The 56014-nt window shown below is 70.5% G+C and carries 55 protein-coding genes (2 of these 55 only partly in view); 23 read left to right on the forward strand and 32 right to left on the reverse strand.

What is annotated here, in order from left to right:
* From AB0H93_RS06425 to AB0H93_RS06440, 4 genes are all read right to left on the reverse strand, one after another.
* On the reverse strand, positions 1 to 804 hold the 5' portion of the coding sequence (locus tag AB0H93_RS06425; protein ID WP_358568259.1) for a protein kinase family protein. 774 nt of this gene lie to the left of the window's left edge; the window shows 804 of its 1578 coding nt (coding positions 1-804); its start codon is at positions 802 to 804; its stop codon lies off the left edge, out of view.
* 97 nt (positions 805 to 901) lie between these two features.
* Positions 902 to 2767 carry a murein biosynthesis integral membrane protein MurJ gene (gene murJ, locus AB0H93_RS06430; protein ID WP_358568262.1) on the reverse strand — a complete coding sequence of 622 codons (1866 nt, stop codon included), beginning with the start codon at positions 2765 to 2767 and terminating at the stop codon, positions 902 to 904.
* 104 nt (positions 2768 to 2871) lie between these two features.
* Positions 2872 to 5139, reverse strand: coding sequence for a DUF6049 family protein (locus AB0H93_RS06435; RefSeq protein WP_358568265.1), 2268 nt, complete (start codon positions 5137 to 5139; stop codon positions 2872 to 2874).
* A complete protein-coding gene (locus AB0H93_RS06440; RefSeq protein ID WP_358568268.1) occupies positions 5136 to 5693 on the reverse strand; it encodes an NUDIX hydrolase in 558 nt (185 codons plus the stop codon). Before AB0H93_RS06440 ends, AB0H93_RS06435 begins: the two co-directional genes overlap by 4 nt.
* 261 nt (positions 5694 to 5954) lie before the next feature.
* On the opposite strand from AB0H93_RS06440, the gene AB0H93_RS06445 reads away from it, so the two are divergent.
* Together AB0H93_RS06445 and AB0H93_RS06450 are read left to right on the forward strand one after the other, a co-directional pair.
* Positions 5955 to 7403, forward strand: a complete 1449-nt coding sequence (locus tag AB0H93_RS06445) for a CCA tRNA nucleotidyltransferase (RefSeq protein ID WP_358568503.1) — start codon at positions 5955 to 5957, stop codon at positions 7401 to 7403.
* A 205-nt stretch (positions 7404 to 7608) separates the two neighbouring features.
* Positions 7609 to 8184 (forward strand): YqgE/AlgH family protein, encoded by a 576-nt coding sequence (locus AB0H93_RS06450; protein ID WP_358568271.1) that lies wholly within the window; start codon positions 7609 to 7611, stop codon positions 8182 to 8184.
* A gap of 187 nt (positions 8185 to 8371) precedes the next feature.
* Here AB0H93_RS06450 and AB0H93_RS06455 read toward each other — a convergent pair whose 3' ends face one another.
* Positions 8372 to 9337, reverse strand: coding sequence for a magnesium and cobalt transport protein CorA (locus AB0H93_RS06455; RefSeq protein WP_358568274.1), 966 nt, complete (start codon positions 9335 to 9337; stop codon positions 8372 to 8374).
* Between the two features lie 64 nt (positions 9338 to 9401).
* Positions 9402 to 9815, reverse strand: a complete 414-nt coding sequence (locus AB0H93_RS06460) for an SdpI family protein (protein WP_358568277.1) — start codon at positions 9813 to 9815, stop codon at positions 9402 to 9404.
* 66 nt (positions 9816 to 9881) lie between these two features.
* Here AB0H93_RS06460 and AB0H93_RS06465 point away from each other — a divergent pair, with 66 nt between their 5' ends.
* Entirely contained in the window at positions 9882 to 10946 is a 1065-nt protein-coding gene (locus tag AB0H93_RS06465; RefSeq protein ID WP_358568280.1) for an esterase-like activity of phytase family protein, read from the forward strand.
* A gap of 193 nt (positions 10947 to 11139) precedes the next feature.
* A complete protein-coding gene (leuS, locus tag AB0H93_RS06470; protein WP_358568282.1) occupies positions 11140 to 14028 on the forward strand; it encodes a leucine--tRNA ligase in 2889 nt (962 codons plus the stop codon).
* A 52-nt stretch (positions 14029 to 14080) separates the two neighbouring features.
* Here the strand turns inward: leuS and AB0H93_RS06475 are convergent, their stop codons facing one another.
* Positions 14081 to 14617, reverse strand: a complete 537-nt coding sequence (locus tag AB0H93_RS06475; RefSeq protein WP_358568285.1) for a nuclear transport factor 2 family protein — start codon at positions 14615 to 14617, stop codon at positions 14081 to 14083.
* A 230-nt stretch (positions 14618 to 14847) separates the two neighbouring features.
* On the opposite strand from AB0H93_RS06475, the gene AB0H93_RS06480 reads away from it, so the two are divergent.
* A complete protein-coding gene (locus AB0H93_RS06480; protein WP_358568288.1) occupies positions 14848 to 16773 on the forward strand; it encodes an acyl-CoA dehydrogenase in 1926 nt (641 codons plus the stop codon).
* A gap of 111 nt (positions 16774 to 16884) precedes the next feature.
* Here AB0H93_RS06480 and AB0H93_RS06485 read toward each other — a convergent pair whose 3' ends face one another.
* Positions 16885 to 17712 (reverse strand): isocitrate lyase/phosphoenolpyruvate mutase family protein, encoded by an 828-nt coding sequence (locus tag AB0H93_RS06485; protein WP_358568291.1) that lies wholly within the window; start codon positions 17710 to 17712, stop codon positions 16885 to 16887.
* 142 nt (positions 17713 to 17854) lie between these two features.
* On the opposite strand from AB0H93_RS06485, the gene AB0H93_RS06490 reads away from it, so the two are divergent.
* Positions 17855 to 18820 carry a hypothetical protein gene (locus AB0H93_RS06490; protein WP_358568294.1) on the forward strand — a complete coding sequence of 322 codons (966 nt, stop codon included), beginning with the start codon at positions 17855 to 17857 and terminating at the stop codon, positions 18818 to 18820.
* A 143-nt stretch (positions 18821 to 18963) separates the two neighbouring features.
* Here the strand turns inward: AB0H93_RS06490 and AB0H93_RS06495 are convergent, their stop codons facing one another.
* Complete coding sequence (locus AB0H93_RS06495) at positions 18964 to 19572, reverse strand: GPP34 family phosphoprotein (RefSeq protein WP_358568297.1); 609 nt, start codon at positions 19570 to 19572, stop codon at positions 18964 to 18966.
* 217 nt (positions 19573 to 19789) lie between these two features.
* Between AB0H93_RS06495 and AB0H93_RS06500 the strand changes: the two genes are divergently transcribed.
* Together AB0H93_RS06500 and AB0H93_RS06505 are read left to right on the forward strand one after the other, a co-directional pair.
* Positions 19790 to 20719, forward strand: a complete 930-nt coding sequence (locus AB0H93_RS06500) for an NB-ARC domain-containing protein (RefSeq protein ID WP_358568300.1) — start codon at positions 19790 to 19792, stop codon at positions 20717 to 20719.
* Positions 20719 to 21231, forward strand: coding sequence for a hypothetical protein (locus tag AB0H93_RS06505; RefSeq protein ID WP_358568303.1), 513 nt, complete (start codon positions 20719 to 20721; stop codon positions 21229 to 21231). Before AB0H93_RS06500 ends, AB0H93_RS06505 begins: the two co-directional genes overlap by 1 nt.
* Before the next feature lie 15 nt (positions 21232 to 21246).
* Here AB0H93_RS06505 and AB0H93_RS06510 read toward each other — a convergent pair whose 3' ends face one another.
* From AB0H93_RS06510 to AB0H93_RS06520, 3 genes are read right to left on the reverse strand one after another with little or no spacing between them, the layout of a single operon-like run.
* Entirely contained in the window at positions 21247 to 21444 is a 198-nt protein-coding gene (locus tag AB0H93_RS06510; protein ID WP_358568306.1) for a DUF397 domain-containing protein, read from the reverse strand.
* Positions 21441 to 21632 carry a DUF397 domain-containing protein gene (locus AB0H93_RS06515; protein WP_358568308.1) on the reverse strand — a complete coding sequence of 64 codons (192 nt, stop codon included), beginning with the start codon at positions 21630 to 21632 and terminating at the stop codon, positions 21441 to 21443. The genes AB0H93_RS06510 and AB0H93_RS06515 overlap by 4 nt, the downstream gene beginning before the upstream one ends.
* A 4-nt stretch (positions 21633 to 21636) precedes the next feature.
* Positions 21637 to 22500 carry a helix-turn-helix transcriptional regulator gene (locus AB0H93_RS06520; protein WP_358568311.1) on the reverse strand — a complete coding sequence of 288 codons (864 nt, stop codon included), beginning with the start codon at positions 22498 to 22500 and terminating at the stop codon, positions 21637 to 21639.
* 192 nt (positions 22501 to 22692) lie between these two features.
* On the opposite strand from AB0H93_RS06520, the gene AB0H93_RS06525 reads away from it, so the two are divergent.
* The 3 genes from AB0H93_RS06525 (at position 22693) to AB0H93_RS06535 (ending at position 23865) form a co-directional block, all read left to right on the forward strand.
* Positions 22693 to 22914, forward strand: coding sequence for a zinc finger protein (locus AB0H93_RS06525; RefSeq protein WP_358568314.1), 222 nt, complete (start codon positions 22693 to 22695; stop codon positions 22912 to 22914).
* A gap of 46 nt (positions 22915 to 22960) precedes the next feature.
* Positions 22961 to 23353 (forward strand): hypothetical protein, encoded by a 393-nt coding sequence (locus AB0H93_RS06530; protein ID WP_358568317.1) that lies wholly within the window; start codon positions 22961 to 22963, stop codon positions 23351 to 23353.
* A gap of 89 nt (positions 23354 to 23442) precedes the next feature.
* Positions 23443 to 23865: a RidA family protein gene (locus tag AB0H93_RS06535; protein WP_358568320.1), complete on the forward strand. Its 423-nt coding sequence runs from the start codon at positions 23443 to 23445 to the stop codon at positions 23863 to 23865.
* A 120-nt stretch (positions 23866 to 23985) separates the two neighbouring features.
* Here the strand turns inward: AB0H93_RS06535 and AB0H93_RS06540 are convergent, their stop codons facing one another.
* Positions 23986 to 24612, reverse strand: a complete 627-nt coding sequence (locus AB0H93_RS06540) for a hypothetical protein (protein WP_358568323.1) — start codon at positions 24610 to 24612, stop codon at positions 23986 to 23988.
* 199 nt (positions 24613 to 24811) lie between these two features.
* Entirely contained in the window at positions 24812 to 25519 is a 708-nt protein-coding gene (locus tag AB0H93_RS06545) for a TetR/AcrR family transcriptional regulator (protein ID WP_358568326.1), read from the reverse strand.
* A 255-nt stretch (positions 25520 to 25774) separates the two neighbouring features.
* On the opposite strand from AB0H93_RS06545, the gene AB0H93_RS06550 reads away from it, so the two are divergent.
* Positions 25775 to 26107, forward strand: a complete 333-nt coding sequence (locus AB0H93_RS06550) for a glutaredoxin domain-containing protein (protein ID WP_358568329.1) — start codon at positions 25775 to 25777, stop codon at positions 26105 to 26107.
* 298 nt (positions 26108 to 26405) lie between these two features.
* Here AB0H93_RS06550 and AB0H93_RS06555 read toward each other — a convergent pair whose 3' ends face one another.
* Positions 26406 to 26681 carry a hypothetical protein gene (locus tag AB0H93_RS06555; RefSeq protein ID WP_358568332.1) on the reverse strand — a complete coding sequence of 92 codons (276 nt, stop codon included), beginning with the start codon at positions 26679 to 26681 and terminating at the stop codon, positions 26406 to 26408.
* Positions 26682 to 26892: 211 nt separating this feature from the next.
* Here AB0H93_RS06555 and ptsP point away from each other — a divergent pair, with 211 nt between their 5' ends.
* Positions 26893 to 28530, forward strand: coding sequence for a phosphoenolpyruvate--protein phosphotransferase (ptsP, locus tag AB0H93_RS06560; protein WP_358568335.1), 1638 nt, complete (start codon positions 26893 to 26895; stop codon positions 28528 to 28530).
* A 222-nt stretch (positions 28531 to 28752) separates the two neighbouring features.
* On the opposite strand, the gene AB0H93_RS06565 is transcribed toward ptsP, so the two are convergent.
* The 6 genes from AB0H93_RS06565 to AB0H93_RS06590 form a co-directional block, all read right to left on the reverse strand.
* On the reverse strand, positions 28753 to 29508 hold the full coding sequence (locus AB0H93_RS06565) for a BTAD domain-containing putative transcriptional regulator (protein WP_358568338.1): 756 nt from the start codon (positions 29506 to 29508) through the stop codon (positions 28753 to 28755).
* Positions 29509 to 29757: 249 nt separating this feature from the next.
* Positions 29758 to 31089: a hypothetical protein gene (locus AB0H93_RS06570; protein ID WP_358568341.1), complete on the reverse strand. Its 1332-nt coding sequence runs from the start codon at positions 31087 to 31089 to the stop codon at positions 29758 to 29760.
* Between the two features lie 115 nt (positions 31090 to 31204).
* Positions 31205 to 31378 (reverse strand): hypothetical protein, encoded by a 174-nt coding sequence (locus AB0H93_RS06575; RefSeq protein WP_165967928.1) that lies wholly within the window; start codon positions 31376 to 31378, stop codon positions 31205 to 31207.
* 81 nt (positions 31379 to 31459) lie between these two features.
* Positions 31460 to 31627 carry a hypothetical protein gene (locus AB0H93_RS06580; protein WP_358568344.1) on the reverse strand — a complete coding sequence of 56 codons (168 nt, stop codon included), beginning with the start codon at positions 31625 to 31627 and terminating at the stop codon, positions 31460 to 31462.
* 340 nt (positions 31628 to 31967) lie between these two features.
* On the reverse strand, positions 31968 to 32645 hold the full coding sequence (locus tag AB0H93_RS06585) for a response regulator transcription factor (RefSeq protein ID WP_093260900.1): 678 nt from the start codon (positions 32643 to 32645) through the stop codon (positions 31968 to 31970).
* Positions 32642 to 33826, reverse strand: coding sequence for a DUF5931 domain-containing protein (locus tag AB0H93_RS06590; protein WP_358568347.1), 1185 nt, complete (start codon positions 33824 to 33826; stop codon positions 32642 to 32644). The genes AB0H93_RS06585 and AB0H93_RS06590 overlap by 4 nt, the downstream gene beginning before the upstream one ends.
* 174 nt (positions 33827 to 34000) lie before the next feature.
* Here AB0H93_RS06590 and AB0H93_RS06595 point away from each other — a divergent pair, with 174 nt between their 5' ends.
* Positions 34001 to 35197, forward strand: a complete 1197-nt coding sequence (locus AB0H93_RS06595) for a GGDEF domain-containing protein (protein WP_358568350.1) — start codon at positions 34001 to 34003, stop codon at positions 35195 to 35197.
* A 94-nt stretch (positions 35198 to 35291) separates the two neighbouring features.
* On the opposite strand, the gene AB0H93_RS06600 is transcribed toward AB0H93_RS06595, so the two are convergent.
* Entirely contained in the window at positions 35292 to 36470 is a 1179-nt protein-coding gene (locus tag AB0H93_RS06600) for an AI-2E family transporter (RefSeq protein WP_358568353.1), read from the reverse strand.
* A gap of 200 nt (positions 36471 to 36670) precedes the next feature.
* Here AB0H93_RS06600 and AB0H93_RS06605 point away from each other — a divergent pair, with 200 nt between their 5' ends.
* Both AB0H93_RS06605 and AB0H93_RS06610 read left to right on the forward strand, forming a co-directional pair.
* Complete coding sequence (locus tag AB0H93_RS06605) at positions 36671 to 37534, forward strand: hypothetical protein (RefSeq protein WP_358568356.1); 864 nt, start codon at positions 36671 to 36673, stop codon at positions 37532 to 37534.
* Positions 37535 to 37711: 177 nt separating this feature from the next.
* Positions 37712 to 39079, forward strand: a complete 1368-nt coding sequence (locus tag AB0H93_RS06610) for a hypothetical protein (RefSeq protein WP_358568359.1) — start codon at positions 37712 to 37714, stop codon at positions 39077 to 39079.
* Between the two features lie 68 nt (positions 39080 to 39147).
* On the opposite strand, the gene AB0H93_RS06615 is transcribed toward AB0H93_RS06610, so the two are convergent.
* Entirely contained in the window at positions 39148 to 40452 is a 1305-nt protein-coding gene (locus tag AB0H93_RS06615; RefSeq protein WP_358568363.1) for a glycosyltransferase 87 family protein, read from the reverse strand.
* Positions 40453 to 40744: 292 nt separating this feature from the next.
* Between AB0H93_RS06615 and AB0H93_RS06620 the strand changes: the two genes are divergently transcribed.
* Positions 40745 to 41596 carry a GGDEF domain-containing protein gene (locus AB0H93_RS06620; protein ID WP_132479513.1) on the forward strand — a complete coding sequence of 284 codons (852 nt, stop codon included), beginning with the start codon at positions 40745 to 40747 and terminating at the stop codon, positions 41594 to 41596.
* Between the two features lie 237 nt (positions 41597 to 41833).
* Here the strand turns inward: AB0H93_RS06620 and AB0H93_RS06625 are convergent, their stop codons facing one another.
* Both AB0H93_RS06625 and AB0H93_RS06630 read right to left on the reverse strand, forming a co-directional pair.
* Positions 41834 to 42925 carry an inositol-3-phosphate synthase gene (locus AB0H93_RS06625; protein ID WP_358568506.1) on the reverse strand — a complete coding sequence of 364 codons (1092 nt, stop codon included), beginning with the start codon at positions 42923 to 42925 and terminating at the stop codon, positions 41834 to 41836.
* A gap of 20 nt (positions 42926 to 42945) precedes the next feature.
* The gene (locus AB0H93_RS06630; protein ID WP_358568367.1) at positions 42946 to 43536 is read right to left on the reverse strand and encodes a PadR family transcriptional regulator; all 591 of its coding nucleotides are present in this window, start codon (positions 43534 to 43536) and stop codon (positions 42946 to 42948) included.
* Positions 43537 to 43785: 249 nt separating this feature from the next.
* Between AB0H93_RS06630 and AB0H93_RS06635 the strand changes: the two genes are divergently transcribed.
* The 5 genes from AB0H93_RS06635 to AB0H93_RS06655 all read left to right on the forward strand — a co-directional run bounded on the left by AB0H93_RS06635 (position 43786) and on the right by AB0H93_RS06655 (position 50052).
* Positions 43786 to 44190: a DUF5318 domain-containing protein gene (locus tag AB0H93_RS06635; RefSeq protein ID WP_207954109.1), complete on the forward strand. Its 405-nt coding sequence runs from the start codon at positions 43786 to 43788 to the stop codon at positions 44188 to 44190.
* Between the two features lie 391 nt (positions 44191 to 44581).
* Positions 44582 to 47527: a transglycosylase domain-containing protein gene (locus tag AB0H93_RS06640; protein ID WP_358568369.1), complete on the forward strand. Its 2946-nt coding sequence runs from the start codon at positions 44582 to 44584 to the stop codon at positions 47525 to 47527.
* A gap of 146 nt (positions 47528 to 47673) precedes the next feature.
* Positions 47674 to 49251: a glycosyltransferase 87 family protein gene (locus tag AB0H93_RS06645; RefSeq protein ID WP_358568509.1), complete on the forward strand. Its 1578-nt coding sequence runs from the start codon at positions 47674 to 47676 to the stop codon at positions 49249 to 49251.
* 30 nt (positions 49252 to 49281) lie between these two features.
* Positions 49282 to 49689 carry a hypothetical protein gene (locus tag AB0H93_RS06650; RefSeq protein ID WP_358568372.1) on the forward strand — a complete coding sequence of 136 codons (408 nt, stop codon included), beginning with the start codon at positions 49282 to 49284 and terminating at the stop codon, positions 49687 to 49689.
* Positions 49690 to 49860: 171 nt separating this feature from the next.
* Positions 49861 to 50052, forward strand: a complete 192-nt coding sequence (locus tag AB0H93_RS06655; RefSeq protein WP_358568375.1) for a PspC domain-containing protein — start codon at positions 49861 to 49863, stop codon at positions 50050 to 50052.
* Between the two features lie 48 nt (positions 50053 to 50100).
* On the opposite strand, the gene AB0H93_RS06660 is transcribed toward AB0H93_RS06655, so the two are convergent.
* The 7 genes from AB0H93_RS06660 to AB0H93_RS06690 form a co-directional block, all read right to left on the reverse strand.
* Entirely contained in the window at positions 50101 to 50748 is a 648-nt protein-coding gene (locus AB0H93_RS06660) for a hypothetical protein (protein ID WP_358568378.1), read from the reverse strand.
* On the reverse strand, positions 50745 to 51542 hold the full coding sequence (locus tag AB0H93_RS06665; RefSeq protein WP_358568512.1) for an ABC transporter ATP-binding protein: 798 nt from the start codon (positions 51540 to 51542) through the stop codon (positions 50745 to 50747). The genes AB0H93_RS06660 and AB0H93_RS06665 overlap by 4 nt, the downstream gene beginning before the upstream one ends.
* Positions 51543 to 51648: 106 nt before the next feature.
* Entirely contained in the window at positions 51649 to 53064 is a 1416-nt protein-coding gene (locus tag AB0H93_RS06670) for a M20/M25/M40 family metallo-hydrolase (RefSeq protein ID WP_358568381.1), read from the reverse strand.
* A 52-nt stretch (positions 53065 to 53116) separates the two neighbouring features.
* Positions 53117 to 53266: a hypothetical protein gene (locus AB0H93_RS06675; RefSeq protein ID WP_358568384.1), complete on the reverse strand. Its 150-nt coding sequence runs from the start codon at positions 53264 to 53266 to the stop codon at positions 53117 to 53119.
* A gap of 10 nt (positions 53267 to 53276) precedes the next feature.
* Positions 53277 to 53927 (reverse strand): GPP34 family phosphoprotein, encoded by a 651-nt coding sequence (locus AB0H93_RS06680; protein WP_358568387.1) that lies wholly within the window; start codon positions 53925 to 53927, stop codon positions 53277 to 53279.
* 50 nt (positions 53928 to 53977) lie between these two features.
* Positions 53978 to 54184: a helix-turn-helix transcriptional regulator gene (locus tag AB0H93_RS06685; protein ID WP_358568389.1), complete on the reverse strand. Its 207-nt coding sequence runs from the start codon at positions 54182 to 54184 to the stop codon at positions 53978 to 53980.
* A gap of 56 nt (positions 54185 to 54240) precedes the next feature.
* A complete protein-coding gene (locus tag AB0H93_RS06690) occupies positions 54241 to 54900 on the reverse strand; it encodes a GPP34 family phosphoprotein (RefSeq protein ID WP_358568392.1) in 660 nt (219 codons plus the stop codon).
* A gap of 353 nt (positions 54901 to 55253) precedes the next feature.
* Here AB0H93_RS06690 and pdhA point away from each other — a divergent pair, with 353 nt between their 5' ends.
* Positions 55254 to 56014, forward strand: the 5' portion of a protein-coding gene (gene pdhA, locus AB0H93_RS06695) for a pyruvate dehydrogenase (acetyl-transferring) E1 component subunit alpha (protein WP_358568395.1). It continues 457 nt past the right edge of the window; 761 of the gene's 1218 nt are visible here — the first part of the coding sequence; the start codon lies at positions 55254 to 55256; its stop codon lies beyond the right edge, outside the window.

Genomic DNA, 56014 nt, shown 5'->3' on the forward strand with positions numbered 1-56014 from the left:
GCCGCCGGTGGTGCCCGTGGAGTCGGGGTTGCCCAGCGCGCGCACCGCGACCGTGGACAGCTCCAGCGGCACGGTCGGGCGCAGCGTGCGCGGCGCGACCAGGTTGCCGTCGGGGCCGGTCGGGGCGGCGGGCAGGCCCTCCGGCGCGGGGCCGAGCGCCCAGCGGCCGGTGAGCAGCAGGTACAGCGCGGAGCCGAGGCCGCGCACGTCGTCGCTGGAGGTGGCCTGAGCCATCGGGCCGGGGAAGGCCATCCGGATCTCGCCGTCCGGCGTGACCCGGATCCGCTGCGGGTGGTCGGCGCCCAGCACCAGCCCGGCGTGGTGCGCCGCCTCGACCGCGGCGGCCAGCGGCTGCAGCAGCCGGGCCGCGGTGCCGGGCGGCAGCGGGCCCTCGGCGACCAGGTCGAGCAGGTCGGTGCCGTGGGTCCACTCGGCGATCACGATGCCGAGCACGCCGTTCGGATCGCTGGAGGACTGCGTGACGACGTCGAGCACCCGCGCGACGCCGATGTGGTTGAAGGTGCTGGCGTGCATCGCGCGTTCCAGGGTCCGGCGCGCGTTCGACGCCGCCTCGGCGTCCGAGCGGTCGCCGACCAGGACCGTGAGCGCGACATCCCGTCCGAGCACACCGTCCTTGGCCCGCCACAGCTGCACGTTGCAGCGGTCGTCGACGCCGACCTGGGAAAGGAGCCGATACCGGCCATGATCCAGTACGCGGCCAGGGGTCAGCGCCTGCTCGGTCGAACCCTCGTCGCCGGACTCGTCGCGTTCCGCCGCGATCTGCTCGGTGGGTTTGCTGGTCACCTTCCCTCTCCCGCTCCTCCCGGTCCGCAAGGGGTTGCGTGCCACCCCTATCCCCCACGGAAGGAGACTTCGCCAACGAGGGTACGTGACGCGGAAGTCAGCGACGACGCAGCAAACCGGTGAGCCGCCCGATCGCCGGCTGGAGTTCCGTCACCCGCAGCAAGGACATCAGGCCGAAGATCGCCGCGAAACCGACCAGCACGCCGACGATCAGCTGCAACCATCCCGTTCCCGCGCCGGCGGTTCCGGGGATCAGCGCGTCCACGCCGAGCGTGCTCGCCCAGGCGACGAGCCCACCCAGCACCGAGGCCGTCAACGTTTTTGCCAGTGTGACAAGGAAACGCCGGCTGCCCAGCGGGCCGAGCCGGTGCCGCAGCCAGGCTTCGCCGACCAACCAACCGACCACGAACGTGAACGAGTTGACGAAGCACAGGCCGAACACCACGTGCTCGGGCGCGAGCACCGAGGGCAGCGCGAAGGCCATCAGCACCTTCACGACGGTCATCACGACCATGATCAGGGTGGGGGTGCGCGCGTCGTTGAACGCGTTGAACGTGCGCATCTGCATCATCGTCAGCGCGTAGGGCAGCACGCCGAACGCGGAGACGGCCAGGCCGAGCCCGAGGGTGTTGGCCTGTTCGAGCAGGTCTGGCTTGGCCGTCGTGAAGAGGGCCACCGCCAGCGGGACGCCGAGCGCGGTCATGACCGCGCTGATCGGCAACAAGGTCACAGTGGACAGTCGGTTGCCGAGCGACAGGTCGTCGATCACCTTGGCGTTGTCGCCGTCCGCGGCGGCGGCGCTCATCCGCGGCAGGATCGCGGTCATGATCGAGAAGCCGATCACGCCGTAGGGCAGCTGCAGCAGCATCCACGCGTACGTGTAGGTCGACAGCGCGCCGCCGGCGGCACCGGTGGCCACCCGGGTGAGCGCCCAGAGCCCCACCTGGCTGACCGCCACGTAACCGAGCATCCACAGCGCGAGCCCGCCGAACTCCGACAACCGCGGGTCCCAGCCCCACCGCCAGCGGAGCCGGAATCCGGTCTTGCGCAGCGCCGGCACCTGCACCGCGGCCTGGCAGACCACGCCGAGGGTGACGCCGACGCCCAGCACGAGCAGGTGCGCGTCGGTCATCGACACCGGGTCGATCGTGAGCCGCCCCGGCAGCAGCACGTAGACGCCGATGGTGGCGATCACGACCAGGTTGTTCACCACCGGCGCCCAGGCCGGCGGGCTGAAGATCTGCTTCGCCTGCAGGACCGCGCCGACCAGCGCGCTGATGCCGTAGAAGAAGATCTGCGGCAGCAGCAGGTACGCGAAGGCGCTGACCAGATCCCGGTTGGAGGCGTCGGAATCGGTGACCAGCGCCCAGGTCAGGATCGGCGTGCAGAGCATCGCCACCAGCGTGCCGAGCGCCAGGACCACCGTGGCCAGCGTCATCAGCGTCTGGACGAACCGCTCACCGCCGTCGGCGTCGGACTTCTTCGCCCGCACCAGCACGGGCACCACGACGCTGGTCAGCACGCCGCCGATGAGCAGCTCGAAGAGCATGTTCGGCATCGTGTTGGCCACGTTGAACGAGTCGTTCTCGACCGCGAAGCCGATCGCCCCGGCCAGCATCAGCTTCCAGAGGAAGCCGGTGATCCGGCTGGTCAGGGTGGCGATGGCCATCGATCCGCTGGCCTTGAGCAGCGACGGCTTGCCCGGCGAGACCGGGCGGATGACCTGCGTTTGCTCGGTGGCCTGCTCCGCGGCCTGGTAGACGCCGGGCTCCGGCGGCACCGCCGGGATCGGCTGGGTCTCCGCGACGTGCCAGCCGCGCGGTGCTCCCGGCGCCTGGGGCATCGCGCCGGGGCGGCGGATGGGCGCGGTCGGGCGGGCGTCGGGGCGTGGTGCCGGGCGCGGCGCGGGCCTGGGCGGCCCGGGATTACCACCGAACCGTCCGGCATCCCTGTCTCGGTTCACTGCCTCAAATCCTTCGCCCCTCGGCACACCGAGTGCACGCACCGGTCCTGTCGTTCGATCGAGGTCCACACCTATGAGTGATGGGCGTGGCCCCGCTCAGGATCTCAGTTCCGGTTCCGATCACCGTCGGTGGTGGCGATGTGGGCGGTTTCCGGCGTGCTGTCCTGCGGTGCGCCGTTCGTCGCCGCGTCGGTGGGTTCCACCGGCTCCGCGGCGTCGGCAGAGGCGGCCGCCTCGGTCCGGCGGCGCCTGGCCAGGGCCCGCTTGATGATCCGCATCGTCGACATCAGCACCAGCAACGCGGCGGCGATCCCGGTGAGGATCGGGATCAGCGAGCCGTAGTTGTTGGACTCGATCTGCAGCCGCTTGGTGGTGCCGAACTGGGTGCCGGCCTCGGTGGTGACGGTCACGTCCATGGTGAACTTGCCGGCCCGTTGCGCGTTGGTCTGCAGCAAGAACTGGCGCCGCCCGTTGGCCGGGATGGACAGCGTGCCGCCGAAGTCCTGCTGGATCTCGACACCGGGCACCGGCGGGATCCGGAACACCACGTGCACGGTGATCGGCAGGTCGTTGACCACGGTCACCGGGATCGGGCTGTCGGCCGAGTCCGTCCGCATGAGCTGGCCTTCGAAGTACTCGACGCGGACCTGCCCGAGCACGTCGTTGATCGCGACGGTCGCCCGGTCCACCCACTGGCGCGCGGCGTCGGGCTTGCCGCGCCAGGCGCTGGCGGCGCCGCGGAGCAGGCCGTTGCGCAGCGGCGTGGTGACCTGGCCGCGCTGGACGGGGCTGGACCGCTCCTCCTGGGAGGACACGTACAGGTCGCCGACCTTGAAGTTCTGCGCGGCGAGCTGGTCGAGCACCGGCTGCGGGATCTCCGCCGAACCGGCGTCCACCGGGTAGTCGAGGTCGGCCTCCGGCAGCGTGGCCGGGTCCGGCTCGGGCACCGGGGCGAGCCGGATCAGCCCGGCCTCGTTCAGCTGCTGCATGCCATCGAGCAGGGCGCGCAGGTCGTCGCCGCGGAGGTTCCAGCGACGCGGCGGCGCCAGCACCGAGGTGGCACCCGGCACCTGGCCCTGCGTCGCGCGGAACGCCAGCGCGCCGAGCGCGTTCTGAGCGGACAGCTGCCCGTTCTGCGGCGGCGACAGCGTGGTGACCTTCAGCTCCGTGTCGTGCAGCGGGTCGAGCGCGCTGGTCAGCAGCGGGTCGATCGGGACGGCGGCCATGTTCTGGCCGCGCACCCGGACTGGCGACAACGATCCGGCGGGGAGGTTCAGCGCCCGCGGCTCCAGCAGCGCGGTGCGGGGCAGATCCGCGATCGCCGGATCGGCCAGCGCGCCCTCCACCGGCCAGAGCAGGCCGCGCGGTTCGACGCCCAGGATGTTGGGGTCGCGCAACAGGCTGGCGCCGTCCAGCGCGCCCTTGACCAGGTCGGGGAGTCCGGCGCGGCCGAGCGCCACGATGTCGGCGTCGGCGTAGGGCAGCGCCATCACGCAGCGCCCGTTGGTGGCCTCGCGCAGCTTGCTCAGCCACAGGCCGGCGGCGCCGGCGCCGATGCCCTCGACCAGCGAGCCGTTGGGCTGGCGCACCAGGTAGCCGTCCTTCATGGCGCGGGCGGTGATCAGCAGGTCCGGGTCGACCGCGAAGCACAGGGCGTTGCCCACCGGAGAGCCGGGGCCCGCGCGGTCGGTCACCGCCTGCACCAGGTCGTAGAGCCGGCCGCCGGGCGCGAGCGAGGCGGAGAGCTGGTCGTCCACCAGCACCGCGCGCATGCCGCCGATGGCCTCCCGCTCCAGCCGCGGGAAGTCGACGATCGGCACCAGCATGCTGGTCTCGGTCGGCCGTTCCGGGCGAGCCTGCTCGCCGCCCGGGGTGGCGAGCACCGGCAGCAGGAACTGGGCCTGGGCGATGCGCGCGCGGCCGCCGCCGCTGGGCGCGCCGTTGACGTTGATCAGCAGCGGGTACACACCGGGCTGGCCGAGCTGCAGGGAGTTGGGGCCGGTCAGCGGGATGCGGAGCTCGACGGGGATCTGCTGACCGGGCGCGAGCCGGTCGGCGACCGAGGTGAACGCGGGCTCGGTGACGGTGGCCGGGTCGTCGCGCAACGCGCGCTGGACCGCGGGCTCGGTGGTGGTCGCGTTGCCGCGCTGGACGCGGGCCTCGACGTTGTTGATCTGGTGATCGCTGGTGTTGGTCAGCCGGCCGGTGATGACGACCTCGCCGGGCGAACTGGCACCCACCACGGATGGCGTGATCTTGGTCACGTCGAGCACGGTCGGAGACTCGCCCTGCGCGGCCGCCTGCGGGCCCGGGACCAGCGGAACCAACGCGCACAGCAACACCGCGACCAGCGCGGCAAGCAGAAACCTCACCCCGGCTCCGTTCCGCTACCTCGTGCCGGCCGGGCCCCGAGCCGCTCGCCCGCCTCGTTCGCTTCGCCGTCGCGCAGGCTCAGCGCGCGGCGCACCAGCCGACGTTCGTCGGCGTAGGCCAGTACCTCGTCCAGTTCACCAAGCGGCACCCACGCCACCTCGGTGACCTCCACGTCCTCGTCGGAAAGCTCACCGCCCACCGCATCCAGCAGGAAGTGGTGCACGGTCTTGTGTATGCGCCGGTTGCCCGCGACGAACCAGTAGTCGATCGTGCCTATCGGGGCCACCACCCGGCCGATGATGCCGGTCTCCTCGGCGACCTCGCGCACCGCGGTCTGTTCCGCGGTCTCGCCCGCCTCGATGTGGCCCTTCGGCAGCGACCAGAGCAGTCGTCCCTTGCGGTCCAGCCTCCCGATGATCGCAGCGCGGCCTTCGACGCCGTTCACCACCAGCCCACCGGCCGAGGTCTCGTCGACGGTCCGCAGCCTGCGCCGCCGGCGCCGGTTCCGACGCCCCGGCTGAGTACCGCCGGAGCGGCCGGGCGACGGGGGCATGCCGCCGATGGTAGTGCGATCAGCGCCTCCGAGTGGAGCTGGTCGCTCGGCGAACGGCCGTGGCCGGCCGCCCCCGGCGACCTCCCGCGATCCCGTTCGCGCGGCCGGGTCAACCGGCTGCTCCGCTCGTCCGGCGCCGGAGTGGCCGAGTGCGCATGCGCGCATGCCGCAGGTAGCCGGTGGGGGCCTCCTGAGCAGCCGATACCCTGGTACATCGTGTCCCCTTCCTCGCCGCACCACGACTCCGCCACGCCCGCCGAGCTGCAGGCTCGGGAGCGCCAAGCGCAGCGCAACGCCGTCGTGGAGCTGGTGAAGGTCGCACCGATCGCAGAGGAGCTCGCGCAGCGCTTCGCCGCCGCGGGCCACCGGCTGTACCTGGTCGGCGGCAGCGTGCGGGACGCGCTGCTGGGCCGGCTGGGCACCGACCTGGACTTCACCACCGACGCCCACCCGGAGCAGGTCCGCGAGCTGCTGACCGGCTGGGCGGAGACGATCTGGGACACCGGGATCCAGTTCGGCACGCTCGGCGCGTACCGGCACGGCACGACCGTGGAGATCACGACGTTCCGCGCCGACACCTACGACCGGGTCAGCCGCAATCCCGACGTCGCCTTCGGCGACACCATCGAGGGCGACCTGGTGCGCCGCGACTTCACCGTGAACGCGATGGCCATCGAGCTGCCGGCCCGCACGTTCGTCGACCGGCACGGCGGGATGGCCGACCTGGCGGAGCGGCGGCTGGACACCCCGGCCGCGCCGGAGGACTCCTTCGCCGACGACCCGCTGCGGATGCTGCGCGCCGCCCGCTTCGTCTCCCAGCTCGGCTTCACCGCGGCCGACCGGGTGGTGACGGCGATGACCGACATGGCCACCCAGATCACCCGGATCACCCCGGAGCGGGTGCAGGTCGAGCTGTCCAAGCTGCTGTGCGGCGAGCACCCGCGGCGCGGCATCGAGCTGCTGGTGGAGACCGGGCTGGCCGACCACGTGCTGCCCGAGGTGCCGGCCATGAAGCTGGAGATCGACGAGCACCACCAGCACAAGGACGTCTACCGGCACTCGCTGACCGTGCTGGACCAGGCGATCGACCTGGAGCAGGCGGCCGATCCGGACGGCGCGCCGGACCTGGTGCTGCGGCTGGCGGCGCTGCTGCACGACATCGGCAAGCCGGCCACCCGCCGGTTCGAGTCGGGCGGCGGCGTGAGCTTCCACCACCACGAGGTCGTCGGCGCGAAGATGGTCCGCAAGCGGCTGCGCGCGCTGCGCTACCCGAAGGACGTCATCAAGGACGTCGCCGACCTCGTGTTCCTGCACCTGCGCTTCCACGGCTACAGCGACGGCCAGTGGACCGACTCGGCGGTGCGCCGCTACGTCAACGACGCCGGCCCGCTGCTGCCCCGGCTGCACAAGCTGGTGCGCGCGGACTGCACGACCCGGAACAAGCGCAAGGCGTCGGCGCTTCAGCGGGCGTACGACGAACTGGAGGAGCGGATCGCGCGGATCGCCGCGGCGGAGGACCTGGCGAAGGTCCGCCCGGACCTGGACGGCAACGAGATCATCCGGCTGCTCGGCGTCGAGCCCGGGCCGGTCGTGGGCCAGGCATGGAAGCACCTGAAAGAGCTACGCCTGGACCGCGGCCCGATGTCCCACGACGAGGCCGTCGAGGAGCTGTTCAACTGGGCCCGCGAACAGGGCATCGAGGTTCCCTGAGCCATCGGTGCTCGGCCCCGCTGGCCTAACCTGCGGAGAAGTCTTCACAGGTCAGAGAGTTTTAATATTAGTGATGAATAAATCTCCCTGCGATCGCTGACTGCTGATCAGTCGTTGTTGCCGGGATCCGGGCTCTCCGGGCGGTGTCGGCGGGCCTGGTTTCGGTCAGGGTGGTTCGTGCACGGGCAACCAGTGAGATCATGCGATGGTGGGATCAGACGCGGACGTGGAACCGGGGACGCTGCTCGTCGCTGCCCCACAGCTGCTGGACCGGAACTTCCGGCGGACGGTGGTCTACGTGATCCACCACCGCGCCGAGGGCACCCTGGGCGTCGTGCTGAACCGGCCGAGCGAGGTGGCGGTGCACGACGTGCTGCCGAAGTGGGCCGAGCACGCGAGCGAACCGCAGTCGCTGTTCGTCGGCGGGCCGGTGGAGCAGCGCACGGCGATCTGCCTGGCCACGCTCCACGCGGGCCAGGACGTCGGGGCGGTCGCGGGCATGGTCGGCGTCCGCGGGCCGGTCGGCCTGGTCGACCTCGACGGCGATCCCGCCGAGCTGGTCCCCCGGGCCCGCGGCCTCCGGTTCTTCGCCGGCTACGCCGGCTGGGAGCCCGGCCAGCTCGCCGGGGAGATCGACCGCGGCGACTGGATCGTCGTGCCGGCCCTGCCGGACGACGTCATCGCCGACCCGGGCACCGAGCTCTGGGGCCGGGTCCTCCGCCGCCAGGGCCCGCCGCTGGCCTTCCTCGCCACCCACCCCGGCGACGTCAAGCTCAACTAGTTCAAGGCTTGTTCTGCGTAGCGGTGCGAGCTGCGAGGGTGGGCCGGGCGGCTTCGCCGCTTCGAAGGCAACAACCCGCCCTACCGGACTCAACGCCTGGACGGGGCCGGACCTGTGGATTGATGGGTGAGTTATCCCCAGATCTGGGAGTTATCCACAGAGTTGTGGACAGCTTCCTGTGGACAAGTCAGAGCCAGCGGCTCCGGCGGAGCATCACGTAGAGGACGCAGCACAGGCAGATGATCACCAGCAGCGCCAGCGGGTAGCCGAGGGCCCAGTGCAGCTCCGGCATGTTCTCGAAGTTCATCCCGTAGATCGCGCCGACGATGGTCGGGATCAGCGCGATCGCCGCCCACGCGGAGATCTTGCGCATGTCCTCGTTCTGCCACAGCCCGGCCCGGGCGAACTGGGCGGCGAGCACCGAATTGAGCAGCTCGTCGCAGGAGACGATCTGGCGTTCGGCCCGGATCACGTGGTCGGCCACGTTGCGGAAGTGCTGGCCGAGCAGCCCGGGCACGCCGTTGTCCTGCCGGATCAGCTGGTGCGCCACCGGCAGCAGCGGCTCGACGGCGTCGCGGAACTCCAGCACCTCGCGCTTCAGCGAGTACAGGTCCTCGGTCGGGTCGTCCCGGTTCGGGGCGAACACCCGCTGCTCCAGCGCGATGAGGTCCTCGCCGAGCTCCGCCGCGATGACCAGGTAGGAGTCCACGACCGAGTCCGTGAGCAGGTACACCATCGCCCGCGTGCCCATGGCGACGAGGTCCTGCCGGTCGGCGGCCCGCCGGTGGGCCTCGGTGGCCGGGTCCCGGTCGCCGTGCCGCACCGTGATCAGCACCCGCTCGGTCAGGAACATCATCAGCTCCGAGGTGCTGACCGCCGAGCTCTCCTCGGCGTAGCCGAGGACCTTGAGGACGATGAACTCGCAGCCCGGGTACCGCTCGAACTTGGCGCGCTGGTGGGCGCGCACGGCGTCCTCGACGGCCAGCGCGGGCAGGTCCAGCAGCCGCGCCGCCTCGTGCAGCAGGTCGAACCGCTCCGGCGGCACCTCGAGCCAGACGAAGGCGTCCGCCGGCACGTCGCGCAGCGCGTCGAGAGCCTCGCCGCCCGGGATGTCCTCGGGGCGGCCGTCGCGGAAGCGGGTGCACCTCAGCATGCCGGTCACGTTGCCACGGCTTCGCCGTGACGCGGCGCAGCAGTGGCCCGTGTTCGCCGGCGAGTCAGCTCTGCTTGGGCACGCCGCAGCAGCCGCCCGCGCAGCCACCGCAGCCGGCGGCGGGCGCCGGCGCGGGCATCGCCTCGGCGGCGCGGTTGCCGACCACACCGCCGACGGTCATCAGCGCGAAGGCGCCGACCAGCCCGAACACCGCGACCATCACGACGCTGGAGGTGGCGGCCAGCATCGGCATCGAGACACCGGCGAGCACCGCGATCGCGCCGCCCGCCAGCATCGCGGGCCCGGCGGCCCGGTTGGCGAGCTCGAAAGCGTCCTCGCTGCGCATGGCGGCGGGGGTGCGGACACCGATGTAGCGGTTGCGGACCAGTTGGCCCCGCAGCCCGCGGAAACCGAGGAACAGCAGCGCCGCCCCGCCGAGGACCAGGAGCGCGCAGAGGATCACCTGAACAGCGAACACCCCGACAGCGTAAGCCGCCACCTCATCGCTACCTGCCGGACACCCTGGTCAGGTGTGCTGACCCACATGGCGAAGAAGATTGTCCCGGCCGGTCTGCTGGCCGTCTCACTGCTGGTCGCCGCGGCGGCACCGGCGGCGGCGAAGACTGACGAGGTCGCCCTGGCGGGCGAGCTGACCCTGCCGCACGCGATGGAGTTCGACGGCACCACGGTCGGCGGCCTCTCCGGCATCGACTACAACCCGCGCACCGGCGAATGGGTGCTGATCAGCGACGATCGCTCCGATCGGCAGCCCGCGCGGTTCTACACCGCGAGCTTCGACGGCGGCGGCTTCCGGCTGACCGGCACCAAGCCGCTGCTGCGGCCGGACGGCACGACCTACCCGAAGGGCACCGTGGACCCGGAGGACGTCCGCTGGGATCCGTGGTCCGACACGATCTGGTGGACGAGCGAGGGCGAGCGGGCCGCGCAGCTGATCGACCCGTCGATCTCCAGCGTCGGCGTGGGCGGCCACTCCTCCCAAGAACTGCCGCTGCCGGCGAACCTGCGGATGGAGCCGGCCGCCGGGCCGAAGCAGAACGAGGTGCTGGAGGGCCTGACGTTCGCCGCCGGCGGCAGCCGGGTGGTCACCGCGATGGAGGGGCCGCTGCTGCAGGACGGCGAGTCGCCGACCGTCGAGCACGGCGCGCTGTCCCGGATCACCGTGCAGTCCCGGTCCGGCCGGGTGCAGGGCCAGTACGCCTACCCGCTGGACCCGGTGTTCGCCGAGTCCCCCACCGGCGGTTTCGCCAACAACGGCGTCAGCGCGCTGCTGGCCGACCGCGACGGGTACCTGGTGGTGGAGCGCTCGTTCGTGACCGGCGTCGGCAACTCGATCCGGATCTACCGGATCACCACCCGCGGCGCGACCGACGTGCAGCACGTCTCGTCGCTGCAGGAGGCGAAGGTGCGCCCGGTCCGCAAGGAGCTGGTGGCCGACCTCGCGGACCTGGGGCTGAGCACGATCGACAACGTCGAGGGCATGACCTGGGGCCCGCGGCTGCCGGACGGCCGCCGCAGCCTGGTGCTGGTCAGCGACGACAACTTCGCCCCGAACCAGACCACGCAGGTGATCACGTTGTCCGTGCGGTGAGGTGCGTTACCCTGGGTTCGTGAGCACACGTCTGCTTCTTGCGAGGCCGCGTTGAACGTCCGGTAGCGACGCTTCGACGCGGCGACCCCTCATGCCCACCAGGGCCTGGGGGGTTTTCCATTTTCGGGAGGCGGCACACTAAGAGCGCATGACCCGCGCGTTCGGGCGAGAAGGCAGGGAAGGACGCAACACGATGAGTGGCCAGGCAGAGGGCTCGACGACCGGGGTTGCCGAAGAGGTCCCGCAGTTCCGCTACACGGCGGAAACGGCGACCGAGATCGAGCAGCGTTGGCAGCGACTCTGGGAGGAGCGGGGCACGTTCCACGCGCCGAACCCCGTCGGGTCACTCAAGGGCGACGTCCCCGAGGACAAGCTGTTCGTCCAGGACATGTTCCCCTACCCCTCCGGCGCCGGGCTGCACGTCGGCCACCCGCTGGGCTTCATCGGCACCGACGTCTACGCCCGCTACCACCGGATGCTGGGCCGCAACGTGCTGCACACGATGGGCTTCGACTCGTTCGGCCTGCCCGCCGAGCAGTACGCGGTGCAGACCGGCACGCACCCGCGGACCACGACCGAGCAGAACATCGAGCGCTACCTGGGGCAGATCCGCCGCCTGGGCCTGGGCCACGACGAGCGTCGCCGCGTCGCGACCACCGACATCGAGTTCTACCGCTGGACGCAGTGGATCTTCCTGCAGGTCTTCAACTCCTGGTACGACACCGAGGCCAACGGCGGCAAGGGCCGCGCCCGGCCGATCGGCGAGCTGGTCGAGCAGTTCGCCACCGGTGAGCGCGCCACCCCGGACGGCCGCCCGTGGGGCGAGCTGACCGACGGCGAGCAGCGCCGGGTCGTCGACTCGTACCGGCTGGCCTACCTGTCCGAGGCGCCGGTGAACTGGGCGCCCGGCCTGGGCACCGTGGTCGCGAACGAGGAGGTCACCGCCGACGGGCTGACCGAGCGCGGCAACTTCCCGGTGTTCCGCCGCAACCTCAAGCAGTGGATGATGCGGATCACCGCCTACGCCGACCGCCTGGTCGACGACCTGGACCGGCTGGACTGGTCGGACAAGGTCAAGACCATGCAGCGGAATTGGATCGGCCGCTCGCAGGGCGCCAACGTCCGGTTCCCGCTGGACGGTTCGGCCGACCACATCGAGGTGTTCACCACCCGCCCGGACACCCTGTTCGGCGTGACCTACATGGTGCTGGCGCCGGAGCACCCGCTGGTCGACGAGCTGACCGCGACCGCGTGGCCGGCGGAGGTCGACGACCGCTGGACCGGCGGCGCGGCGACCCCGGCGGAGGCGGTCGCGCAGTACCGGCGCGCGGCGTCGATGAAGTCCGACCTGGACCGCCAGGAGAACAAGGAGAAGACCGGCGTCTTCACCGGTGCCTGGGCGACGAACCCGGTCAACGGCAGCCAGATCCCGGTGTTCATCGCCGACTACGTGCTGATGGGCTACGGCACCGGCGCGATCATGGCGGTGCCCGGCCAGGACCAGCGCGACTGGGACTTCGCGTCCGTCTTCGGCCTGCCGATCATCCGCACGGTGCAGCCGTCGGACGGCTTCGACGGCGACGCGTTCACCGGCGACGGCCCGGCGATCAACTCGGCCTCGGAGACCACCGGGCTGAGCCTGGACGGCCTGGACATCGCCGACGCGAAGAAGACGGTCATCGCCTGGCTGGAGGATCACGGCCACGGCCGGGGCACCGTCCAGTACAAGCTGCGCGACTGGCTGTTCGCGCGGCAGCGCTACTGGGGCGAGCCGTTCCCGATCGTCTACGGCGAGGACGGCATCCCGCGCGGGCTGCCGGAGGACCAGCTGCCGGTCGAGCTGCCTGAGGTGGAGGACTACTCGCCGCGCACCTTCGAACCGGAGGACGCCGACAGCGAGCCGGCGCCGCCGCTGGCCAAGGCCACCGACTGGGCCGAGGTGGAGCTGGACCTGGGCGACGGGCTGAAGCACTACAAGCGGGACACCAACGTGATGCCGCAGTGGGCCGGTTCCTGCTGGTACCAGCTGCGCTACATCGACCCGGACAACTCGGAGCGGTTCGTCGACCCGGCCAACGAGCAGTACTGGATGGGCAAGCGCCCGGAGCTGCACGGCCCCAACGACCCGGGCGGCGTCGACCTGTACATCGGCGGCATGGAGCACGCGGTCCTGCACCTGCTGTACTCCCGCTTCTGGCACAAGGTGCTGCACGACCTGGGCTACCTGCAGTCGGAGGAGCCGTACCGGCGGCTGTACAACCAGGGCTACATCCAGGCCTACGCGTACACCGACTCGCGCGGTGTGTACGTCCCGGCCGAGGAGGTGGAGGAGCGTGACGGCAAGTTCTTCCACAACGGCCAGGAGGTCAACCGCGAGTTCGGAAAGATGGGCAAGAGCCTGAAGAACTCCGTCTCCCCGGACGAGATGGCCGACTCCTACGGCGCGGACACGCTGCGGCTGTACGAGATGGCGATGGGCCCGCTGGAGGCCTCGCGGCCGTGGGCGACCAAGGACGTCATCGGCTCGCACCGGTTCCTGCAGCGGCTGTGGCGCAACGTCGTCGACGAGAACAGCGGTGAGCTGCGGCTGACCGACGAGCAGCCGGACACCGAGGTGCTGCGCGCACTGCACAAGACCATCGCCGGGGTCCGGGAGGACTACTCGGCGCTGCGGTTCAACACCGCGGTGGCGAAGCTGATCGAGTTCAACAACCGGATCACCAAGGCGTACTCGTCGGCGGCGGGCACGCCGCGGTCGGTGGTGGAGCCGCTGGTGCTGATGGTCGCGCCGCTGACGCCGCACCTGGCCGAGGAGCTGTGGGCCCGGCTGGGGCACGGCGACAGCCTGGCGCACGGCCCGTTCCCGGTGGCCGACGAGCAGTACCTGGTCGAGGACACGCTGGAGTACCCGATCCAGGTCAACGGAAAGGTGCGGTCCCGCGTCGTGGTGCCGGCGTCGGCCGACCAGGACGCCGTCAAGGCGGCCGCGCTGGCGGACGAGAAGATCGTCGCCGCGCTGGACGGCAAGGACCCGCGGAAGGTCATCGTCGTCCCGGGCCGCCTGGTCAACGTCGTCGCCTGATCCCGCCCGGTCGTAGGGCGCCTTCTCGGTGAAGGCGCCCTACGACGGGAGCTCATCTGCTCTTCGCGGGATGCAGGAGGTTCAGGGGTCCGTCGTTGAGCAGGGCCTTGACCTGCTCCGCGCCGGTGACCGGCAGTCCGTCGCGGTCGAGGAGCCCGACCTGGACCAGCAGCGATGCCTGGTCCCAGTAGACGTGCTCGTAGGCCACCTTGCCGTTCGCGCACCCGATCACCGCCACCGCGGCGATCTCCACCCGGCGGCCGGTCGGGGCGATGCCGGGCAGCAGCGCGTCGATGACCCGGTCGTGGGTGAAGGTGATGACCATTTCGTCGACCACGCGCTCGGCGTCGGCGGTCCGCGACAAGCGGGTGATGTTGATGTCGTCGGGCCACTGACCGATGAAGTGGTCGCGGTAGAACCGGGAAACGGCGGCCCGGCCGACCCCGCCCGCCGTGGTGGGCACGTGGTTGACCACGGGTTTCCTGGTCATCGTCGCCATCGTCGCGGCCACGTCCTTCATGACGAACTCGTCGGCCAAGTGCTCGTCGAAGATCGCGCCGAGATCGGTGTTGCCGGGGTCCGAGCTCATGCAACTGCACCTCCTGAACCTCGTGAGAACAGCGGGTGTCGAACTGCAACGGGGTGATTGCGGTGGCCGCCGGTGGCCGGCGCCCTAGTGATCTTCTGCCGCGTCCGGCCGATCCGCACTCCCCCAACGAGACGCTCACCGGGTCCGGTGGCGGCGAGCTAGCTCACATGGCGGGGTTACTGACGAGTAACTACGCTCGGAGCAGCCGGTACCGACGAGTGGAGGCCGCGATGGGAAGCTCCGGATTCGACGCACGCGAGCTCGCGACGCTGCTGGACGGCCGCTGGGCCGACGTCCGCAAGCAGGTCCGCGACACCCTCGACGGCGTCCCGCTGCCGCCGGCGGACGGTCTCGACACCGAGAGCCACCGCGCGCAGACCCTCGAACAGCTGCGCCTGCTGGCCAAGTCCGGCATCACCGACCTCGGCTTCCCGGTCGCCTACGGTGGCCGCGGCGACACCGGCGGTTCCGTGGTGTCGCTGGAGATGCTGCCCGGCAACCTGTCCCTGATGGTCAAGGCCGGTGTCCAATGGGGACTGTTCGGCGGCGCGGTCGTCGCGCTGGGCACCGAACGCCACCACGAGCGCTACCTGCGCGACATCATGAGCCTGGACCTGCCGGGCTGCTTCGCGATGACCGAGACCGGCCACGGCTCCGACGTGCAGAACCTGCGCACCACGGCCACCTACGACCCGGCGACGCAGGAATTCGTGGTGCACACGCCGCACGAGGCGGCGCGCAAGGAGTACATCGGCAACGCCGCGCGGGACGGCCGGCTGGCGGTGGTCTTCGCACAGCTGATCACCGGTGGAGAGAGCCACGGCGTGCACGCGCTGCTGGTGCCGATCCGGGACGAGGCCGGGCAGCCCGCGCCGGGCGTGCGGATCGAGGACTGCGGCCGCAAGGCCGGGCTCAACGGCGTCGACAACGGCCGGCTGTACTTCGACCAGGTGCGGGTGCCGCGCGAGGCGCTGCTCAACCGCTACGGCGACGTCGAACCGGACGGCACCTACCGGAGCCCGATCAGCAGCAAGGGCAAGCGGTTCTTCACCATGCTCGGCACCCTGATCCGCGGCCGGATCTCGGTCGCCGGAACCGCGGGCGGCGCGACCAAGCTGGCGCTGGAGATCGCCCTGCGCTACGGCGACGCCCGCCGCCAGTTCGAGCGGCCCGGCACCGGCGAGGAGGCCGTGGTGCTGGACTACCTGGCGCACCAGCGGAAACTCCTGCCCGCGCTGGCGAAGACGTTCGCTCTGCACTTCGCGCAGGAAGAGCTGGTGGCCACCCTGCACGACGCGCCCAGCGGCGAGCGCGAGCAGCGCGAGCTGGAATCCCGCGCCGCGGGGCTGAAGGCGGTCTCGACCTGGCACGCGACGCAGACCATCCAGACCTGCCGCGAGGCCTGCGGCGGCGCGGGCTACCTGGCGGAGAACCAGCTGGCGCAGCTCAAGGCCGACACCGACGTGTTCACCACGTTCGAGGGTGACAACACGGTGCTGCTGCAGCTGGTCGCCAAGGGCCTGCTGACGAACTACAAGGACCAGTTCGACGACCTGGGCACGCTCGGCATGGCCAAGTTCATCGCCGACCAGTTCGTGGGCGCGGTGATCGAGCGGACCGCGACGCGTTCCCTGGTGCAGCGGATCATCGACGGCTCCGGCAAGGACGACATCCTCGACCGCGGCTGGCAGCTGAAGATGTTCGACGACCGCGAGCGGCACGTGCTCGACGGCCTGGGCCGCCGCCTGCGGAAGGCCAACCGCGACAACGCGTTCGAGGTCTTCAACAACGCGCAGGACCACGTGCTGCGCGCCGCTCGCGCGCACGTGGATCGCATCGTGCTGGAGGCGTTCGTCGCGGCGATCGAGCGCTGCCGAGACCGGCGCACCGCCGCGCTGCTGAACAAGCTCTGCGACCTGTACGTGCTGTCCAACATCGAGGCGGACCGCGCTTGGTTCCTGGAGCACGAGCGGATCTCGCCGCGCCGGTCGAAGGCGATCACGGAGGCGGTCAACGTGCTGTGCGGCCAGATCCGCCCGCACGCGGTGGACCTGGTAGCGGGCTTCGGCATCCCGCGCCAGTGGCTCACGGCCCCGATCGCCACGGGAGCGGAAGCCGACCGCCAGGACGCCCAGCGTGCGCACGACGCCCGGTGATCCGCCCGGCGCCGGAGGGCTCCCGATTGGAAATGGGGAGCCCTCCACCCGTGGCCGGACCGCGCACCTACCGGTGAATGTCCGATGTGGACGTGGGGTTCGTGGTGCCGGTCAGCTGCGGAACAGGGCGTTGAAGCCGCCGAAGTCCACGGCGTCCGCGATCGAACCGTAGGTGCCGTGCTCCAGCGCCTCCCGAATCCCCTTGCGGGCCAGTGCGTACGCCGCCTGCGCCACCGCCGCGCCGAGGCTGACGCGGGCCGCTCCCGCCTCCGCCAGTTCCGAGACGGCAGGTGCACCCGGCCCGGCCAGGACGTTCAGCGGCCGCTCGATGTTCTTCGCCAGCTCGGCGACCACCGCAAGATCGGTGATGCCGGGGACGAAGATCCCGGACGCCCCGGCCTCCGCGTAGGCGGCCGCGCGGCCGATGGCGTCGCGCAACCGCTCGGCCGGGTCGTCGTGGACCGGGCGCAGGAAGGGGTCGGTGCGCGCGTTGATGAACAGCGGGATCTGCGCTTCGTCGGCCGCCGCACGGGCAGCGGCGATGCGCGCGACCTGCTCCTCGACCGGGCGCAGGGACGGCCCGACGCCGTCTTCGATGTTGACGCCGATCGCGCCCGCCGCCAGCACCAGGCGGATGGTTTCCCCGACGCCGTCGGCGTTTTCGGCGAATCCGCCTTCTACGTCCGCGGTGACCGGTAGGTCCACCGCGGCGGCGATGCGCGCGATGAGCTCGACGGCGAGACCCCGGTCGAGCGCGTTGCCGTCCGCCGCGCCGAGGCTCCACGCGACGCCGGCGCTGGTGGTCGCCACCGCCGCGGCCCCGGCCTCCTCGACCAGCCGCGCGCTGGCCACGTCCCAGGCGTTCGCCAGGACCAGCGGGGCCCGGTCGGTGTGCAGCGAGTGGAAGAGTTCTGCCTTGTCCTGCTGGGTGATCGTCATGCCGCCAGTCCACCACGCTCGGGCGACAGGCGTTCTCCGCCGTGACCAGCGGATGAACAAGAAGTGGATCTCAGGTGGAACCGTGGCGGCTCCCGTGCGTCACAGGGAGGTACTACGGACGCCGAAATGTTTGAGAGGCACGATGTCCAACCTCCTCCGCAAAGTCGCGATCACCGCGGTCAGCGGCGCGTTCCTGCTCAGCACCGCTGCGACGACCACGGCCGCGGCCGAGGAAGGCGATGCCGACCAGGGCATCAAGTGCGAGACGAAAGCCGGCGGTAATGGCCCGTTCTACAGCGGCCCGTCGGCGTCGGAGGTCTACGACAAGGCCTTCGGCAAGGGCCCGGCGGTCCCGGGCCTGGACAAGTACACGCCGCAGGGCATTTCGCCCTGGTACAACTGGGACGGCCCCAACAGCGACCTGCTGCTGGTGACCGAGTACGGCGAGAAGGGCCAGGACGCGCGCATCGTCGGCATCGATCCGAAGACCGGCAAGCACGTCGGCACCGTCGCCATCGCCGAGTCGCACGTCGGCGGCATCACGGTCAGCAAGGGCTGGGCCTTCGTGCAGGGCCGCGACTCCGGCAAGTGGGACACGATCCGCAAGTACAAGCTGTCCGACATCAAGGATGCCATGAAGAAGGGCGGCGTCCCGTACGTCAAGCAGGACGGCCAGGGACGCCGGGTGTACGCGGCGTCGTTCATCTCCAGCTACGGGGACACCCTGTACGCGGGCAAGTTCAACGACGGCGGCCGCGGCAAGATGTTCTCGTACAAGATCAACGAGAACGGCTCGCTGACCACGGAGCACGGCTACGAGGTGCCCACCAAGACGCAGGGCCTGATGGTCACGAAGGACAAGTTCATCTTCAGCACGTCCTACGGCCGCGACAAGCGCAGCAACGTCTTCGTGGTGGACAAGGACGCGACGGACATCGACAAGCCGTCCACGAAGTGCTTCCGCGCCCCGAGCATGGCCGAGGGCATCACGGAGTACAAGGGCGACGCCTACCTGCTCTTCGAGTCGGGTTCCTACAAGTACCGCGACGCCCGCAACGTGATCGAGAACCTCCACAAGGGGAACATCTCGGCGATCACCAACTTCTGACCCCCTCAGACGGAGCAGCGGCCCGAGCACCCCACGGGCCGCTGCTCCTTTCTCGCTCAGGACCCGTGTGTACTTTTCGTTGCTATGGCGACCAAAAGGACTCACGGGCCTTGACCTGCCGAAACTGTCGGCCGGTCGGAACGCTATTGCGAGTTGATGACGCCTCGGACGGCCACGCCGAGGGCGGTGTTGTTGCTGATCGCCTTGAGCTGCTCGCGTTCGGAGTTGGTGAGCGGCAGTGCCTGGGCCAAGCCGGTGGAGTGCACCAACGCGGCGAGCAGGGTGAGGCGCCCGTCCGGCTGGAGTTCTCCACGGGCGAAGGCTCGAAGCTCGCCCAGCACTGCGTTCCAGATGGCCGGGTCAGGGTAGTAACGCTTGCGCGGTATGACACCGAGCGCGCGCTTGCGCACGCATCGCAGGTAGTCCCGCTGCGCGAGAGAACTCCGGTGCATGGCCAGTGCCGATGTGCTCGGCGAACCAACCGGGGACCGGTCACGGATGTACTTGTAAGCGGGCACGGGCTTGTTCCTGGAGCCGGCGTACTGGCGCAGCAGCCCGATCCCACCGTCGAGCCACGCGATGCCGGTAGGAGTCACGTCGAGGAGCCGGATCTTCACCCCGACGAATTCGACCCGACGCCAAAGGGCCAAGTCTCCGAGTTCGGCGGCGCCCGAGTAGTCGGCTGCGAGCACACGCCCGCCGGTGGGCTTGTGCGCCAACAGCACGAACTGTTCGGCAAGGGAAAGATCCATGCCCACCATGGTGATCCGTCCGAGCCCCGAAAGCACCCGGCCCCCCGGCGACGGCCAACACAGCTCTACGGATCCCCCCACAAGCACCGTTCCTCCTGGTCACAGCCCCGAGGCCATCGGGGACGCGCTGGCCGGTGGGAGCGTTCACGTGTCTGGAGGTGTTGGTGGGCGGAGCTCCGTGCCAGGCTGGTTGTTGATCTATCGGCTTGGGGGATGCGTGCGCGAGAAGGCGGACGGGGTCGGCAACGAGGTCGCGGCACCGGTGCACGGCCCGGTGGTGCAAGCGGGCGCGATCCAGGGCGACGTGCATTTCCACGCCGCGAAGGATCCGGTGGTCCCGCGGCAACTTCCCGGTGCGACACGACATTTCGTGAACCGCGCAGTCGAGCAGGACATGCTGACCACTCTGCTGGCCGGCGCGCGGAGCGACGGTGCGGTACTGCTGTCGACCATCGATGGCACGGCCGGGGTGGGCAAATCGACGCTGGCGGTGCACTGGGCGCACCGGGTGCGGGAACGCTTCCCGGACGGCGAACTGTACGTCAACCTGCGCGGATTCGATCCGATCGCGGAACCCATGACGCCGAACGAAGCCCTGGGCTTCTTCCTCGCCGCTCTCGACGTCGCGCCGGAACGCATCCCGCCGAGCGACGACGCCCGGGCAGCGATGTTCCGAAGCCTCGTGCATGACAAGCGAATGCTCGTGCTCTTCGACAACGCACGCACCGCCGAGCAGGTGCGCGCCTTGCTACCGGGCACGCCTACCTGCTTGGTCGTGGTGACGAGCCGAAACCGCCTCGATGACCTGGTAATCCGCGAAGGTGCCACTCGCATGACTCTCACCGTGCTGACCGAACAGGAGTCCCACGAGCTGCTGGGCCGCTACCTGGGCCAGGACCGGCTGACCGCCGAACCGGAAGCCGTGGCGGAAATCGTGTCGCACTGCGCCGGACTCCCACTGGCGTTGGGCGTGGTCGCGGTCCGAGCAGCGGAGTTCTCGGACTTCCCTTTGGACGAGCTGGTCGAAGAGCTCCGCGACGAACGGGAACGCCTGGACGCCCTGGACACAGGCGGCGAAACCGGCGTCCGCGCGTCTCCTGGTCCTACCACTCGCTCTCCGCGGAAGCGGCCAGGCTCTTCCGCCTGATGGGCGTCCCGACCGGCCCGGACATCGGCCTGGATGCCTTGACGGCTCTCGCTGACCGCACCAAGCGAGATCTCCGGCGCCCCTTGGCGGAGCTGCTGCGGGCCAACCTGGTCGAACAACCCGAGCGCAGCCGCTACCGGTTCCACGACCTGCTCAGGTCCTACGCCGCCGAATGCGCAGCGGTCGACGAGCCGACCGACACCCGCCACGCCGCCATTCGCCCCCTGCTCGATTTCTACCTCCGAACAAGCGCGGCGGCGGATCACCAGATGACCCAACACGCGCGACACTTCACCGCCGAATTGCCGGCGTCCGACATCAAGGGACGCGCCTTTGACGACGATGAAGGCGCGATGGCCTGGTGGGAGGCCGAACGCCACAACCTCAGGGCCGCGATCAAGCAGGCTGCGGCCATGGGTCTGTGGGCGACGATTTCGCGCGAAACCGGCGTTCCGCGTGAGGGCGGGGCGACGATTTCGCGCGAAATCATCACCTGCCGGCCTCCCTGCTGAGCTCGCGGAAGTTGCCTATTCTTTGGTCGACGAGATGAAGGCCGCCCACTTCTTCGCAGCGAATACGAGCGTGCCGCCGTCGCGATCCTTCGTATCTCGCACCGCGACCGCATCTTCAGACATCGCGGCCTCGACGCAGTGGTGCGCGTTCGATGAGTAGCTGGACTTGAACCAGGAGTCGGCGTCGAACGCCGACACTCCCACGTTGATCACTTGATCGAGATCACGAAGTTCGTCCACTGCCGGTGGTCGAAGACGAGGGTGCCGCCGTGCGGGTCCTTGCTGTCGCGGACACCGACGACCGGTGCGGCTAGGGCGACTTCGACGCAGCCCTGGGAGCTTGTCGAGTAGCTGGACTTGAACCAGTTGGCGGTGGCTAAGTTCTTCGCTAAATCCGACACCCGCTCATGTTATCTGGTGCAACGCCTTGTGAATGAGCTGCTTGGAGCCGTCTCGATCCGCTGCGCGGCTCAGTGCTTCCGAGAACGCGACGCTGTACTGGTGGATCTTCAGCTCGCTCTCGACGAGGTTCAGCGAGGTCACGGTCTCGTGCCAGCCCAAGCGCACGAGCCGGGTGCTCGGGAAGGTAAGCAGGTGGAAGGTTGAGCTACCCAGCGCGCAGTACGCGCCGGCACTGAACGGGATGATCCTGACGTCGAGCGTTCCGGAGTGCTCGTCCATCATCGTGAGCAGTTGTTGCAGCTGTTCGGCCAGGACTTCGGGTCCGCCGACCTGCTGGTGAAGAGCGCCTTCGGCCATGAGGATCGTCGCGTTGAGCGGATCTGGCGCACTCAAGCGTTCCTGCCTGCGGATGCGGGCTTCGATGCGGCGCTCGACCTCGGACTTGCGCAGGTTCGCGCTGTCGCCGCTGTGCACGGCGCGGGAGTAGTTCTCGGTCTGGAGCAAGCCCGAGATCATCGCGCCTTCGTAGGTGTGAACCTCCTGCGCGCCGTGCTCGTATCCGAAGAATCTGATGAGCTCCGGTGAGAAAAGCCCGCTGTAACGCGACCACCAACCGCTCCCGTCCGATGCTCGGCGCAGTGCGAGGAGTTCTTCGCGTTCGTCGTCGCGCACGCCGTAGTTGGTGAGCAGCTTGTCGAGCTTGTCCTCGGCGATCCGGCGTCGGCCGTGCTCGACGTTGCTCAGGTAGTTCTGCGTGATGCCAATGGATTTCGCGGCATCGGTCGAGCTCAGATCGATCAGCTCGCGTGCTTCTCGGAGTCGGATGCCGAGCTCCCACGCTGCGACGGGTGGCGAAGAAGGCGCCATCTGATTCCCCAAGGTCGTGTGTGAATCGGGAAGTGGTTCAGGTTTAGCACACTGAACGAGACCCGATCAGGTAATACCTCCAGAAAGCTTTCTGGGATACTTTTTGATCTAGACGGCGGCTGGGCCGGTTCCCCTTCCCCCGACCCCGCTGGCCCGCCGCCGTCTTTCCCCTCACCTCTGGAGGTGTTCTTGGTGTTTTTCCTGGAGCCTCAGCGGCCCGTTGCCTACTGGCGGCCTTTCGAGGGTGCTCGGCATGGTTTGGAGCCGGATGAACCGCCGGTGCCCGGGCAGGTGCGTTCGACCCTTTGCGGCCGAACCATCGGCATCGTCCGGCCTACCGAGGTGGAGTGGCTGGCTCCCACCTGCGAAAACTGCTGGTCTGAAGCCAAAGCGCGGCGCGACGCCGCCAGCTGATCCACGTCGGACATCGGAACGCGGTTGCTGAACAAGGAGGCTGGACATGGACGTGGTGCTCGGATTCTTCAATTCGCCGCTCGGCGCGCCGACTGCGATCGGGCTGCTGGCCGCCGCCGCGGCGCTCGTTGCGGCTTTCCCATTGCGCGGCGGAAATGGGCAGCATGCCGGCGCGGGGCTCGGCTCGGTGAGCGTCTGGCAGATACGAGACACCATGCAGGCGGCGGCTACGCGACAACCGGAAGTGCGCGAGCGGACCGCCTTCGAGGACATGGTCGCGGAGCACTGCCGGGCATATCTGGCTGAACGTCGCCGGACGCTAGCCGCCGAAACCCCTCCCTACGTCGGCAAACACCGACTCGCCACCGAGGATCTCGTCGACGAGATCGATCCTCCGATCACCGCAACCCTCGCGACCACTGCCTTCCGCCCGCACTGAGAACGACGGTGTGGGTTGCGCCACCGGGATGTTGATGTCCAGTGCGCTCGAAGTTCTAGCGTTGGGCGGACTTCGAATGGAGGGCGTTGATGAACGAGCCAGTCGAGTTGCGCGGCGCCGGGTGGGATTCGCGGCTGGTCGCGAGCACCGGTAGCGATGCGATGCCGTTCGCGCCGGCGGTCGTCGCCAGCGGGCGGACCGTCTGGCTCTCCGGTGCGACGGCATTTCCGCTGTTGCCAGGCGATCCCGACCACTCGCGCGGCGACATCGCCGAGCAGACCCGTGCCTGCCTGGAGAACCTGCGGAAGGTGCTGGAAACCGCGGGCGGCGCGATCACCGACATCGTCAAGGTGACCATCTTCAACACCGACATGGATCAGCAGGCCGCCGTCAACGAGGTCTACCGCGACTTCTTCGGCGCACACCGCCCCGCGCGCAGCCACATCGGCGTGCAGCGCCTCGCCGACGCCGGGCTCAAGATCGAGATCGAGGCGGTCGCCGTCATCGGCTGACGATGCAGAACTGCCACCCCGGCATGGCTTGCCGGGGTGGCAGTTTCGACGAGAACGGGCGCCGTTCGGTGCACCAGGGGGCCGTGCACCGTGTTCCGGTCTCGCCGAAGGATGTGGGGATCAGAAGTCGGTCCGGCCTTCGTTGACCGTGCCGTCCGGGTACATGATCAGGAAGTGGGTGAACTGCCGCGCGCCCTCGACGGTCTTCGCGTCGTCCACGATGATCCGTACATTGTGGATGGTCTCCGGCGGGGCTCCGCCGCCGGTGATGTACGCGTCGCCGCTGCCCTCCGCGCCGTTTTCGCCCCACTTGGTCCAGGTGACGTTCTTGAACTGCACGTCCGAGGCGCCGCCGCTGGCGGAGTCCGGCAGGATCAGCTCCTTCGGCCAGGTCACCAGCTTCTTCGTCGTGCCGTCCGGCGTGTAGCTGCTGATCGGGATGTCCTGCTCGGAAACGGACGTCGAGCCGTTGCCGGTTTCCTTGCCTTCGCCCGAGTTCTCGCCCGAGTTCTCGCCGGTGTCCTTACCGGTGTCCTTACCGGTCTCGGTGCTCTCGGACGCGGTGCTGCCGCCGGAGCTCTGCGTCGCCTTGCTGTCCCCGGCGATCGATCCCTCGGCGGTCGTCGCGACGTTCGGCGGGTGTGGGGCCTGCAGCGCCGACCCCGTGCCGGCGGCGCAACCGCCGGCAAAAAGGGCGGCGCCAACCGCCAGTGCCGCAATGAGAACTCGCCCCGACTTGTGGAACATCGTGCAACCCTTCCCGCGCTTCCGGTGAATGTCCTTGTGACGCCCGGCGCGAGGGCGGGGTTGATCGAGGACCGCGAAAAGATCGGCAGGACCCCGAAACTTGCTCCGATCAGACTATTCGAATGATCCGATGGGGTGCTGAAGATCCCAAATTAGGGCAAAACGGGAGGGCTCGACGCGCGCAGGGCGGGAACGGCGTTCAGGCCAGGCCGGATTCGTGGGCCAGCTCGTGGAGCATCGAGTCGAAGAGGCGGTCGGCGTGCGTGAGGTCGAACGGGAAGCGGCCGAAGACCTCCAGGGCCACGTGCCCGTACAGGCGGACCCACCAGCGCAGCAGGACGTACACCGCGTCCGGGCTCAGGGCTTCCGGCGGGACCTCGATGCCCTCGGTGGACAACGCCGCCGCCAAGGCGTCCCGCTGCGCCGACATGTCCGGCAACTCGAACGGCAGCCCCGCCGCGGAATCGATCTTCACGGCGCCTTCGGCCAGGAACGGGCCGACGATGCCCAGGAAGACGCCGGCGAACTGGTCCTGCCTGCGGCTGCCCTCCTCGCCCCGCGGCGTGGCGAAGACCAGCGCGAACTCCTCGGGATGCGCCATCGCCCAGGCCCGGAACCCCCGGCAGACCGCGAAGATCTTGTCCAGGAATCCCCCGGCCGCCGGTTCCAGCGCCGCGTGCAGCTCGGTCGCCAGGTCGGCGCAGATGTCGTCGCAGAGCTGGTGCAGCAGGTCTTCGCGGGATTCGCAGTACCGGTACAGGGCCGGCGCCGTGATGCCCAGCTCGCGGGCGATCGCGCGCAGCGTGACCGCGTCGCTCCCGTGCTCGACGAGCAGCGCCCGCGCGTGCTGGCGGATTTCGAGCTCGGTGGCCGCGCGAACCCGCCCGCGTCGAGACACCTCGGTCATGTGCCACTCCCGTGTCGCTGTGGACGACCGTGATTGTCGCCCATCCGGCCCCTCGCCCGGGGGCACGCGGCCGAATCCGCCGCCGCGGACGTGCTCGGGAGGCGGTCCCCAGGGTGAGCATCGTCTCGCTCCGGCCCCGGATGCGGCGGTGTCGCGAATGATTCGGGTGCCCGCGATGTTGCAGCTCGTGGGCAACGCCGCGAGACCGGCCTCGGATCCGCGCGGCGACCAGCACGCATGACTGGAGGAGAAGAGATGACCGCCGTCGTCGAGGAAGTCGTCGTCTACACCCGGCCCGGCTGCCCGTTCTGCACCGCGCTGCGCGCCGGGCTGCGGCGCCAGGGCTTGGCCTTCACCGAGGTGGACATCTGGGAGGACCCGAATGCGGCGGCGGTGGTCCGCTCCATCGCCGATGGCAACGAGACGGTGCCGACCGTGGTCGTGGGCGAGTGGCAGGCGGTCAACCCCTCGGCGAGCGAGGTGGTCTCCGCGGTCGCCGAGCAGGCGCCGCACCTGCTGCCGGAGCAGCAGCCCGGCAAGGTGGACGGTGCGCTGAAGGCCCTCGGCCTGCGCAAGGCCCGGGACTGAGCGCACCCGACGGGCTTTTCACTGGGGGCCGACCGCACGGGGGGCGTTGCGGCCGGCCCTCAGCAGGTTGTGATCGTCGGTGGCGCGATACCGACGAGCAACAACCCGTTCAGTCTGACGCTCGACTGCTCCGAAAAGATCCATGTACGACTGGAATTTAGCTCGAACGGTGGATCCCCGAACGGGATCGAACTGTGGTCGGCCAGGCATGAGACGAACGGCCCGTTCTCCTCTGCTTCCGAGGTGAACGGGCCGTTCGCGGGTCTGGCGGCGGTGTCTTGGTGGCATGAACGCGGAATCACTCCGAAGACGGGGCAGCCCCGGTCTGAACGACCGGGGACTGCGCGGGGTGGGCCTGGCTGGTGTCGACGGGCTCGCCCGGGATGGGAACCGGCTTGGCGGGCAGTTCGTTCGTCGGCGGCGGGAGTCTGTCGGAGGCCGTCCCCGACGCGTCGCTCCTGCCGGTGCCGGATTCGGAGAGCTGGCTGGCGAAGAGGTTCACGATCGCGGCCAGGGGCTCGGAGAACCAGTCGAGGCGTGGTTTCGTTTCGGTGATCTGAGTGCTCAATGCCATGCCCACAGCCTCCTGTTCCGGGGGTTGCGGTCGGATCCGTACGGCTACTCAGTTGTTACTCATCGGTAATGGATTCAATGCGACATTCGGGGGACGTAAGAACCACTGTCGCCACGGGGCGTGTTCACGCTGGCCACGACGTTCGGGCCGAACGGTGTACTCGTGCCTACGATCGCCCCAAAGCCCGAACGAGAAGGGTATGGTCTAGACCATGTCGCGTTTGACTGGTGTCGGAGTCAGCTCCGGCCGCGCCTCGGGGCCGGTCGCCCGGGTCGCCGATCCCCTGCCCGAACCGTCCGCCACCCCCGCGCCCACCGACCCGGCCGCCGACGCGGCCCGCATCCGGCCCGCCGCCGAGGCCGTCGCGGAGCGGCTGTTCGAGCGCGCCACCCGGGTCGAGGGCGACGCCAAGGCCGTGCTGGAGACGACCGCCGCGATGGCGCTCGACCCGGCGCTGACCTCGCAAGCCGAACAACTCGTCACCGGCCGCTCGATGCCCGCGCCGCGCGCGGTGTTCGAGGCGGCCAACGGCTTCGCCGAGGCGCTGAGCGCGGCCGGCGGCTACATGGCCGAACGCGCCCGCGACGTGCAGGACGTCCGGGACCGGATCATCGCCGAGCTGCACGGCGTGACGCCGCCCGGCGTGCCCGAGCTGGCGCGGCCCAGCGTGCTGCTGGCCCGCGACCTCGCCCCCGCCGACACCGCCGACCTCGACCCGAGCCTGGTGCTCGCGCTGGTCACCGAGGAGGGCGGCCCGACCAGCCACACCGCGATCCTGGCGCGAGCGCTGGGAATCCCGGCGGTGGTGGCGGTCCGCGGCGTGCTCGGGGTGCCCGGCGTGGCCGGCGCGATCGTGGACGGCGACAGCGGCGAGGTCGAGACCTCCGAGGAAGCGGTGCCCGTGCAGGTCGCGGAGCGCGCCGCGGCCAAGGAGTGGAACGGCGTCGGCGAGACCGCGGACGGCAAGCCGGTCAAGGTCATCGCCAACGTCGGATCGGGCGCCGACGCGCGCGCCGCCGTCGCGGCCGGGGCGCAGGGAGTCGGCCTGTTCCGCACCGAGTTCTGCTACCTCGGCGCGAGCGAGGAACCGGCCGTCGAGACGCAGCGGTCCGCGTACCACGAGGTCATCGCGCCGTTCGCGGGCAAGCCGGTCATCGTCCGCACGCTCGACGCCGGCGCGGACAAGCCGCTGGCGTTCCTCGACATGGGCGTGGAGCCGAACCCGGCGCTCGGCGTGCGCGGGCTGCGGGTCGCCTTCGACCGGCCCGACGTGCTGGAACGGCAGCTGGAGGCGATCGCCGCGGCCACGGCCGACTCCGGCGCCGAGGTGTCCGTGATGGCCCCGATGGTCGCGACCGCCGACGAGGCCGCCTGGTTCGCCGCCCGGGTGCGGGCTGCGGGCCTGGCGCGGGCCGGCGTGATGATCGAGATCCCGGCGGCGGCGTTGAGCGCGGCGGAGATCCTCGGCGCGGTCGACTTCGTCAGCATCGGCACCAACGACCTCGCGCAGTACGTCTTCGCCGCCGACCGGCAGGCGGGCGCGCTCGCCGAGCTCAACGACCCCTGGCAGCCGGCGCTGCTGCGGCTGATCGCGATGATCGGCCGGGCCGGGCGGGAGCTCGACAAGCCCGTCGGCGTGTGCGGCGAGGCCGCCTCCGACCCGCTGCTGGCCGGGGTGTTCGCGGGCCTCGGCGTGACCAGCCTGTCGATGGCCGCGGCGGCGGTCCCGGCGGTCGGCGCCGCGCTCGCCGAGCACTCGATCGCGACCTTCGAGCAGGCGGCGGAAGCGGCCCTCGCGGCGGCGACCCCGGCCCGCGCCAGGGAAGCGGTCCGGGCGGTCCTCGCCTGAGGCCCAGCCGCTGAGACCGGCCTGGACCCAAGTGCCTGCGGGGCCGCAACCCGCCAAATGCGCCGCGAACGGCCTGTTCACCTCGGTGGACGAGGTGAACAGGCCGTTCGCTCGGTCTGGCCGTGGGGTGCCAGGGGTTTGCCGGGCAGTTGGCCCGCCGCGGGTTCACGTCACCGCATGCCGGGTGTCCCGCGCGCAGCGGGAACGTCCGCCTCGCCGGGGTCAGGCCTGGGATCGGGCGAGGACCGGGCGAACCAGGTCGCGCAGGTTCGGCGACGGCTCGATGCCCAGCTCCCGGTCCAGCAGGCGCTCGTAGCGCTGGTAGTGGCGCACCGCCTGCGCCGGATTCGCCTGCTGCAGCAGCACCTTGACCACCGCGCAGTGCGCCGTCTCCCGGAACGGCTCCACCTGGGTCGCCGCCTGCGCGATCTCCAGCGCCGCCCCCAGGTGCCGCGACTGCACCAGCCGCTCCGCGGCCACCTCCAGCGCGTGCACCTGCAGCTGCTGCAGGCTCTCGCGCTCGGTCAGCACCCAGTCGTCGTACCAGCCCGGCAGCAGCGGCGCGTGCCTCGCCAGGTCGCGGCCGATCTCCGCGCAGTCCGCGGGCGACTCCGCCGAATCCTGGCGCACCAGGTAGCGCCCCGCCGCGACCAGCCCGTCGACGTCCAGCGTCACCAGCGGCGCGAGCTGGAGCTCGTGCGAGGTGCTGATCACCGCGCCCTTCGCCCGCTGGCGCACCCGCCACAGGGTCGTTCGGAGATTCGCCAGCGCGCTCTGCTCGTCGCTCTCCGGCCACAGGATGCCGGCGAGGTAGTCACGCTGGGTGCGCCCGCGCAGCGCGAGGAAGGCGAGCAGGCGTTGCCCGTTGCTGGACATCGCCACGCCCTCGCCGGCAGCCTGCAGATCCCAGCCGCCGAGCAGCGACAGCCGGAACGGTTGGTCGGGCTGCGCAGGAGTGCGCGCCCGCACGCGTGTCATGGGACGCACTGTTCCACCGGTCATAGTTCCCCCCTCGACAGGCCTGAAACGGGCACTCCGCGGGGAAGCCACTGCCCTCCCCCGGAAGTTCCCGAGCACCGGCGTGGACGCCGGAACCAGGGCCCACATTCGTGCCTATCGGGGCCACTCCACTCGGCTGTTACCGCACTACGGACCGTGACCAGGGGTCCTCATCACACACGTGTGGGGCTCCCACACCCCCCGGTGGGAGCCCCATGGAGGAGCACTTCAGGCGCGCACGCTGCGGTGGCGCCCGCTGGTGCTCCGTTGCTTGCGGCGGCGCGCGATGAGCCGGGAGATCCGCCGGTAGCTGCGCACCGCGAAGGCGCCCGCGCCGAGCCACGGCAGCAGCAGGATGATCATCGAGACGATCGCCAGGACCGGGGCCCAGAACTGCCCCTGCCCGACACCGGTCACCAGCATCGTCCAGTAGTCGTGGCCCCGGCTGAACGCCCTGGACAGGTAGACCGGGAGCCGCCAGAGCAGCATGCCCAGCGCGAACACCAGCGTGGGCACCACGACCAGGACCCAGGCGGTGACCATGATCCGCACCCGCGGCCGCAGCCCGGAGTGCGTGCCGGGCACGTTGCCGCTCCGCCCGATGAGGCGCAGCAGGAACGGGCGGATCTGGGAGAACAGGTTCGGCACCCCGACCAGGTCGCCGAGGATGTAGTAGCCGTCCATGCGCAGCAGCGGCAGCAGCTGCTGCAGGATCTGGATGTGGCTCAGCGCGATGAAGACCAGCAGCGGCGCGAAGCCGGTCAGGCCGTAGATCCCGGCCATCGCCAGGATGAACACCGCGTTGAAGTAGATGCCGCCCAGGTCGGTGCGCAGCCGGCCCCGCCGGTCCAGGCGGTAGGCATCGGTGACGTTCGTGTAGAAGCACGGGATGATCAGCATGACGCCGACGCCGATCGCGCCCGGCTTGGCGCCGCCGTAGTGGCACCCGGCGGCATGCCCCAGCTCGTGGAACAGCGTGCTGCTCACCATCAGGGCGAGCAGCAGGAGCACCTGCGACGGTTCACCGACGGACTGCTGGAACGCCAGGTCGACGTAGCCGGAGCCGACCAGCCACGCGTCGAACGCGATCAGCCCCAACAGCACGAGCACAACGATGACGGGCGTGTACAGCGGCGCCAGGACGGCGGCCGCCGCCCGCACCACCCGGGGCGGCGCGAGCACGCCGTGCATCGCCAGCGACAGCAGCGGATCCGCCTTCGGCGGCTCGGCCAGCGGCTCGGACAGGGTGGCGATGCCGAGCGGGTGCAGCTTCTCGTTGATGAGGAACTCCGCGTTGGCGGCGGACAGTTCCCGGCCGGTCGCCTGCGACGCCAGCGACGCCACTTCGGCCAGGTTCCGGGTGCCGTCGATCGCGGTCGCGATCCGGTACAGCAGCGGCGACACCAGCACCATCTGGCCGTCGCCGCGGGAGATCAGGTAACGCGGTTCGTCGAAGCCGCCACCCTCGTACTCCCCGCACAGCGACACTCCGTCGGCCAGCCGCGCGACCGCCTGCTCGTCGGTCTCCGCCGCGCGGTCGGTCTGGGTGACTTCTGACATGGCTTCCTCCTGCGAACCCGTTCACGTGCGGGTGGGCTGCACTGGTTTGGCGGTGGTGGGCAGCGCGCGAGCCTGGCCGGGAGCGAACGCTTTCGCTCCCGGCCAGACTGGGCCATCAGACCTGGTTGATGACCTGGGCGGCCGTGGCCTGCGACCCGAAGAGGGCCACCGCGGTGTTGACCGCGACGACGGTGTTGACGTCGGGGAACAGGTTGCAGCCGCAGCCGCCCAGGGCCTCGCGCTGCGGGAGCAGTTCCGCGGACTGGTCATGAAGATCGAGAGTGTCCATGTTCCATCTCCTCGTTTTGGTGGCCGGCCGCCCACCACGCGCAGCAGCGGTGGGCGGCCGGAGGTGTTAACGGCAGGTCGGTTACCACTTACCGCCGGCCTGGGTGATGACCTGGGCGGCCGTCGCCTGGGACCCGAAGAGGGCCACCGCGGTGTTGTCGGCCACGATGGTGTTGACGTCGCCGCCCCACCAGCCGCCGAGAGCCTCGCGCTCGGGCAGCATCTCAGCGAACTCGTACGAGAACTCCATGGTCATGCTCCTGTTCGCATTGACGGAATTTCGACTGCGGCTTCGTGCCGCTGGTGACGAGTACGCCAGAAGCCCGTCACTCGACCGTCACCACACCGTCACGCGGAGTCGCGATGCGCCGCGCAGGCCCCGGGGTCACGGCCCGTAATGGCGGGGATGGCCAGCGGAAAGGCGGACCGGCGGAGATCTTTCATCGTTGAATCGGGTGAACCGGGAAAATCCTGCACGGATCGCAGGTCACCGAACGAGAAAAAGACCCGCGCGCCGACCGGGCACACGGGTCTTGACCTGCGAATTCACTTGTTCTTGAGGCGGCGCGGCCGCAAGACGGCCCGGAAGGTCAGGCGCCCTCGGGCTCGGCCTCCTCCTGGTCCAGGCCGTGCTCGATGGCGTAGCGGGCGAGCTCCACCCGGTTGTGGAGCTGCAGCTTGCGCAGCGTCGACTGGACGTGGTTCTCCACCGTGCGGTGCGAGATGACCAGCTTCTTGGCGATCTGCCGGGCGGTCATCCCCTTCGCGACCAGCCGCAGCACCTCGGTCTCCCGGTCGGTCAGCTGCGGCGCCTGCGACTCCGAGTCCGGGGTGATCGCCATCCGCCGGTACTCGCCGAGCACCAGCCCGGCCAGGCCGGGCGTGAACACCGCGTCGCCGGCGGCGGTGCGCTGCACCGCGTCCACCAGCTCCTCGACCGACGCCGACTTGACCAGGTAGCCGGACGCGCCGGCCTTCACCGCCTCCAGCACGTCGTTGTGCTCGCCGCTGGCGGACAGCACCAGCACCCGGGTCCCGGAGATCTCCTGGGTGATGTGCAGGGTGGCGCTGACCCCGGAGGTGTCGCCCAGGTTGAGGTCCATCAGCACGACGTCGGGCTTGACGGTCCGCGCGATGCGCAGCGCGGATGCGCCGTCGCTCGCGGTGGCCCGAACCTCGAAGCCGCGCTCCGTCAGGTCGCGGGCGACCCCGTCGCGCCACATCGGGTGGTCGTCGACGACCATCACGGTGACGGGCGGCTCGCTCATCGTTTTCCTCCTCTGCGGCGCTTGCCCGGGATCGCTTCCGGTCGGGGAACCCGGACCTCCCACTCCGTTCCCTCGCCGGGCGTGGTGTCGAGCGTGATCGTGCCACCCATCGACTCCACGCGGCCCCGAATCGACTTGGCCACGCCCAACCGTCCCTCGGCGGCGGCTTCTTCGAGGCGGCCCTCGGGGATGCCCGGGCCGTCGTCGCGAACGGTGAGCACGACCTCGTCCGGCAGTTCCTCCAGCAACACCCACGCCTGGGCGTCCGCGCCGGCGTGCTTCTCGACGTTCGCCAGAGCTTCCCGCGCCACCGCGAACAGGTCGCTGCTCAGCGGCTCCGGCAACCGCACCGGATTGCCCGGTATCGACACGTTGATCCGGCCGGTGCGCAGCACCTGCAGCCGCGCGGCGAGGTCGACCTCACCGTCCTCCGTGGTCTCCTGCGGTGTGGTGGCGACCAGCGCGCGCAGCGCGATCTCCTGCTCTCCCGCGAGTTTCGCCAGCTCGGCCGCTTCGCCGCCGAGCTCCGCGCCGCGCCGACGCACCCGCGCGAGCACCTGCAGCACGCTGTCGTGGATGTTGCGCGCCAGCCGTTCCCGCTCGGCGGTCGCGGCCTCCGCGCGCAGCGCGCGGGCCAGCCGATCGGTGGACCGTCGTGCGGTGTCCGAAGCCAGGCCGATCACCAGGCCGGTGCCGACCAGCAGCAGCGTGTCCAGCGACATGGTCTGGTCGCTGAAGCCGCGGATCAGGTAGTTGCTGGCTGCCGCGATGATCCCGGTGGCCAGCCCGCCGAACACGCCCCACTGCGAGGCGGCGGCGGTGACCATCGTCGGGTGCCAGACCGTCACCACCGTCGGGAGGTTGTCGAGCATCTGGTGCTCGGTGAGGATGAATTCGTTGCTGAGGAACAGCGCGGACACCACGACGCAGTCGATCAGCACCATCCGGTTGGTGCGCCCCGCGCGGGACCAGTACCGCCAAACGGTGAACGCGGTCCACACGCCCATCAGGAAGATGACCACCGCCGCCAGCCACGGCCGCTCGTAATCGCCGAACTGGTAGAAGAACCAGAAGCAGGCGTAGAGGAACGTGACCACGCGGAACACGTTGTGCCCGCGCCAAAGCGGCGAGCGGCCGTCGGCGACCTGCGGCTGGCGCGACGGCTGTTGCGGATTGCCCACATTCGCTCCTTCCCCAGCGGACCATCCTGCCGTACATCGGGGTTGGCGGAGACCGCCGGATCGAGCACTCTGCGTGTTTGTGATCACGACGAGCATCGCCCCGAATGGCCCGAGTGGCGAGCTTCGGCCGGGCGGTCCGCTGTGCGAGGCTCGGCGGGGGAGGTGATCGGCTTGGTGGGGGGATGGCTGCTGTGGCGGCTGCGGCCAGCGGCGATCGCCTACGTGCTCACCGTGCAGGCGATCGCATTGGCGCTGGTCGTGCTGGTCTTCGTGACGAGCCGGTCGCCGCTGCCGCGCGAGCTGCTGACCTTCGCGATGCTGGCCGCCACCGCCGGGACGGTCATCGTGATCACCTCGGTGTCGATCAACGTTCAGCGGCAGGTGCGGCGGAACCCGTGGACGCTGCACATCGCCTACCTGGCCGCCGGAATCCTCACGCTGCCGCCGAACCTGCTGGTGCTCCTGCTGCTCGGGCCGACGCTGCACGGCGTGCTGGACGGCCGCCCGGAGCTGCACCGCTGGCTGTTCACCACGGCGGCCACCACGATCGCCACGCTGTCCGCGCGGTTCCTCATCGGCTGGTCGGAACCCGGCTGGTCGCCGGCGCAGTTCGTGCTGACCGGCGCGGTGCTCTTGCTGGTACGGGCCTTCGTGGTCGCCGGCGGCATCCGGCTGCGCAACCCGTCGGCGGCGCGGGCGGACGTGGTGGGCGAGCCGATCGACGTGCTGCTCGGCATCGTCGCGGCGAGCCTGGGCGGACTGCTGGCGGTGGCGGTGCACAACGAGCCGGGCAGCGCCCTGCTGGCCGGGCCGCCGCTGGTCCTGCTGGACCTGGCGGGCCAGCTGCCGCAGTGGCGGCGGTCCGCGCAGCGGGACGGCAAGACGGGCCTGGCCAATGCCGCGCACTGGGAGCGGTTGGCGCGCAACGAACTCCACCGGGCGCAGACCCGCGGCCAGCCCGTCTCGCTGCTGCTGCTCGACCTCGACCACTTCAAACGGGTCAACGACGAGATCGGGCACCTGGCGGGCGACACGGTGCTCGCGGCCGTCGCGATGATGCTGCGCAGCAGCGTGCGGCGGGAAGACGTGGTCGGCCGCTTCGGCGGCGAGGAGTTCGTGGTGCTGCTGCCGGGCACGGACACCGGCATCGCGTGCGCGGTGGCGGACCGGGTCCGGGCGTCGACGGCCGCGTTGTCGGTGCCCGCCCGCGACGTCCACGGGCGGCACCGGGAGCTCGACGACCTGACGGTCAGCATCGGCGTGGCCACCACGTCCCGCTTCGGCTACGAGCTCACCGACCTGCTGGTGGCCGCCGACGCGGCCCTCCTCGCGGCGAAGTCCGGCGGCCGCAACGCGGTCACCCTCGCCTGAGGGCCTGTTTCCGCAGGTGGGCTAAGCGGCTGCGCCGCTTCAAAGACAACGAACACCCCACGTCACGACATTCGAAACAGCCTCTTGAACCCCGTCAGACCTCGGAGTTCTGCGGCGCCTGTTCCGGCTTCTCGTCCGGCGTCTCGTCGGGCGGCGGTGGTTCCGCTTCGGCCTCCCCGGCGGGTTCGGCCGGTTGCTCCGGTTCCTCCTCCACCAGCGAGCGGATCGCCGAGTTCAGCACCGCGACCATCGGCACCGCGAGCAGCGCGCCGACGATGCCCGAGACCACCATGCCGATGCTGATCGCCAGCACCACGCCCAGCGCGTGGATCTGCACGGCGCGGCCCAGGATCAGCGGCTGCAGCACGTTGCCCTCGATCTGCTGCACCGCGAGCACGATGCCGACCACGATCAGCGCGACGACCCAGCCCTTGGTCACCAGCGCCACCAGCACCGCGACCGCACCGGAGGCCACCGCGCCGACGATCGGCACGAAACCACCGAGGAACACCAGCGCCGCCAGCGGGATCGCCAGCGGCACGCCCAGGATCATCAGGCCCGTGCCGATGCCGAGCGCGTCCACCACCGCGACCAGCGCGGTCGCCCGCACGAAGCCGACCAGCGACGCGAAGCCCTTGCAGCCGGCGACGTCGACCCGGTGCCGCACGTGCTTCGGCGCCAGCTTCGTCACGAACAGCCACACCCCGCGGCCGTCGTGCAGGAAGTAGATCAGCGTGAACAGCGCCAGCACCAACCCGGTGAGGAAGTTGCCGAAGGTGCCCGCGGTGGACAGCGCGCCGCTGGTCAGCGCCGCCTGGTTGGCGGCCAGCCACTCCTGGGCCTGCGTCAGGTAGTGGCCGATCTGCTCCTCGTTGATGTGCAGCGGGCCCTGCGCCAGCGAGTCCTTCAGCTGGTTGAGGCTGGCGACGACCTGGCGCTGCAGGTCGGGGAAGCCCTCGATGAACGCGTTGATGACGAAGGTGAGGACGCCGCCGACGACCGCGAGCCCGCCGATCAGCACCATCGCGGTGGCCAGCGCCCGCGGCACGCCGCGCCGGGCCAGCCAGGACACGATCGGGGCCAGCAGCGCCGACAGCAGCAGCGCGATGGCCACCGGGATCACGACGACGTAGATCTGGCCGATGACCAGCCCCACCACGTACAGGGCGCCGAGTACCACCACCAACCGCCAGCTCAACGCCGCCGAGACGCGGAGCACGCGGGGAATCGACGCCGCGGCGTCGTCCCGGGTGGTGATCTTGAAGTCGTTCACCCTGCCACCGTAGCGCCGACCACCGGACCCGGGGGCGAAATGACCACGGCGCGCAATCGGGTCGGAACACCAGTAACACGATGTGGCGAAGCTGTCGCTCTGCGCTTACGGAAGTGGCTGTTGTGGTGAAAGAGTGCGCGGCGGCGAGGAGGCAAGTCCAACGGGGAGTCGCCCGAAGCCGAGGAGGTTCTGGCACCGAGATGTCCGGCCGCTACCGCACGACGGGAGCCGCCCGACCGTGGCGGCTGCTGACCCGTGCCCTGGTCGTGGTGGGCGCGACGGCCGCCGGAACCTCCGCGGCTTGGCTCATCGGCACCGGGCTCCCGGCGGACGCCGCGAACCTCGCTCCGGCCGCGCCCGCCGACGAATCGGCCGCGCCGCCGGAATCGGCGAACCCACCGGCCGCGCCGGTGGAAGGTGCGACCACCGACCGGTCCGGCCCGGCGGAGTTCTCGCTCGGCCGCCTGAACCCGGTCGAGCTGGTCCGGTCCGAGCCGGCGGAGCGGTTGCTCGACGCGGCGAAGCCGGTGACCGGCGTGCTGCAGGAGTCCACCGACGGAGTCCGGCACGTCGCGGGCGACGCGCTGTCGGTCACCGAAGCCCAGGCGGGCGCGCTGTCCACGTCCGTCGACAATGGACTGGTCGGGCTCGACGGCCCGCTGCTGTCCGGGGAAACCACCCCGCAGCAGGGCTTTTCGCCGTCCGCGCCGCTTCCGCAGGCCGCACCGGCGCCGGGCGCAGCGCCCGCCGTCCCGCAGCCGGCGCAGCAGGTCGAGCAACAGCGGTCGCCGGAGCAGGCGGACGCGGTCACCCGGCCGCGCGCGCCGGAACCCGCTGAGGCGCCCGGAAACCAGGGCTGGCCAAGGCCTTTCGCCCTGCCCACGCTGCCCGGCGCGCCCGGTTGCGGAGGCGCCGGCGACGGCCAGCAGCACAACACCGCCGCGGTCGGCTGCTACCCGGCCGAACCGGCCCGCACCCCAGCCTTCGCCGGGGCGTCGACCCGCGACTTCGCCAGCACGCTGATCAGCGCGCCCGAACCGCAGCCGGGCACTACGCCCGACTAGACCACTGCGCGGCGCAGGCGACGGATCTCGTTGCCGTCGAAAGGAAATCCGCCGCGCGCAACCCGGCTCCACCTTTCCGATGCCCGCCGTCTCCCGATGATCAAGTTCCGATGACGGTGTGGCTCCCGCAGTTGATTTTCCTCCCCCGCAGGGGGAAACCTTGTGAAGGAGAGATCCATGCAGACTTGGGCGAAGCGCGGTGTGCAAGCCGCGCTGGTCACTGGTGGGATGTTGGCCGTCGGCACGGGGGTCGCGTCCGCCAGCCAGGCCTGCCCGGAGCGTCCGACCCCGCCGCTGGGCGAATCGATGCTCCCCCCAGTACTCGACGAGCTCGGAGACGATGCGGTGCCTGCCGATCGGTGCTTCGCGGGTGAGCTGTTCCCCGAGAGGTCCGGCACGCGGTACAACGCGCCGCTGGTGGAGTCGCGGACCAGCCACCCGGTCACCGCGATCGCGGGCACCATCGACCCGGTGCGCGACCTGCTGCCGGCCGTCGAGAACGAGCTGACCCGGGAGATGCCGGCGCTGCGCGACTGGCACATCCCGGCGCAGACCGCCCCGCTGCACCTGGCCGGCTGGGTCGCCGACCCCGCCGAAGCCCGGCCGCTGGACCTCGTGCCCGGTCTGTCGCCCTTCGACGGCGACCGCCCGGTCACGCCGGCCGAGGGCTTCCACCGCTCGCTGAGCTGGGCAGGTCCCATCGGTGCCGTCATCCAGGGAGGTGCCAACACCCTCGACGAGGGTGCTTTTCAAACGGGTGCGCTCCTGGATGTCCCTGCAGACCTGGTGATCCCGCACGACGACCTGGTCTACTTCGACGGCTTCAACGCCCCGGCCGACGGCATCGTCGAGCTCTGGGAGGGCGCGCTGTCCCGCGGCCAGGGCGGCCTCGTGACGCCGGACCAGGTGGACCTCACGACCGCGGAGCTGCCCGGCCTGCGCAGCGACCTGCGCACCGTGCCGCACGAGGTGCTGGCCGGGGTGCTGTCCGCGGTCGCCGCCGAGCCGACGCCGCGCGCCGACCTCGTGCCGCTGGAGGTGCCGGGCGAGCACCAGGTGAAGGCCAACGAGATCCCGGACCTCACCGGAATCCCCCTGGTCAGCGTGTCCCAGACGCCGGGCACCACGCAGCGCGGTGAGTCCCCCGGCGTGACGGCGCCGCTGCCGGCGCTGGGCGAGCTCAACGCGTTCAGCGGCGGCCAGACTTCGGTGCCGCAGGTCAGCCGGATCTCCTCCGCGCTGGACGGCACCGCGGCGCGCAGCGAGGAGCCGGCGTTCACGGCTGCGCCGCTGCGCTCCGACGTGGCGGTCACGGTGCTGGACGAGCTGGCCGCGGCGGTGCCCCCGGAGCAGGTCGTCACGCAGAACCCGTTCCGGCCGGTGCCCGCGCCGCGGACCGGCGGCATGGCGCTGCCGGTGCTCGACGGCGGCGTCCCGGACATCACGGCGGTGCAGGGCCACACGCTCCCGACGCCGGGCGTGACCTCGGACGGCGTCCTGCGCTCCCTGGAGAACGCGGACACGGTCGTGTTCAACCGGATCTGAGCCGAACGCGAAAAACCGGGGCGAGCACCAAGCTCGCCCCGGTTTTTTCATGCCCACGTCCAGGGTGGCTACGGCACCGGAGCCGTTCGGGGGGCTTCCGGGGCTGCTTCGCCCGGGTCGATCACCGTGCGCCGGGAACGCCACCACAGCACCGCGTTGTAGAGCAGGAACGCCAGTCCGAAGTAGACGTAGGAGTTGCCGATCAGCTGCTGGAAGAAGTTCCAGGTCAGCTCCAGGCCGTCGCCCTGGGGCATCTTCCAGTGCGGGCCCATCATGAAGAACCCGGCCGTCATGGCGGCCGCGAGCAGCAGCCCCCAGTTCCGCCGGACGTAGCCCGCGCCGAGCAGCAGCACCAGGCCCGGGATCGCCCAAACCCAGTGGTGCGACCAGGAGATCGGTGACACCAGCAACCCGAGGATGGCGTTGATCGTCACCGCCGTCGGCAGATCCCGCTGCCGGACCGCGTGCACCATCCCCACCACGGCCAGCACCAGCGCGAGGAGCGCGAGCAGCCCGAACACCACGGTCAGGCTCGGCGTGGACATCTTGCTCAGCAGCGAGCGCAGCGACTGGTTGCCCGCGTAGGTCGACGCGTCGCCGGTGAACTTCGGTCCGAAGGACACGTTGCTGCTGGCCAGCATCTCCTGCAGCCAGAACCGCCGGGCGTTGTCGAAGGTCAGCGCGAAGCCCAGCACCGCGGTGCCCAGGAAGGTCAGCAGCGAGACCACGATCGTCCGGACGTCCCGGCGCAGCAGCGGCAGCAGCAGGAACACCAGCGGCGTCAGCTTGATCCCGGCGGCCAGGCCGATCAGCAGGCCGCGGGGGTACGGCAGCTTCTTCGCGCCGTCGGTCCGCCACAGGCAGTCGATCATGACCAGCGCCATCAGCACGATGTTGATCTGCGCGTAGGTGATCGTCTCCAGCACCGGCTCGCTGATCGTGGCCAGCGGCAGCACCGCCGCCGTCACCAGCAGCACCTTGTCCCGGTGCGCGCGCAGGAACGTCGAGGCGCTGAGCACCACGTACAGCGTCGCGATGAGCGCGAGGTGGCTGACCAGCATGATCACCGCGGTCGAGCCGGCCTTCGGGATCAGCGCCAGCGGCGCGAACAGGATGGCCGCGAACGGCGGGTAGATGAACGGCAGCTCCAGCCCGGATTCGGTGGCCGGTAGGCCGTTGTAGAGGTCGCGCCCGGCCAGCAGCGCCTTCGCGCCGAGCCGGTAGACCTCGCCGTCGATGTGGTCGTGCGTGTTGACGGTGGAGACCACCATCACCGCGACCAGCTCCGCGACCGCGATCACGGCCAGCAGAGATCGGTGGTCGCGCAACCGCTCCCACAGCGGCGGTCGACCCGCGGTCCCGTGCACCGGCATGCACCATCCTCTCGCCTGCGGCACCTCGACCAGCGTAGGGATTCGATCGGCAGAGGGGGCGGCGCGGGGCGTTTTGAGCGCAATGCCACCTGTCGATGTTTCACCTGCTCGCCTCACCAAATCCCGGCCGTCGAGGTGACCTGGGCGGAAACGGTGCGTGAACAACTAACGCACAGTTATGCGCACAGCGTGAATACCACCATTACGGGTGGTCACTGAGGCCTTGAATTTCGCCCTGCACTGAGGGGAGGCTCAGACGGACTGCTCCGTTTGGTGGGGAGGAGGGGGCCGAATGAGTGTCCTCGAGGTGACCGCACCGGGCCAGTTGGCGCCGGTTTGGGACGAACTCATCAGCGGACTGAATCTCGGCGTGCTGCTGACCGATGACCGCGGCCAGGTGCTGGCCACCAACGACGTCGCCGCCGAACTGATGCAGCTGGCCAAGGCCGATCTGCTCACCGGCGCCCGGCCCACCGGCTGGCAGGTGCGCGACGACACCGGCGCCCCGATGCCGGACTGGGCCGAGCTGGCCGGCCAGGTGCTGCGGGCCGGTTCGCCGCTGTCCATCCCGATGGTGATCGCCCGCAGCGGCCAGCCGCTGAGCCGCATCTGGGCGGACTACCACGCGGTGCAGGTGCAGGGCCGCCGCCGGGTGCTGGTGCTGCTGCAGCCGGTGCACACCGACGTCCCGCACAGCCGCGGCCTGCTGGACCCGCTGACCGGCCTGCCGGCCCGCGTCCTCCTGCTGGACCGGCTGGAGCAGTCGCTGGTCCGCGCCCGCAGCCGCGGCACGCTGTCCACGCTGGTGCTCATCGACGTGCAGCGGCTGGCCGCCTTCAACGCCGAGTACGGCTTCGACCGGGGCGACGACCTGCTGACCACGCTGGCCGGGCGGCTCCGGGAGGGGCTCAGCGACGAGCACACCGTCGCCCGCTACGGGGGCGACGAGTTCGCGGTGGTCGCGGAGCACCCGAGCGGCACCGGCGAGGAGATCGCCGCGCAGGCGCGGGAGGTGGCGGGCTGGCCGGTGCGCATCGGCCGAAAGCGAGTTCGTCCCGGATTGCGGGTGAGCTGGGTGACCACCGACGGCCAAGCGTCGGTGCACGCGGTCCTCGCCCGGGCCGAACAGCAGCTCCAACACTAGGAAAGGAGGTACCGCGTGGGTCTTGAGCAGACCCCGAGCAAGAAACAGGGGGCACCCGCGCGAAGCGGGTGCCCCCTCCTCATGCCCGTCCGGTTCTCCGCAATTTCAATGGAAATCGGACCTTCGATTTCCATTGAAATTGCGCGAGTTATCCACAGTCGGCCGAAGTTGTCCACAGGGGTTCGGTGTGTCGTGGCGTGACACGCCGACGGGACGCAACTTCCATTGAAATTGCGGTCAACGCTCCAGCTTGCCGGCGATGAAGTCCTCGACCGCCTGGTAGGCGGCGGAGTCGGAGTACTGCTCCGGCGGCGACTTCATGAAGTACGACGACGCGGACAGGATCGGCCCGCCGATGCCCCGGTCCTTGGCGATCTTGGCGGCCCGGATCGCGTCGATGATGATCCCCGCCGAGTTCGGCGAGTCCCACACCTCCAGCTTGTACTCCAGGTTCAGCGGCACGTCGCCGAACGCGCGGCCCTCCAGCCGGATGTAGGCCCACTTGCGGTCGTCCAGCCACGGCACGTAGTCCGACGGCCCGATGTGCACGTTGCGCTTGCCGAGGTCGCGGTCCACCTGCGAGGTCACGGACTGCGTCTTGGAGGTCTTCTTCGACTCCAGCCGCTCCAGTTCCTTCATGTTCAGGAAGTCCATGTTGCCGCCGACGTTCAGCTGCATCGTGCGGTCCAGGTGCACGCCGCGGTCCTCGAACAGCTTGGCCAGCACCCGGTGCGTGATGGTGGCCCCGACCTGCGACTTGATGTCGTCGCCGACGATCGGCACGCCCGCGTCGGTGAACTTCTGCGCCCACTCCGGGTCGGAGGCGATGAACACCGGCAGCGCGTTGACGAAGGCCACGCCGGCGTCCAGCGCGCACTGCGCGTAGAACTTGTCCGCCGCTTCGGAGCCCACCGGCAGGTAGGACACCAGGACGTCCACCTCGGCGTCCTTGAGCGCCTGCACCACGTCGACCGGCCGCTCGTCGGACTCCTCGATGGTCTCCCGGTAGAAGCGGCCGAGACCGTCGTAGGTGTGGCCGCGCTGCACGGTGACGCCCAGCGGGGGCACGTCGGCGATCTTGATGGTGTTGTTCTCGCTGGCGACGATCGCCTCGGACAGGTCGCGGCCGACCTTCTTCGCGTCCACGTCGAAGGCGGCGACGAACTTCACGTCGCGCACGTGGTAGTCGCCGAAGGTGACGTGCATCAGGCCCGGAACCCGGGTCCCGGGCTCGGCGTCGGCGTAGTAGTGAACGCCCTGCACCAGCGACGCCGCGCAGTTCCCGACGCCCACGATCGCCACCCGCACCGCTCGACGATCTTCGCCCATGGCAGGGCCCTCCTTCTTGCTCATCTGTCGTGTCCTTGCAGTTCTTGCTCGCCGACGTTGGGTCGGCCCGGCGCCGCAGCAGCCTGCTCGGCGCGTTCCTGTTGGATGATTTCGTCGAGCCAGCGGACCTCGTGCTCGCTGTGGTCCAGCCGGAGCCGGTGCAGCTCGCGGGTATAACGGTCGAACTGGTCCCCGGAGCCTGCCAGTGCGCTGCGCAGGCCGTCGCGGCGTTCCTCGACGCGGCGCCGACGCCCTTCCAGGATCCGCATCCGGACCTCGGCCGGCGTGCGGGAGAAGAACACCATGTGCACGCCGAAGGCGTTGTCGTCGCAGGCCTGCGGCCCGCAGTCGCCGACCAGTTCGGCGAACCGGTGCTGCCCGGCAGCTGTGATGCGGTACACGCGGCGCGTCCGCCGACCCCACCCGCGCGAGCTGGGTGCGTCGGTTTCTTCCTCGATCAACCCGGCGCGCAGCAGCCTGCGCAACGTCGGGTACAAAGTTCCGCAGGACAGTGCGCGGAAGGCGCCGAGCGTGTCGTGCAACCGCTTCCGCAGCTCATAGCCGTGCATCGGGGCTTCGTGGAGCAGCCCGAGCACGGCGAGTTCCAGCATTCGCACCTCCTCCGCCCGCGTTCAGCGCCCGATTGCCGCCCAATCGCGGCGCCGGATTCCAGGGCGGCCCCCGCACGCCCACAGATCGCGGCGAGGCAGGCCACCCTTCGGATTGTATCGCGCCGATATATCGGAAAACACAATCGAGCGGCCCTTGACGTGGTAGTCGTCACCGCTGGTGGCGGTCGGGGGCCCGGCCTGCCCTGAACGGCGCATGGAGCAGCCGTCGCCGACACGTACTCTGTGGGCGTGCGGACCCAACGGCAAGTGGTCGACTACGCGTTGCAGCGCCGAGCGCTGCTCGCGCAGGTCCACGCTGGCCGCGTCGGGGTGATGGAGGTCTGCGACGCCGATCCGTACCTGCTGCGGGCGGCGAAATTCCATGGTGAGCCGAGCGGGGTGACCTGCCCGGTGTGCCGGAAGGAACCGTTGACCCTGGTCTCCTGGGTCTTCGGCGACGCCCTCAAGCACGCGTCCGGAACGGCGCGGGCCCCCGAGGAGCTCGACCGGATGGCGGCCATGTTCGAGGAGTTCAACGTCTACGTCGTAGAGGTATGCCGCACATGTAACTGGAACCACCTCGTGCAGTCGTACGTCCTCGGGACGGATGGGTTGAACAACAGCCGGTCCCGGCGCAAGACTGCAGCGGAGTGACAGCGGTCGTGACCCCGAACACGATCGCGCGCCCGGTGCGGCGCAAACCCCGACGTGAACGCATCACACGGCGTCCGACGACGCCTGTCCTGGAGGCCCACTCGTGAACGACGAGCGTGACGACCCCACCCGAGGGCGCCACTCACGGCATCCGCACCCCGACGGTCGAGGCACGCCACCCCCGCCCCCCGGGCCCCCGCGCGCCGGTGACCAGGCGCGGCCCCCTCAGCGTCCGGCGCCCGGCCCGCCGCCGGGCCCGCCCGGTGCGGGCGGTCCGGCATGGCCGGGTGAGGAGCCGCGACCGGGCGGTCCCGGCGCGCGGCCGAACCCGCCGGGCAACCGGTGGCCGGGTGCGGACCACAGCTCGGAGGAAACGCAGCAGAACGCCCCGGTGCCACCGCCCGGCCAGCCCATGAAGTGGCCGGGCGAGGAGCCGCCGCAGGAGCAGACCGGCGCGTGGACGCCGTCGTTCGACGACGACGAGGACGACTCGCCGCTGGGCAAGCGGCTCAGCGGGGACTCCCGCGAACCCGACAACGGTGGCGGGCGCAAGCTCGACCTGCCGACCACGTACACCCAGACGCCGCCGAACGCCGGACGGCAGGGGCCGCCACCGCCGCCGCCAGGCGTGCAGCAGGGTCGGCAAGGCCCACCGCCGCCCCCGCCGGGGCCAGGACGGCCGCCGCAGCCGCCCGGTGAGCAGCCGACGCAGAACATCCCGCAGACCCCGGCGGGCGATCGCGACAGCGATCGACGCCGGGCCGGTGGTGCTGCCGCGGCGGGAGCCGCCGCAGGCGGGATCGCCGGGGCAGCCGCAGGCGCCGGGATGGCGGGCGCCGCAGGCGCCGCCGGTGCGGGCGCGGCCGGAGCCGGAGGCGCGGCCGGTGGAGCCATGGGCGCCGCAGGCGCGGCGGCGGGAGCCGCCGGTGGCCCGAAGGGCGGTGCCGGTGGCGGCGGGGGCGTAGCCCCCGAGCCGCAGCTGCTCACGCACCAGGAGCAGGGGAACTACAACTACTACGCCGACGACGATTACGACGATCCGTACGGCGGGTACGACGGGAATGATCGGAATGGCGACGACTTCGACGATCGCGATTCCGGCGATCGCGATGACCGGTACCGCGACGACGACTTCGATGCCGGCCCGGACGACATCCCCGACCCGGACGAAGAGATGAGCGCCGCCCAAGCGAAGCGCAGCCGGCTCTGGCAGCGCGTCCGCCGATCCTGCTACGTCGCCGCGGCATTAGCCGTCCTGGTGCCGACCGCCGTGTTCATCTACGGCTACATCGTCTGGGAGCCGCCGAGCGAGGCTGCGGTGATGAGCAAGACCCGGCCGATCGAGCTGAAGTACGCGGACGGTTCGCCGATGGGGCGCATCGAGCCGGACGGCTCGGCGGAGGTCGTGCACGACATCAGCGAGGTCTCGGTGGCGATGCAGAACGCCACCATGGCGGCCGAGGACGCCAGCTTCCGCACCAACCCCGGCTTCGACTTCAACGGCATCGCGCGGTCGGTCTACTACCTGGCGACCGGTTCCGGCGTCGGTGGTGGCTCCACGATCACCCAGCAGTTCCTCAAGCTGGACCAGGACCTCAAGAAGGACCCGACCTACGTCCGCAAGATCAAAGAGGTCGTCCTGGCGTTCAAGCTGACGAACAACCAGAGCAAAGACAACATCATGCTCGCCTACATGAACACGGCCGACTACGGCCGCGGCGCGAACGGCATCACGGCCGCGGCGCGGGCCTACTTCGGCAAGAAGCCGAGCGAGCTCAACCCGGCTGAGGCCGCCGTGCTCGCCGGCGTGGTGCAGACGCCTTACGGCAAGAACAGCAACGACCCGGGTCTGAACCCGGAGAAGGCCGAGAAGCGCTGGGACTACGTCGTCGGGCAGATGGCGGAGAACGGCTTCATCACCCCGGCGGAGAAGGCGTCCATGACGATGCCGCAGACCCTGCCACGGTTGGAGTGGAAGACCAACAGCAGGTTGACGCCGGAGCAGGACGCCATCTACAAGGCCATCCTGACCGAGCTGGAGCCCAAGGGGCTGAGCGAGAGCGAGCTGTCCCGCGGCGGCTACGTGATCAAGACGACCATCGACCCGGACGCGCAGCAGAAGGCCGAACAGGCCGTGCAGGACGTGATGGGTTCCCAGCCGAAGACGCTCCGCACGTCTCTGGTCGCGGTCGACCCGCAGAACGGTGAGATCCGGGCGTACTACGGATCCAAGCAGCAGAACGGTGACCTGGACTGGGCCAGCACGCCGCAGGAACCGGGTTCGTCGTTCAAGCCGTTCGCGGTGATCGCCGGCCTGGAGAAGGGCAAGGGCATCGGCGAGTACTACGACGGCAGCGGGGACCAGATCATCGCCGGGCACAAGTTCGACAACTCGCCCGGCGTGCACTGCGACGTTCCGACGCACTGCGGTGTCCGCGAGGCGATGACCAACTCGGTCAACACCGTGTTCGTGAACATGGCGGCTCAGTTCGGGCCCACGAAGGTGGCCGAGGCCGCCCACCAGGCAGGCATTCCGGATTCGACGAAGCTGCAAAGCCCCGGTGGGGCCGTCGAAGCCGGTATCGCGCTGGGCATGTACCAGGTGCTCCCGAAGGACATGGCGGCCTCGTACGGCTCGTTCGTCAACGGCGGCAACAAGGTTCCGGCGCACTTCGTGAAGGAGGCCATCAGCCCCGAGACCGGGTCGTTCGACCTCCAGATCCCGGAACCGGAGCCCGCCTTCGGCAGCGCGACGGAGAGCAAGGACATCGCCTACAACGTTTCGCAGTCGATGCTGAAGGTCGCCGAGCACTCGAAGGTTCCGCTGGCGGGCAACCGGCCGGTGGTGTCCAAGACCGGTACCCACCAGTGGCTCAGCACCACGAAGAACAAGAACGCCTGGATGATCGGCGCGGTGCCGCAGATCTCCGCCGCGGTGGCGATGCAGAACGACGACGGCGGCCCGAAGCCGCTGGCCGACTCGAGCGGCGAAAGCTTCTACGGCGGTAACTGGCCTGCCAAGGTGTGGAAGAAGTTCATGGATTCCTACCTGCAGGGCAAGAAGGTCGAGGAGTTCCCGAAGGGCGACACGATCGGGCAGTTCGCGGACGTCCCGCCGCCTCCGCCGCCGACCTCGGAGCCGCCGCCGACGACGTCGCAGCTGCCGACCGCGCCGCAGACCCAGACCAGCGAGCCGGACGAGCCGACCACCAGCAAAGAGCGGCCGGGCCACTGCGGTTGGCTCGACCCGAACTGCGACGACAACGGTGGCGGTGGCGGAGATTCAGGCGACGGACCGCCGAACGTCGCACCGACCAGAACGAGGTCGTACGGCTAGGACGCAGCACACCCGGAGGGGCACCCGCGAGCGGCGGGTGCCCCTCCGCGTTGTTCGGCCCCAAGTAGCATCCGGGCGTGTCCACCTCGAACGAGCCCGCCAGCACCGAACCGGCTCCGCCCCCCGGCGAGCGCGCGAGCTCGGCGGTGGACAGCGATTCCCTCGGCCCCGCCGACCGCGTCGCGCCGACCTGGACCGAGCCGCTGGCGCAGAAGCTCAGTCGGCCCTTCGGCGGCCGGCTCGGGCGGCACGCGCAGGTCGGGCGCCAGTGGTTCTGGACGCCGTTGCGGGTGATCCTGCTCCTCGCGGTGCTGGTGCTGGCCGCGTCCTGGCTGTTCAAGGCGCCCTGCCAGGTCACCTACGACACCGGCAACGGGCCGCAGCTGGACTGGCGGAACAGCAAGCAGTACACCGCCATGTGCTACACCGACATCATCCCGCGCTACGGCATGGGCGATCTCGCGCCGGACGACGCGTTCCCGTACAAGACGGCCTGGCTGGAGAACGCCGGCACGCCGCAGGAGAAGGTCCGGTACATGGAGTACCCGGTGCTGACCGGGGTGTTCCAGTGGATCAACGCGCGGGCCGCGGACGGTTGGGCGACCCTGGCGGGCCACGGCTGGCTGCCGGCCGGCCTGACCAGCGTGCTGTACTTCAACATCTCGGCGTTCTGGCTGGCTGCGGCCTGGTTGGTGACGATCTGGGCGCTGGTGCTGCTGTGCCGCCGGCGGGTCTGGGACGCCGCGCTGGCCGCCGTGTCGCCGCTGGTCTTCGTGCACGCCTTCACCAATTTCGACGCCCTGGCCACGGCTTTCGGCACCGCCGGTCTGCTCGCGTGGGCGCGGCGCAGGCCCGTGCTGGCCGGGGTGCTGATCGGGCTCGGCGGCGCGGCGAAGCTCTACCCGCTGTTCTTCCTCGGCCCGCTGCTGGTGCTGGCTTGGCGCGCCGGGAAGACGGCGGACGCGCTGCGCACGGTGCTGGCCGCCGCGCTGGCCTGGCTGGTGGTCAACGTGCCGGTGCTCGTGCTCTACCCGGAGGGCTGGCGGGAGTTCTTCCGGCTCAACAACGAGCGCCCGGCCGACCCGGACTCGCTGTACAACGTGCTGATGTACTTCACCGGCTGGGCGGGTTTCGACGGCCCGCTGCGGGACGGTGCCACGCCGACGGTGCTGAACGCGGTCAGCCTCGGCCTGTTCCTGGTCGCCTGCCTCGGCGTCGGGTGGCTGGCGCTGGCCGCGCCGACCCGGCCGCGGCTGGCGCAGCTGTGCTTCCTGGTGGTCGCGGCGTTCCTGCTGACCAACAAGGTGTGGAGCCCGCAGTACTCGCTCTGGCTGGTGCCGCTGGCGGTGCTGGCGATTCCGCGCTGGCGGCTGCTGCTGACCTGGATGATCGTCGACGCCGCGGTGTGGGCGCCGCGGATGTACTACTACCTCGGCACCGGCAACAAGGGCCTGCCGGAGGGCTGGTTCCTGGGCGCGGTGGTGATCCGCGACGCGATGGTCGTCGCGCTGTGCGTGCTGGTCGTCCGGGAGATCGTGCGGCCGGAGCGGGACAAGATCCGCGCGGCGCTCGCGATGCGGGGCGGGCGGGAGCCGGGCGCGATCGACGACCCGTGCGGTGGCTTCCTGGACGGCACGCGAGACCGATTCGTGTTACCCAGTGTCGCCCGTTGGGGTAACGAACGGCCCGGACAGGGGACGCGCACCTTAGCGTCGAGGCGGTGATCTTCCGCCACTGATGGAGGTGCTTCGCTGATGGTCGGCCGACGATCCCTCACCCTGGTGCTCACCGCGGCGGCCGCGCTGGCCGCGCCCACCGCGACCGCGTCGGCCGAGACGCCGCCGGGCGAGCTGGAAGTCCGCCTGGGCGAGGCGACCTGCCACGACCTGTCGCCGCTCACCGCGACGTTCCCGTGGTTGAGCACGTTCTTCCCCGGTGACCTGAGCGCGTCGCCGCTGGTCCGCTACGAGATCCGCCGCGCGGCGGACGGGCTCGCGCCGTTCGCGGTGACCGTCGACGGCGAGCGGCGGGCCATCGGCATGGTCGGCCGCGGCGGCCTGGTTTCGGCGCAGGTCCCGCTGACCAACGAGAAGGCGACCGAGGTCGTGGTGACCTCCGGCGGGCAGGTCCTGGCGAACCGCACCTACCACGCCCGCTGCTGATCGACCCGCCGAAGAGAGGTGCCCGCCCGGGTCCCCCGCCGGGCGGGCACCGGCGCGTCCGGGGTAGGCCTGCGGGCGGACTGGGCGTCAGCCCGCGGTCGGATCCGGTTCAGGGGGATCTCGGGGTCGTTCCCTGACGCACCGCGGCGCCGCCTCGGCGAGCATTGAGGCATGACGACGTACCGCATGGCACTGTCCCGGCCGAGCGACAAGGCGATGATCGCGGGGGTGTGCGCCGGTCTGGCCGACCGGTTCGGGATGAAGCCGTTCACCGTCCGCCTGCTGTTCCTGCTGTCCTGCCTGCTGCCCGGCCCGCAGTTCGTGATCTACATCGTGCTCTGGATCCTGATCCCGAAGCGCTGACCGGCCGCGCCGAACGCTGATTTCGCCCGAAACCGGCGGCGCCGCGCGCTAGGCGCGGCGGGCGCACCAGGCCGTGACCAGCAGCGTGCTGGCGACCAGGCTGAAGGCGGCGACGAGCGCGGACCGCACGAGCAGCGCAGCGCTCGTCGCGTCCGCGCTCAGCGCCAGCAGCAGCGGGAACGCCAGCGGAATCCACTTCGCCAGCAAGGTGATCGCGAACAGCGCCGCCGCCGCGATCACCGTGTACCCGATGCGGCGGACGACCAGCCCGGAGCACGGCAGGGCGACGGCGATGCCGAACGCGGCGCACGCGACGTGCGCCAGCAGGCCGATGCCGAGATCGCCCGGTGGGTGGTCGAGCCCGTGCGAGATCTCCGCCCAGGCAACGGAAAGCACCGCGAGCCCGATCGAGCAGCACAGCACCGCCAGCACGACGCTCGCCAGCATCCGGGCCATCGATCCGGCGTGCGCGCGGGTGACCGTGCGCTGCACGACGTCCTCCACGTCGACCAGCGCGATCGTCAACCAGCCCGCCACGACCAGCAATCCCGCTGCGGTCACCGCGAAGCCGGGCAGCGCCGGGCCGTCGTTGTTGCTGTAGAAGATGGCCAGCAACGCGATGTAGAGCAGCACCGGCGGCAGGTAGCGCTGCGAGTGGCCGAGGATGGCCAGCTGGTAGCGGATCAGCGGGATCACCGTGCGGCCACCGAGAGCACCGCGCAACCCTGCTGGATCGCCTTGAGCAGCAAGGATTCCCGAGCTTCCACGGTCACCACCAGCGTCACGTCCAGGTGGCCCGGGCGCACCGCCTGCACGCCGGGCTGCGCCGCCCAGTCGACGGATTCGCCGTCGCGCAACACGATCCGGCAAGTCTCGACCTCCGCTTCGAGCGGTTCGAGGCGCCCGTCGGCGAGCCGGTGCGAGCGGGTGGCCAGCGCCCGCACCGCTTCCGGCCGGTGGTCGGTGAACACGACGGCTGTGCCCGCCGCCGAGACCTCGCCGATCACCTCGGTGAGCACGCCGCGCGCGTCGGGATCCAGGCCCGACCACGGTTCGTCCAGCACCAGGAGCTCGGGATCGCACAGCAGCGCCTGCGCGATCCCGACCTTCTGCGCGTTGCCCTTCGACAGGTCGCGCAGCGGGGTGTCCGGGCCGCCGGCGAGCGCGAAGCGGTCGAGCCAGCCGTCGGCCCGGGCGGTGGCCTCCACAGTGGACAGTCCGCCGATCCGGCCCAGGTGGCGGAGGTAGGCGCGGGCGCTCATCCGCTGCCGAGCGGGAAACCGGTCCGGCACGTACCCGATGCGCGGCCGACCGGTGACGGTGCCGCCGGACGGCCGGGAGACCCCGGCGAGGATCCGCAGCAGCGTCGACTTCCCGGACCCGTTGGCGCCCAAGATCCCCACGGCCGCACCGGTCGGCACGTCGAGGTCAACGCCCCGGAGCACCGACCGGGCGCCATGGCGCTTGGTGACGCCCGAAAGTTCCCGCACCACCACTGCAGATCCCCTCGCAAGTCGTCCTCCGGTGCGCGGACACCCCGGAGGGACGCAATTTCAATGGAAATCAGAGGTTCGATTTCCATTGAAATTGCGGCGGTCAGCGGCGGGCGTGGGCGTCGAGGACGTAGGCGATGGCCGACGTGACCTTGGCCGCGAAGGCCAGGTGCAGCGACTCGTCCGGCACGTGCGCGTTGCTGTCCGGGCCGAGCGCGCCGGTCACCACGAACTGCGCGTCCGGGTAGGCGTTGTGCAGCAGGCCCATGAACGGGATCGAGCCGCCGAGGCCCATCGTCCGCCAGCCCGCGCCGAACACCTCGTCGCTCGCCTGGTCCAACGCCGCGGCCAGCCACGGCGCGAGGTCGGGCGCGTTCCAGCCCAGCCCGGTCTCGGCGTGCCCGAAGGTCACCTTCGCGCCGTAGGGCACGTCGGTGGTCAGCCGCTCCTGGACCGCGCGGATCGCGGCCTCGGGGTCGGCGGTCGGCGGCAGCCGGAAGCTCAGCAGCAGCGTCGTGTAGGGCCGCAGCACGTTGCCCGCGTCCGCGGGCTTCGGCAGCCCGTCGGCGCCGATCACCGAGAGCGTCGGCCGCCAGGTGCTGTTCAGGGCGAGTTCGACCTCGTCCTCGTCGACCGGCCGCAACCCCTCCGGCCACGGCACGACGTTGCGCACCAGGCCGGGCACGGCCTCGATCGCGGCGCGCACCTCGGCGACCCGGTTCTCCGGGATCTGCACGGTCAGCTCGGGCACCAGGACCTCGCCGGTCGCGGAGTCCTCCAGCCGGTCCAGCAGCTCCCGCAGCACCCGGAACGAGCTGGGCGCGATGCCGCTGGCGATGCCGGAGTGCAGGCCGCTGTCGAGCACCTGCACCTTGACCTCGAGCTGCACCATGCCGCGCAGCGAGTTCGTCAGCCACAGCCGCTCGTAGTCGCCCGCGCCGGAGTCCAGGCACACCACCAGCGACACGGCGCCGAGCCGGTCGGACAGGTGCTCCAGGTAGGCGGGCAGGTCGGGGCTGCCGGACTCCTCGCCGGTCTCCAGCAGCACCACGCAGCGCGCGTGCGCTCCGCCGTGCGCGCGGACCGCCTCGATGGCGGTGATCGCCGCGTACCCGGCGTAGCCGTCGTCGGCGGAGCCGCGGCCGTACAGCCGGCCGTCGCGGACCACCGGCGTCCACGGCCCGAGGCCCTCGGACCAGCCGCCGACCGGCGGCTGCTTGTCGAGGTGGCCGTAGAGCAGCACCGTTTCGTCGGGCGCGCCCTCGCTGGCCGGGATGTCCACCACGAGCAGCGGGGTGCGTTCCGGCAGCCGCACGACCTCGATGTTCGCGCCGGCGATGTTCCGCGCCGCGACCCACGCGCGCAGGTGCTCGATGGCGGCGTCGAGATGCCCGGAGGCGACCCACTCGGAGTCGAAGGAGGGCGAGATCGCCGGGATCTTCACCAGCTCGGAGAGGCTCGGCAGGACGGATTCGTCCCACGCCTGGTCAACGGTCTTCGCTACGGCTGCACGATCCACGCCGCGATCCTATGCCCGCTCCCACCTGGTCGTCGTGGATGGCCGGAACTGCTCAGCAGCCCCCCGGTGTGGCAGGCATCGACGGGACCACGAGGAACGTGCCCGCCTGGGCATCGGCGGACCGCCGGTCTTCGGTGTGGATCGCCATGATCGCCTGACCGATCGGGTCCTGCTGCCCGAACTCGGGCAGGATCCGTGCCACGACTACTCCTTTAGCTGCCGCTTCCCACGGCCGCGGAGGTGGTGGCCGCGATGGCTCCGGCGCTGATCGCCGCGGTCGCGGCCGCGACCGCGGCCTCCACGGCCTTGCCGAGCTGCTCGCCCTTGCTGATCTCCTTCAGCCGCTTGCGCTCCGCCCGCTCCAGCCCGAGCGACCGGACCAGGTTGGTCGCGTGCACCATCGCCGCGAGCAGCGCCCGGCGGTTGTCCAGCGCGATCTCGTCCCGGGCGACCGCGCGCAGTTCGGCGATCAGCGCCTGCCGCGCCCCGGGGTCGGGGAAGTACTTGTCGTACGGGATGAACAGCACCGACTTCTCCTCGCGGCGCATCAGGCCCCGTTCGGCGAGGGCGGCGCAGTGCACCTTGCGCGCGCTCTTGCGGTGCTGGATGAAGCTCTGCGCGGCCACCGGCTTGTTCGCCGGACCCGCCTTCTTGACCAGGTATGCCATGCAGTCGTCGAGCCAGCCGATGCCGCTCGGGCTCGCGTCGAGCACCTGGATCTTCTTCCGGACGAAGTCGATCCGGTGCTGCAGCACGAGCTCGCCGAGTTCCGCTGCGCCGGCGTAGTCGGACATCGAGTAGTACGAGCCGTTGTCCTTCTGGAGCAGCAGCGCGAACTCTTCGGGCAGGGTCAGCGTGGTCATGCCGACCAGTCTCGCAGCGAATCGCGGCCGACGCGGCCGAATCGGACCGGCTAGACGCGGCCCATCGCCGCCAGGAAGCGCATCGCCAGCGGTTCGGCGGGCACGATCTCCTCGGCCTCGAAGCGGGCGACCTCGGCTTCCGGCACCCCGGCCGCCTCGGCGAGCTTGGCGGGCGTCCAGCCCTGTTCCTGGCGCACGACGCGCACCAGCCGAACCAGGTCTTCGGTGTCGTTCGGGTGCTCAGCGGGCTCGGCCATGGAAGCGCTCCCTGAGTCCGGGGCCGGTCGCTTCCCAACATAGCCAGCCGAGCGGATCAGCCGCCCGCCGCGACGATGATCGCCGGGACCGCCGTGATCGCCGCCAGCGCCGCCGAGACCGCCGCGCTGACGGCGTCGCCCAGGTCCTCGGTCTCGGCGATCGACTTCAGCCGGTTCCGCTGCGCGCGGTCGAAGTCGAGCAGGTACACCAGCCCGCTGCGGTAGGTCACCGCGCTGAGCAGCGCCAACCGCTCGTCGACCGACCGCTGGCCGGCGGCCAGCTCGTGCAGCTCGGCGAGCAGCGCGCCGCGGACACCGCGATCCGGGTGGTAGCGGTCGTCCGGCAGCACGCCCAGGAACTTCCGCCGCTCGCGGCGCAGGAGCCCGTGCTCGACCAGCACCTGGCGATGCGTCGCGAACGTGCCGGTGCGCCCCGCCAGCCACCAGCTCAGGTCGATCGGCCGGTTCGGCCGCCCGGCCCGTTGCCGGAAGTCCTCGAGCAGCCGGTCCATCCACGGCAGTCCGCTCGAACCGGAGTCGACCAGGCGCACCGCCGTGCCGGTCAGCTCGACGCGGCCCCGCAGGACCAGCTCGCCGATCTCGGCTGCGGCGGTCGCCGTGTTCGGGTTCGCGCTGACGAAGTAGGTGCCGTTGGCCTTGTGCAGCAGCAGGACGAACTCGTCGGGCAGCGCGAGCGGGTTGGGGAACTCGGCCACGAGTCCAGTTTGTCCTATTTTCGCCGCCGGAGACACCGGCGTCGCAATATCGGTACCGCGATGGTCCACAAAGCATTAGTCGGACCTCCATTACTTCGATGACCTGCGGTTTTGCCTTTTTCGGCGGCGAACTACGGTGATCACACGGGAGGACGCAGACCGGGCCGCGGTCGTGCTGAATCCCTGTGGCAGGGCTCACGAAAACGACCGGTTTCGTGCCAGGATGACGGGGAGCGATCCAACCGCTCCGACCGGAACGCCAGGCGATCCACCAGATCACCTGCGGTTTCGCCGGGGCAGTCGGGCCACACCGCCACAAGCGGGTGGGCCGGCGCGACACGAGGAGATCACGCATGTCCCCCGAGCAATGGACGCGATCCGAGACCGAAGGCACCACCGGCCCCCCTGCCGCTGTCGCAGCGAAACCCACACGGGAGCAGGTGATCGCCGGTTTGCGCGCCACGAGCGAAGGTGGAGCTGACCTGGTTCAGCTACTCACCCCAGAAGGTCAGCGGGTCGAACACCCGGACTTCGACATCGACGTCTCCGACGCGCAACTGCGCGACCTGTACCGGGACATGGTGCTGGTGCGCCGCGCCGACCGGGAGGGCAACGCCCTGCAGCGGCAGGGCCAACTGGGCATCTGGGTGCCGTTGCTCGGCCAGGAAGCCGCCCAGATCGGGGCCGGCCGGGCGCTGCAGCCGCAGGACATGGCCTTCCCCAGCTACCGCGAGCACGGCGTCGCCTGGTGCCGCGGCATCGATCCGACCGACCTGCTGGGCATCTTCCGCGGCACCGACCACGGCAGCTGGGACCCGGTCGACACCCGGTTCCACCTGTACACGATCGTCATCGGCAACCAGTGCCTGAACGCCACCGGCTACGCGATGGGCCAGCGCTTCGACGGCAAGGTCGGCGAGCCCGACGGCGAGGCCACCATGGTCTTCTTCGGTGACGGCGCCACCAGCCAGGGCGACGTGCACGAGGCGATGGTGTGGTCGGCCGTCTACGACGCGCCCGTGGTCTTCTTCTGCCAGAACAACCAGTGGGCGATCTCCGAGCCGCTGGAGCGCCAGACCCGCGTGCCGCTCTACCGGCGCGCCAGCGGGTACGG

It is taken from the genome of Saccharopolyspora sp. NPDC050642 (assembly GCF_040654735.1).
GTDB lineage: Bacteria > Actinomycetota > Actinomycetes > Mycobacteriales > Pseudonocardiaceae > Saccharopolyspora > Saccharopolyspora elongata.

Excerpts from the sequence above, each read along its gene's own strand:
- AB0H93_RS06440 (WP_358568268.1), bottom strand. The coding sequence starts at position 5,693 with ATGCCCCCGTCGCCCGGCCGCTCCGGCGGTACTCAGCCGGGGCGTCGG.
- AB0H93_RS06450 (WP_358568271.1), top strand. The coding sequence starts at position 7,609 with ATGGTGGGATCAGACGCGGACGTGGAACCGGGGACGCTGCTCGTCGCT.
- AB0H93_RS06455 (WP_358568274.1), bottom strand. The coding sequence starts at position 9,337 with ATGCTGAGGTGCACCCGCTTCCGCGACGGCCGCCCCGAGGACATCCCG.
- AB0H93_RS06465 (WP_358568280.1), top strand. The coding sequence starts at position 9,882 with ATGGCGAAGAAGATTGTCCCGGCCGGTCTGCTGGCCGTCTCACTGCTG.
- leuS (WP_358568282.1), top strand. The coding sequence starts at position 11,140 with ATGAGTGGCCAGGCAGAGGGCTCGACGACCGGGGTTGCCGAAGAGGTC.
- AB0H93_RS06475 (WP_358568285.1), bottom strand. The coding sequence starts at position 14,617 with ATGAGCTCGGACCCCGGCAACACCGATCTCGGCGCGATCTTCGACGAG.
- AB0H93_RS06480 (WP_358568288.1), top strand. The coding sequence starts at position 14,848 with ATGGGAAGCTCCGGATTCGACGCACGCGAGCTCGCGACGCTGCTGGAC.
- AB0H93_RS06485 (WP_358568291.1), bottom strand. The coding sequence starts at position 17,712 with ATGACGATCACCCAGCAGGACAAGGCAGAACTCTTCCACTCGCTGCAC.
- AB0H93_RS06490 (WP_358568294.1), top strand. The coding sequence starts at position 17,855 with ATGTCCAACCTCCTCCGCAAAGTCGCGATCACCGCGGTCAGCGGCGCG.
- AB0H93_RS06495 (WP_358568297.1), bottom strand. The coding sequence starts at position 19,572 with ATGGATCTTTCCCTTGCCGAACAGTTCGTGCTGTTGGCGCACAAGCCC.
- AB0H93_RS06505 (WP_358568303.1), top strand. The coding sequence starts at position 20,719 with ATGGGCGTCCCGACCGGCCCGGACATCGGCCTGGATGCCTTGACGGCT.
- AB0H93_RS06520 (WP_358568311.1), bottom strand. The coding sequence starts at position 22,500 with ATGGCGCCTTCTTCGCCACCCGTCGCAGCGTGGGAGCTCGGCATCCGA.
- AB0H93_RS06530 (WP_358568317.1), top strand. The coding sequence starts at position 22,961 with ATGGACGTGGTGCTCGGATTCTTCAATTCGCCGCTCGGCGCGCCGACT.
- AB0H93_RS06535 (WP_358568320.1), top strand. The coding sequence starts at position 23,443 with ATGAACGAGCCAGTCGAGTTGCGCGGCGCCGGGTGGGATTCGCGGCTG.
- AB0H93_RS06540 (WP_358568323.1), bottom strand. The coding sequence starts at position 24,612 with ATGTTCCACAAGTCGGGGCGAGTTCTCATTGCGGCACTGGCGGTTGGC.
- AB0H93_RS06545 (WP_358568326.1), bottom strand. The coding sequence starts at position 25,519 with ATGACCGAGGTGTCTCGACGCGGGCGGGTTCGCGCGGCCACCGAGCTC.
- AB0H93_RS06550 (WP_358568329.1), top strand. The coding sequence starts at position 25,775 with ATGACCGCCGTCGTCGAGGAAGTCGTCGTCTACACCCGGCCCGGCTGC.
- AB0H93_RS06555 (WP_358568332.1), bottom strand. The coding sequence starts at position 26,681 with ATGGCATTGAGCACTCAGATCACCGAAACGAAACCACGCCTCGACTGG.
- ptsP (WP_358568335.1), top strand. The coding sequence starts at position 26,893 with ATGTCGCGTTTGACTGGTGTCGGAGTCAGCTCCGGCCGCGCCTCGGGG.
- AB0H93_RS06565 (WP_358568338.1), bottom strand. The coding sequence starts at position 29,508 with ATGACACGCGTGCGGGCGCGCACTCCTGCGCAGCCCGACCAACCGTTC.
- AB0H93_RS06570 (WP_358568341.1), bottom strand. The coding sequence starts at position 31,089 with ATGTCAGAAGTCACCCAGACCGACCGCGCGGCGGAGACCGACGAGCAG.
- AB0H93_RS06575 (WP_165967928.1), bottom strand. The coding sequence starts at position 31,378 with ATGGACACTCTCGATCTTCATGACCAGTCCGCGGAACTGCTCCCGCAG.
- AB0H93_RS06580 (WP_358568344.1), bottom strand. The coding sequence starts at position 31,627 with ATGGAGTTCTCGTACGAGTTCGCTGAGATGCTGCCCGAGCGCGAGGCT.
- AB0H93_RS06585 (WP_093260900.1), bottom strand. The coding sequence starts at position 32,645 with ATGAGCGAGCCGCCCGTCACCGTGATGGTCGTCGACGACCACCCGATG.
- AB0H93_RS06605 (WP_358568356.1), top strand. The coding sequence starts at position 36,671 with ATGTCCGGCCGCTACCGCACGACGGGAGCCGCCCGACCGTGGCGGCTG.
- AB0H93_RS06610 (WP_358568359.1), top strand. The coding sequence starts at position 37,712 with ATGCAGACTTGGGCGAAGCGCGGTGTGCAAGCCGCGCTGGTCACTGGT.
- AB0H93_RS06615 (WP_358568363.1), bottom strand. The coding sequence starts at position 40,452 with ATGCCGGTGCACGGGACCGCGGGTCGACCGCCGCTGTGGGAGCGGTTG.
- AB0H93_RS06620 (WP_132479513.1), top strand. The coding sequence starts at position 40,745 with ATGAGTGTCCTCGAGGTGACCGCACCGGGCCAGTTGGCGCCGGTTTGG.
- AB0H93_RS06625 (WP_358568506.1), bottom strand. The coding sequence starts at position 42,925 with ATGGGCGAAGATCGTCGAGCGGTGCGGGTGGCGATCGTGGGCGTCGGG.
- AB0H93_RS06630 (WP_358568367.1), bottom strand. The coding sequence starts at position 43,536 with ATGCTGGAACTCGCCGTGCTCGGGCTGCTCCACGAAGCCCCGATGCAC.
- AB0H93_RS06650 (WP_358568372.1), top strand. The coding sequence starts at position 49,282 with ATGGTCGGCCGACGATCCCTCACCCTGGTGCTCACCGCGGCGGCCGCG.
- AB0H93_RS06655 (WP_358568375.1), top strand. The coding sequence starts at position 49,861 with ATGACGACGTACCGCATGGCACTGTCCCGGCCGAGCGACAAGGCGATG.
- AB0H93_RS06680 (WP_358568387.1), bottom strand. The coding sequence starts at position 53,927 with ATGACCACGCTGACCCTGCCCGAAGAGTTCGCGCTGCTGCTCCAGAAG.
- AB0H93_RS06685 (WP_358568389.1), bottom strand. The coding sequence starts at position 54,184 with ATGGCCGAGCCCGCTGAGCACCCGAACGACACCGAAGACCTGGTTCGG.